The following is a 57,671-nucleotide window of genomic DNA, read 5'->3' as shown; positions in this document are numbered from 1 at the left end:
TGACTTTTGTCATAAACGGGCATCACGAGCGCTTTTTACCTCATATTTTAAATCTCAGCTTCCCGGGAACCGACACGGAAACGCTGCTGATGAATTTCGACTTGGCGGGAGTTGCCTGCGCGAGCGGCTCGGCCTGTACTTCCGGCACACTGGAAGTATCTCATGTGCTAAGAGCAATGCATCTGAGTGAAGAAGTGACCCGATCCGCGATCCGCTTCAGTTTCGGGCGGGGGAATACAGAAGCAGAAGTACGGCAAGCTGCCCGGATCACAGCGGAGATCACGGGAAGGCTGATTCATCGGTAATTGACCAACAGACAGTTAAACAGGGGAGAGAGGACTGTGAGCATCAATCCGCTTAACCAGATGGAAGACTGGGAAAAAGAGATGGATAACATCGATTGGAAATCGATACTGAAGGATATAGATCGTGCCCTGATGGATAATTTGGCAGCCGAACTCGGCTTTCCTTCCTTTGAAAAATTGGAGCACGCTTCCGAACGGGTTGTGGACGATTATTACATTGCTCACCTCTCCGACGGACGGTGGGTATGGTGGAATCCCGTAACCTATGCCAAAGAAGACCCGCTCTATTTTGCTGATAAGCGGGAAATCATGGCGTTTATTGCCAAATTTTTAAATCTGCCCAAAGACCGGCTCGGACAGCTGAAAGCGGGATTGGATCAAGTGATTCAAACCAGGCGTTGCAGCTGTTGCGAACATGAATTTAACCCGGCGGACCCCGAGCGCTACAAGTGGGATGAAAGACGGGAGCAGAACCAATTTTGTTCCCCGGAATGCGCGATGGAGAGTCTGATGGGGGAAATGAAAGATGATTTTCTCTGAGAGATGACCCTCGGTTCGGGGTCATTTTCCTTATCATCGGTAAAAGGTGTAGGATCATGAAGCCATCTCAAATGGAATTGTTTCAAACGAGTTATGTAAAAGGCTCCTTTATCCAGGAGATCTTTTACAATGAGGAAAACGGATACGGAGTTTTTCTCATGCGGGCCACGGAGGCATCGGAAGAACTTCCGCAAGAGGAAATCACCGTGGTGGGGAATATGCTCCGTCCCCATGAGGATGAGATCTATACCTGCTACGGTGAATGGAGAGAGCATCCCAAATTCGGGCGTCAGTACTATGCCCGGCAGGTGAAAAAGGAGTTTCCGCGGACAAAAGAAGCGATCGTCAGATATCTTTCAAGTGAGATCTTCACCGGAGTCGGAAAAAAAACGGCTGAAAAAATCGTGGAGCATCTCGGGGAAAAGGCGCTGGATCAAATTGCCGCCAATCCTGAAGTGCTAACGGAAATCAGGGGGATCTCCCCTGCCAAGGCGCGGACGATTGCCGAGCACCTGCAGGAAAACCAGGCTCTGGAAGAAGCGCTGGTCTATCTATACCAGTTTGGCATCGGACCTGCTTTGGCGCTCAAGATCGTGCAGACGTATAAACATCGCACTATCGAACTGTTAAAAGATAATCCGTATCGCTTGATTGATGATATCGAAGGAATCGGTTTCCGCCGGGCCGATGAGATTGCGCGGGAGCAGGGATTGCCGGAAGATGCGCCGGAACGTTTTCAGGCGGCTGTGTTATATGCCGTGAAAGAGGCATCCGTCTCCAAAGGGCATGTTTATGTGACGTGGGATCAGCTCAATCAGGAAGTCAATCTTCTCCTGGGAGGGGCAGGGGTTGAACTTTTTTCCGAAAGCGCCCGGGAAAAATATGTCGAAATGCTGATTGATGATGAACGGATTATTTTGGAGGATGACCGTTATTATCTGCCGTCGCTCTACTACGCCGAATATGGTTTGGCCATGCGGATCAAACAATTGCTGGAGCAGGAATCGGAAACGGATTATCCCGTATCCGAACTGTACCGAGCGATCGGCGAGATCGAGGAAGAGCTGGGAGTGACCTATGCGGAAAAGCAGCGGGATGCGCTTCTCACCGCCCTTTCTTCACCGTTTATGATTTTGACCGGTGGTCCCGGTACCGGAAAAACGACGGTCATCCAGGGGATATGCCGGTTATTTGCAAAACTGCGTGAAATCTCGCTCGACCCTGATCATTATGAAGCCGCGGAGCAGCCGTATCCGATCCGCTTGGTGGCTCCGACCGGTCGGGCGGCCAAGCGGATGTCGGAAACAACCGGTCTTCCGGCGATGACGATCCACCGCCTGCTGGGGTGGAAAGGGGACTTTTTTGAACACGGTGCCGAATCCCCGATTGAAGGCGACCTGCTGATTGTCGATGAAGTTTCGATGCTGGATACCTGGCTGGCCAATCAATTGTTTCGCGCGGTTCCCCAAGGGATGCAGGTGATCATGGTGGGAGATCAGGATCAGCTGCCTTCGGTCGGGCCGGGGCAAGTGCTTCACCATCTGCTTCAGGTGGACAAAATCCCCCGTGTCGAGTTGACGGAGATTTTCCGGCAGGCGGAGGGCTCTTCCATCATCAGGCTAGCCCATGCGATGAAACGCGGGGAAGTTCCGGGAGATTTGCTCATCCCCCAGCCGGATCGGCGTTTTTTTCCCTGCAAAAAAGAGCAGGCCTTGCCGATCATCGTCAAAACGGTAACCAATGCCATGAAAAAAGGGTACACGATTTTCGATATTCAGGTACTGGCGCCGATCTACAAAGGGCCGGTCGGGATCGACCGCATCAATCGGGAAATTCAAGCGGTGGTCAATCCAAAGGATGAAAACAAAAAGGAACTGACCTGGGGCGATTCTGTCTTTCGGCTGGGGGATAAAGTGCTCCAGCTGGTCAATCACCCCGAGCATCCCGTCTACAATGGCGACATGGGAAAGGTGATCGCGATCGAGGAGAATGCATCCCCGGATCAGCCGGTTTTATGGGTGGCCTACGAACGGTTGGAGGTCCCGTATAAAAAATCGCAGCTGGGACAAATTGCACTTGCTTATGCCTGTTCCGTGCATAAGGCGCAAGGCTCTGAGTTTCCCATCGTTGTGTTTCCAGTTTTGCACACGTACCGGCGGATGTTGGAACGAAACCTTCTCTATACCGGGATTACACGCAGCAAATCGTATCTGATCATGTGCGGGGAAAAGGAAGCATTTGCCGACGGATTGAAGCGACAGAGCGGAGAAAAGCGCAACAGCCGGCTGAAAGACCTGATTGAGGAAGAGTGGTAGCCACGGTAACCCGGCCCCGGCAAGACCGGCACTTTCATGGAAAAATGGCAACAACTCCCCTACATGCACGGCGAAGCCTTTCCCAATACTAATGACAGCGGGGGAGGCTGATTTCCTTGCGCAAATCCCAGGAAGTGATCGGGCTTTCCATCATCCATTTAAAAACAGGGGAAAAATTGGGTACGGTTACGGATCTTTTGTTTGATCGGGATCAGCGTTGGCGGGGAGTTGTTTTGCAAGAAGGTGGTTTTTTCAAGAGGAGAAAATATATTCGATCTGACAACATCGTATCAATCGGCAAGGATGCGGTAATGGTGGACAGCGACCAGGTGATTCTTCCCTTTGACCGGAACGCGGAAGAGTGGATCAGCATTTATAACGGCGAAAACAAATTGAAGGGCCGTCCTCTGCTTACCGCCGGCGGTTGTGAAATGGGGATGGTAGAAAATGTCTACTTCATGGAAGAAGTGGGAACGCTGATAGGGTACGAACTATCCGGCGGGCTTATCAGCGACCTGGCAGAAGGGCGAAAAGTGGTGAAAACCACGCATCCGCTCACGTGGGGAAAAGATGTGCTGATCGCCCCGCATGACCGGATTGAAGTTAAGGATGCAAGGATTTAAAGGAAGGGAAGAATCATGCTGCGTTGTCCCAACTGCAATTCGCACGACCTGGGAAAAGTGGGAACAAACCAACTTTATTGTTGGCAATGCTTTATTGAAATGACCACCGAAAATGACAAAATTGCTTCTGTCTACCAGGTGGAGGAAGATGGAAGCTTAACCTCGCTCAACGACCTGTTTTTGGAGGAAAGCAGTCACGTTCAATATTTCGATTAACCGTGCCAAAGGAGGGGAAACATGGCTCGCCAGACAATCATGACCCTTTTGTTTGGTGGACTGTTAGCGATCGGAGCAAGCATGTTTTTGAGAAGAAACAGACGGGTTTCCAAGCCTTTTGTTCAGACCGTTGTCCGCGGCATCCAAAAAAGTCCGTTTCTGCGCCGGTTTGTCGTCGAGGAAACCCTTCGACGCATGTTCCGTCGCCTCCGGATGGCAAGGTAACACAGGAAAACCCCTGGCTGAAAATGTCAGGGGTTTCCATTCATGCGGCGAGCTTCATAAAATGGTTCCGGTTTTCGTATCTTATGGATAAGCCCATCGTTTAAGCGGAGGTGCCGCCAGTGGAACGCTGGAGTGTGCAAAGAGCCTTGACCATTTCGCTGTTCATTCTGGTTCTGCTGGGAATCGTCTTCCTGTTGATGCAAATCAGCCCGTGGATCCGCCTTTTATTTGCTTTTCTCAAGGCGGTTTTGGGCCCATTTCTCATTGCGGTCATTATTTCCTATCTGCTCAATCCGATAGTCAATCTGTTAAGCCACCGCTTATTGCCGCGTTCGCTGGCGGTTCTCCTCATTTATACGCTGTTTATCGCTTCGATTGTGATTCTGGTCATCAATCTGGCGCCCGTGCTCGAGGTTCAGCTGGGCGAATTGGCTGAGCACTTGCCGAAGTGGAACGCCAAGCTGCAAAGCATGATTCAGGAGTATAATGACCACAGCAAGGAGATGTTGCCCCTCAGTCTGCAAACGGCCGTGGAGCGTTCGCTGGGACGGCTGGAGATGAAAATGACCGATTATGTGGGCGGACTGATGAGCGGTATCGGGAGTACGATCAATCAGCTGTTTTTGTTTTTGATCATTCCCTTTCTCGCTTTTTATATGTTGAAAGACATCCATTCCATCGAACGGACCTTGCTCCTCATCATCCCGAAAAAGAGCCGGCGCGAGACGATTCGCGTTCTGAGGGATATGGATCTGGCGCTGGGCAACTACATACGCGGCCAGTTTCTGGTTTGTCTGGTCGTCGGGCTGCTGTCCCTGATCGGTTACGTCATTGTCGGCCTTCCTTATGCCCTGCTGTTCGCCGCGCTGGTGGCCGTCTTTAACGTCATTCCCTATCTCGGCCCCATCTTCGGCCTGATCCCGGCCCTCTTTGTCGCCTTTATTTCCGGATCGATGAAGATGGTGATCGGGGTGGTCATTGTCAATCTGGTCATCCAGATCCTCGAAGGGAATTTTATTTCCCCGCAAATCGTGGGGAAAAGTTTGCAGCTGCATCCGCTGGCGATCATCTTCGCCCTGCTCGTCGGAGGAGAACTGGGCGGAGTACTGGGCCTGATCCTGGCGGTTCCTCTCTTTGCCATGGGAAAAGTGGTCTTTGAGCATGTGATCGATCATTTTGTCCGGCGGGGGGTTTGAAATTTTGTGCAAAGCGGGTATAATAGATCGTGAATTGCAAAGCGCTAAAGATGATGACGGAACCGAGCGATCTTGTCCCCGCCAGAGAGGAAAACCCGGTGGCTGGAAGGTTTTCCCGGAACAGACAGGTTTGCAGCCAGTTCCCGAGTGCAGCTAATCCCTGCCGGTGAGTGAGCATCACTTGCCGTTATCTTATTTTGCTAGAGTGACCGTGATTACATACTGAGCCAGGTGCTCGGGAAAAAATAAAGCGGTAAAAAGGGTGGTACCGCGGGAAGCCTTCTCGTCCCTTATTTGAGGACGGGAGGGCTTTTTTGGTTGCTCATAAAAGCATTCATCTTCTTTAGCACAACCTTGGAATGAACGTTCTGGCAAATTCAGGAGGGTGAATGGTGCTTTTGTTGACGGTCGGGAGCGCGCATGACCCTTCCGGAAACACTTTATTCATGAACCAGAAATCTGAGAAAAGGAGGACTCCGCATGAAAGCAAGTGAAATTCGTCGCAAGTTTTTGGACTTCTTTGCGCAAAAAGGTCACAAAATCGAACCCAGCGCTTCACTCGTTCCGGTCGATGATCCCACCCTGCTCTGGATCAACAGTGGCGTGGCAACGCTGAAAAAATACTTTGATGGACGGGTGAAACCCGAAAACCCGCGGCTTGTCAATTCGCAAAAAGCGATTCGCACCAATGACATCGAAAATGTCGGTTATACGGCGCGCCACCATACCTTTTTCGAGATGCTGGGCAATTTTTCTGTCGGGGATTATTTCAAGGAAGAAGCGATTACCTGGGCGTGGGAGTTTTTGACCAGCCCTCAATGGATGGGATTGAATCCGGATCGTCTGTCGGTCACCATCCATCCGGAAGATGATGAAGCTTACCGGTTATGGCATGAAAAAATCGGCATTCCAGAAGAGCGGATTATCAAATTGGAAGACAACTTCTGGGATATCGGGGAGGGTCCGAGCGGACCGAATACGGAGATCTTTTATGACCGGGGAGAAGAATGGTGCGATCCGAATGATCCGGAATGCTACCCGGGCGGGGAAAATGAACGTTTCCTTGAGATCTGGAACCTCGTTTTTTCCCAATACAACCATAATCCGGACGGTTCTTACACCCCGCTTCCGCAGAAGAACATTGATACCGGGATGGGTCTGGAGCGGATGGCTTCCGTCATGCAGAACGTTCCTACCAACTATGATACGGACCTGTTCCGGCCAATCATTCAGGCTACATGCGAGAAAGCAGGGGTAAGGTACGGAGCGGATCGCGAAACGGATATCGCCCTTAAAGTAATCGCGGACCATATCCGCACGATCGTTTTTGCGGTGGCCGATGGGGTGCTGCCTTCCAATGAGGGCCGGGGCTATGTATTGCGCCGCTTGTTGCGCCGGGCTGTCCGTTACGGCAGAAAACTGGGAATGACGCGCCCGTTCCTTTATGAATTGACGGGCGTCGTTGCCGATGTGATGCGTGACTTTTATCCGGAACCTGCCGGGAAACGGGAGTTTATCGAACGGGTGATCAAAGGGGAAGAGGAGCGCTTTCTGGAAACATTGACAGAAGGACTGCATATTTTAGAAGGGGTCGTGGAGAAAGCCCGGTCCGAAGGGCGTACAGCCATCACGGGAACGGAAGCGTTCAAATTATACGACACCTATGGTTTTCCGCTCGACTTAACCGAAGATTTCGCCCGGGAGCACGGCCTGAGTGTCGACCGGGAAGGTTTTGAAAAGGAAATGGAACGGCAGAGGGAGCGGGCACGGTCCGCCCGTCAGGATGTGAACAGCATGAAGGTTCAAGGAGGACCGTTGGACGAACTGAAGGTGGAAAGCGAGTTTGTCGGTTACGGGGTATGGGAAACCGGGACGGAAATTGTGGCCATCATCCGCGAGAACGAACTGGTGGATCAATTGAGCCAGGGGCAAACAGGGCTTCTCCTTCTTGCCAAAACCCCGTTTTACGCTGAGAGCGGAGGGCAAGTGGCTGACCGCGGAACCATTGTGACCGGTCATGGCCGCCTTCGTGTGACAGACGTGCAAAAAGGGCCGCGCGGTGAACACGTTCATACAGTCGTGGTGGAAGAGGGCAGCGTCTCTGTCGGCGAATCCGCCCAGGCGCAGATCGATGGAAGCCTTCGTCAGGACATCGTGAAAAACCACACCGCCACTCACTTGTTGCACAAAGCTTTGAAAGAAGTTCTCGGAACCCATGTCAACCAGGCTGGTTCTCTCGTTGCACCGGATCGCCTCCGCTTCGACTTTACCCATGTCGGGGCGATGACGGCGGAAGAAATTCAGGATGTCGAACGGCGTGTAAACGAGCAGATCTGGGCAAATACTATAGTGGAAACCATGATCAAACCGCTTGATGAAGCCAAAGCGATGGGGGCAATGGCTCTGTTTGGCGAAAAATACGGTGAAGTGGTACGCGTTGTGAAAGTAGGGGACTACAGCCTGGAATTGTGCGGCGGAACCCATGTTCACAGCACAGGGGAGATCGGGCAGTTCAAGATTGTCAGCGAAAGCGGAATCGGATCGGGCACACGCCGAATTGAAGCAGTAACCGGCCGGCATGCCTATGCCTACGTGGAAGCAAAATTAAATCTGTTGCAGGAAGCTGCCGAATGTTTAAAAGCAAACCCGCAGGATTTGGTCGCCCGCATTGAACAATTGCAGGAGCGGATGAAAGAGATGGCGCGCGAAAATGAGTCGCTCAAAGCGAAAGTGAATCGTGCGGCTGCTTCCCAATTGGAAAGTCAGGTTCAGGAAGTGGCGGGCATTCCGGTTTTGGCCGCCCAAGTGGAAGCAGGGGATATGGAAGGGCTTCGCTCCATGGTTGACGACTTGCGCCGGCAACTGGCAGAAGGGGTGATTGTGCTCGGTTCCGCATCGGGCGGAAAAGTGCAGATCGTCGCTTCCATCTCGCCGAAGTTTGTCAAGGAAGGCCTTCATGCCGGCAAGCTGGTCAAAGAGGTGGCGACCTTATGCGGAGGCGGCGGAGGTGGCCGTCCTGATATGGCTCAGGCTGGCGGAAAACAACCCGAACGTTTGCCTGATGCACTGAAACGGGTATATGAATGGATAAAGGAGCAAAAGTAATTTTAAAATGAAAGGATAATGTCCGAGCAAAGGCGAAGAAGTAAAAAGCTGGTCATCCAAACGAAAGAGGTGTGAGATTATCCATGGATGAAACGATGAAATTCAATTTTCGGGGAGATCAAAATGTCGATCCGAAAGACGTCCTGTTTCATGTATATGAAGCCTTAAAGGAGAAGGGTTATAACCCGATCAATCAAATCGTGGGTTATCTCATTTCCGGAGACCCGGCTTACATTCCTCGCCATAAGAATGCTCGCACAATGATCCGCAAGCTTGAACGCGACGAACTGGTTGAAGAACTGGTGAAATTTTACCTCGAAGCAAAAAAATGAAAGGAAACGACCATGGGTTTGGATGAGTTTTCCTTGGATATAGATGGTTCATCCAGAGTGCTCGGACTTGATATCGGTGATCGCAGGATCGGTGTAGCCGTCAGCGATTCCCTCGGGTGGACGGCTCAAGGAGTGAAAGTGATCGACCGAAAGCATGCAGATTGGCTCTCCGAGATGGACAAATTAATGGAAAGCCTTCATGTGAAAGAGATTGTGGTCGGTTTGCCGCGTAACATGAACGGAACCATCGGCCCGCGCGGGGAGCTGTGCATAAAAGTGGCGGAAGAGCTCAAGGAGCGCTACTCTCTTCCCGTGCATCTCTGGGATGAACGCTTATCTACAGCCGGCGCGGAACGAACGCTGATCACGGCGGATGTTTCGCGCCGCAAACGAAAAAAAGTAATCGACCAAATGGCCGCAACTTGGATTTTGCAAGGGTTTTTGGACGCGAAGAGGAGGCAGACACATGACGGATCACACCCATGAACCGGAATACTTGATCATTCCCAATGAAGACGGGGAAGAAGAGAAATTTGAAATCATGTTTACGTTTGAGCATGACGAAACAGGAAAAAAATATATGTTCGTCACACCCGCCGAGGAAGACGAAGAAGATGACGGAGACGATTACCAGGAAGTGCTCGCTTTCCGCTATGAAGATGAGGACGGCGATTTCCGGATTGAAATGATCGATGAGGACAATGAAGAAGAATGGGATATGGTGGAAGAAATGTTTAACACACTCTTTAGCGGGTTAGAATTAGAAGAGGAAGAAGACCATCGTGAATAAGAGGGATTGACGATGAATCAATCAGGACCCAGAGAAGTCTATATCTTACGGAATCGCCTGCACCCGGGCGAACCGCTTCAGTACCCATCGGACAATGGCAATCCCGTCCCTTATCGCGTTCTCAGTGAAATGGAAGTGAACGGTGAACATTACGCTGTTTTGCAAAAACACGATGATCATCCGGATGATGCATATCTCTTTCGGGTCAAGCAGGGGCAGATTGTGGAAATTGATGATGAAACCGAGTGGGAAAATATTGCCGAAGCTGTAGACGAAATGTTATATTTTCATGACTTTCAATAAAAACGGGGAGATCTCCCCGTTTTCTTTTTTAAAATCTATGCTAACATTAAATAAAGGTTTTTCGGGAAAGAAGGTATAAAGGGGAAAAAGGAGTCTTTAAATAATGAAATGGTTCTGGCGCATCTTCTTTACGCTGGTGTTGCTTGCCGGTTGGGGAGTATTGGGATATCAGTTTGTGTTTTTTACGTTGGGTTCACCCAAACGGACAGCACCGGTTGAAGTTGAATTACCCAAAAATACCTCACTTGTACAAATCGGCGAAATTTTGCAGAAAAAACATCTAATAAGAAGATCCTATTTTTTTCGTTACTATGCAGCTTATAAACATAAAACCAATTTGCAAGCAGGAGTATACCAGATCGAACCGACCGAATCCCTGGATGACATGCTTGCCAAATTTCAAAAGGGCGAACAGAATACAGTGAAGGTGACGATTCCAGAAGGATGGAATGTCATGCAGATCGCCAATGCCTTGGAGCAAAAAGGCTTTGATAAAGAGAAGTTCCTGTATTATCTAAACAATAAAAAGCCCAAGTATGAATTTGAAAAAGAGATCCCGAATAACCCCGCCCGAAAATACAAATTGGAAGGGTATTTATATCCCGCTACATATAATTTTTATAAAGAAGAGTCACCCGAGGAGATTATCAATGAAATGCTGGGTGAGTTTGCCAAACATATGGAAGAACTTCATGCGCGGGACATTTTGGAGTCCAATCCGCCAATGAAGGGAATGACAGTTGATCAGTGGGTGACGGTTGCTTCGATGGTGGAGAAAGAAGGAAAAGTAAAGACGGAGCTCCCGATCATTGCCGGCGTGATTTACAACCGTTTGAACAATAATGATCCCAAGGATGATCATCTGGGAATCGATGCCACCTTTTTGTATGTTGAGATGTTGACGGGCCAAAAGATGCCCATGCATAAACTGCGGAAAATCCCCAATCCCTACAACACCTATTTAAACAAGGGATTGCCTCCGGGACCGATCAGCAACCCGGGTGTTCAATCATTGCAGGCGGCCCTGAGTCCGAAAAAACATCCGTACATCTATTATGTTGCCCGCAGTGACGGGACAGGCCTCCACTATTTTGAGACGACCGTGGCCGAGCATAATCGGGATATAGCCAGAAGCAACGCCAATGAACGTAAATTAAAAGAGAAATCTTCAACAGCTCAATAAAAGCTCCCCCCCTCCAGACCGGAGGGGTTTTTTTGCCGGTCTATCTTGTGCCGGAAAGCGGTGTCCCCTTAACCCCCTCTTTTTGCTTCGTGTGTTAATCCCCAGAGTGTGCCAAAGTCATGACAGTTTTTATCCATCCAAAAGTATACCTCGTTCTTTTCCTGTCCATGCTGGAGAAAGAGAAGAGCGGGGTGGAATCTATGAGAAAAATACGAAGGAGCTGGATCGTCAGCCTTTTGTTCATCATCGCTTTTATGGGGATTATCTTCAGGCTGTATATGATTCAAATCGCATCCACCAGATCGTTTTCCTTGTTTGATGAGCAAGTGGACCTGATTGCAATGGCGCAATCGCGACAGAATAAGGAAGTCGTCATCGACAGCGGACGCGGGGAGATCCTGGACCGCAACGGAAAGTCACTCGTGGGGGAAAAGAATTGGCATTTGCTCGTTTTTCCCCAGTCTGAAGAACAAATTGCCTATCAGCAAAAAAAAGTGAGAGCTATTACCGATCTTATCCACTATCCGATGAAAGAGTTCATATCGCTGGTGACCCGGTTGCGGACACCGATGATTCTGACGCGGGAAGACGGCAGGGAGCTGATCCTGACACCGGATCAGAAAGAAAAGATCGATGCCCTTCACCTGCCGGCCGTGCGAACGGTCATGTCCGATCAGCGAATGACCTTGAATCAGCTTGGGCAACAGGTGATCGGTCAAGTGGTTCGCAGTCCGTTGCTGATGAAAAAATGGTTTGAACCGGAAGTGGAAAGCGGAAAATGGAACAGCCAGTCTCTCTTGGGGATTTCCGGATTGGAAGCGGCTTTTGAGCCTTTTTTGCATGGAGAAAATGAAGATCTTCTCGTCTATACCACCACTCAAACCGGCAGGCCGCTGACCGGAGTACAGATGCTTCAAAAGAAAATCGGCGGAATTAATGAAGATCCTCCGAAAACCATTGTGACCACGATTGACAAGGAACTGCAGCGGCAAGTGGAAGAATTGATGAAAGAGAAGCGGATGGAAGACGGTGCAGTGGTGGTGCAGCAGATTGCCGACGGGGATATTTTGGCCATGGCGAGCAGCCCGAAAGGGACGACGATAGAGGATGAGAAAAATCCCTGGGAAAACCGGGCCGTGATGGAAGCGACACCGGGATCGATCTTCAAGACGGTGGTCGCGGTCGCCGCGCTTGATACAGGATTGGTTAAACCCGACACCGTTTTTTACTGCAATGGAAAACTGGACCGGTATCACTTGCACGATGACAATCCCAAAGGGCACGGACGGGAAACCTTTGCCGACGCCTATGCCAATTCCTGCAATGTCGTATTGGGAACAGTTGCACAGACACTCGGTGCTCAAAAACTCTCCTCCTATGCCAAGCGGTTGGGGCTTGCGCAAGAGGTGATCTGGAACGGCCGCGTTTTTGATGAAGCGCATTTTTCCCAGTTGCCGGAAGAGCAGACCGGGCTGATTTTCGCTAAAAACACGCAGGCAAATGATCCGGGTGTTCTGGCACAAACCGGAATCGGGCAGCATGATGTCAAGATGACACCGCTTCAGGCGGTCAATATGATCACTTCTCTGTTTCACAGGGGAAAAACGCTGGAACCCAGACTGGTGAAGGAAATTTGCGATCAGAACGGGCGGGTCCTCTACCGCTTTCGCAACCAGTTCATCCCGGGTGCAAAGCCGATCAAAGCGGATGCGCTGAATGCCGTCAAAAAAATGATGCGAAAGGTGGTGACGGACGGGACGGGCAAATCTGTCTCCCGTGCCCCATGGCCATTGGCGGGCAAGACGGGAACGGCCCAGGTCGGTGTAAAGAAAGACAAGTATAATAAATGGATGATCGGATTCGGTCCCGCCGACCATCCGCGATATGCGGTGGCTGTCGTCCTTCGTTCGGTTCCGGACGACGGAGATCCGCGAGCCATGCAAATCTTTCAACAGGTAATGGAGTTGCTGGCTCAGATGGAAAAAGCGGAAAAAAAGATCGATGAAAAAGATGATGGCCAGAAATAAGTGAAGCAGACGTGATTAGTGGTAAGCAGGGAATCCGCTTGAATCAGAACGTCACTTTTCCATGGAATGAAGGGCGGGACAATTGGAGATTGCATGGAATAAATACATTTTTAAAGAAAATAAAACTGATTTTGATGTGAGAAGAGCATTTGAATATAAAATCAACCAGTGCGAGTTTTTGTTGTTTTGTTATTTCGATCCGATTATGATATAGGTAGTGATAGGATAAGGTTAAAGGAGTAGAAATAATGAAAATCACAGTTAATTTGACAAAAGCCGAACTGGACCTGATTGAAGAGGCTCTTTTGCAATATCAAAATCTTTTGCTCAAGTCGAAAGATCAAGATGAAATGGTCAATGATGAACTGAAACTGGCCCGCCGTGTCCTGGAGGAATTCGGGATGGAGGGACTGGAAGAGGAGACTCAGCCGCAACAGCAACAGCAACAACAAAAGGCTTTGCCGATGCCTCCGTCCAACCAGTATCCCACACCCCATAACCAATACAGCCCGCCGAACCAGTATCACGGTCCCAATACATTTGTGGCGCCGAATCAATACCCTTTTTCCCGTTAAGGGTGGAAATAACAAAAAGCTTCCCGCAAGAGGGGGGCTTTTTGTTATGCACTTGTTCCGGGCATGCGTTTCAACGTGGGTATGTACGAACAGGCTGAAGGCCGGTGGGAGAGGAAGGGGATTGGTCACCCCCTTCAACCCGAATTCACCGATTTGCGCCTATGAAACGATCCATCCTTTCCTTGGCCGGTTCCGGCAGATTTTTGATCTGATTGGTCAACTGCTCTTTGCAATATTCATAGATTTGATAATCCAAAGCGTTTTGTTCCTTGATGTGCCGGATTGCCTGATCGGACAACGGGATTTTTTTCGGCTTGTTTTTGGTGATGTTTTCTTTGCTGTAAGGCTTATGTTTCCATCCCATCAGCCGGTTCAGCATAAAAACGGATTCAGGATACATTTCCGTAATGCCGACGAAGAGATAATGCTTGCGGATGTTTTCCATCGCCAGTTTGATGTCGGGATCATTTTTGCCCGAGATGAAACGGGTTTGGTGATTATGCAACGGAAGGCTAATCCGCGGATCGCGGCTGAAGATATACTCTTCCAGACTCATTTTATTTACTTTATTGTGAAGCCTGTTGCTGGGACTGGAGCGAATAAAGTAATAGGATGAAATGATTCGTTTCAGTGGATCGCGCAACATCGTGATATATTGAAATGGCCGGTCAAAATGACGGTGTACTCCGAAGCGGCAATGACCATAGACGCAGCGGATATGGGAGATTTTGGACTGTGGCACGAGGTTGAGGACACGTGCCTGATGATGAGCCGGATATTTATAGATATGATGCGGAGCAAAATGCTGGTCGATAATTTTGCGCAAGGTCAGCCCGCCGGTTTTCGGAATGTGAGAGAAAATGAGGATCGGTTGAGACATCTGGTTCCCGCCCCTTTCCCTGATATAATGACTATCAACGAACCTATTCGTAATATATGGCAAACAGAAAAGTTTGCCTCTGCTAGATGTCTTGATTCATGCGCCTGATCAAAAATGGATACTCGTTTTTTTGCCATGGTGTTCATTGAGTTTTTTTGGGTGGAATCATAAAATAATAAAAAAAGAACCCCTTCTTAAAAATCAGGATTTGTCGATGTGGGTTACTGGCATAGGGAGCTTTTGGGGATGAAAGATAAAGAATTGAGGAAAAAGTTGCAGGAAATGCGGGTAGGAGAGGTGTTGCGGTTTTCCGCAGACCCTCCTGATGAATCATTGGAAGTGGAACGCATTATGATCGGAATGGAGGAAGGATGGGCCGTTTATCATCGTAACGAACGAATGATCATGCACGATCAGGAAGAAACGGTTCAATACTTGAGTAAATACTGGAATATCAATATCAAAAAAGTAATGGATTCGAGATATTCAGAGCTGGGGGAGATCATTGACCTCGGTGAATATTGAAAGATGCACAGCCCGGAAAGGCCGGAGGAAACCCTCCGGTGTCCCCATGCACTTTCACGGAGAAAACGGCCGGATGAAAAAGACCCGGCCGTTTTTTCTGTGTTTACTGTTCCGGATGAACCGATTGCGACCGCTGAACCCCTTTTTTCGCCAAATAGATGAGGGTCAGCAGAAACAACCAGCAGAATCCGGTATAAATGGCGAAGCTCCATGCCTGATTCAGCAGCATGGTGAGCAAAAACAACACCAAAAGCACGGCACCGGCCCATGCAAGAACCGAAGCTTTTCCGGTCTTTTTTCTCCGGAGGCGGGCGTAACTGAGAAAGATGGTGATCCAGGTGAAAATACCGCCGAAAATCGAAATGCCGAAGAGTGTATTATAGGCTTGCGGATCAAACATATTGAGGAGAACGGCGACACCCAATCCAAAGGAAGAGACAATCAGAGCCATGAGCGGAATTCCGCGGCGGTTGACCTTTCCGAAAACAGCAGGGGCATAGCCGCTCTTGGACAGTGAAAACATCATCCGTGTACAAGCATACAAATTGGCATTCATCGTGGAAAGCGCAGCGGTGAGGATGATGAAATTCATCACTCCTGCAGCATAGGGAATATGGAGCGATTGCAGCACTTTGACAAACGGGCTTTCCTGAATCTGTTCGCCTCCGATTTGATTCCACGGCACGATGCAAACCATGACCAGTGTGGATAGAAGGTAAAAAATAACGAGTCGGGCCACCATCCATTTCATGGCCCTGGTCAGTGCCTGCTTTGGTTTTTTTGCTTCTCCCGCCGTGATGGCGATGATCTCGGTTCCCATAAAGCTGAACATCGCCATGGCGCTGCCCATCCATACCCCTTTCCATCCATGGGGAAGAAATCCGCCATAAGCGAGCAGATAGTGGGTGCTTTGCGTGCTGTTTCCGAAAATGAGGGCGATGCCCAACAGGATAAAACCGATGACGGCCACCACTTTCAGCGTGGAGAACCAGTATTCAAACCAGCCGAAACTCTGAACAGAAATGGCGTTAATCCCGATGATCAGCAGGGAGAATGCAATGATCCAAATCCAGGATGGCAGGCCGGGAAACCAATATTTCATATAAAGCCCGATCGCCGTCGCTTCACCGCCGATCACGATCGCGTTTGCCGCCCAATACGTGAATCGAACCGCGAAACCAAACCAAGAACCCAAATATGTTTCTGCATGGAGGCCGAAAGAGCCCGCGGTCGGATGGATCACCGAGAGCCGGGACAAGCAAAAGACCATGGCCAGAACGATCAACGAGCTGAGAAGATAACTGAATAAAACACCCGGGCCGGCATAATGGATGGTCAGACTGGAACCCATGAATAAACCGGTTCCAATCGCACTCCCCAATCCAATCATGATCATCTGCCGTTCAGACAATGACCGCTGTAATACATCCTCGCGTTTCTCAAACTGATCTCTGCTCAAACTCAACTCAACCACCCTCAACATAAATGAAATTATTTTATAGTAAGCAAGAAACAACTCGCTCTGCTCTATTTTACGGGATGTGTCCGCAAATTGCATAACAATTTCTGGTTTGGTGATAACAGGCCGGAAGCGAATTACAAATTTGAATGACCAGCCATAAAATAGTATAATGATTCGTAAATTACATAAATTAATGTGTATACAGTATTGTTTTCGTTATTTCCCGATTCAACATCTTTCAGCGGGATAAGATTTAGTACAAACATATTTGATGCTTTGCGACGATTTCAAAACGATGGGAGGAGGGGGCTTTTTGCTTAAGCTCATTGGCATCCTGGTTGTGGTCATCGGTTTCCTGTTCCGATTCAATACGTTGCTCGTTGTCATGGGAGCGGGAATTATTACCGGATTGGTATCTGGAATGTCATTTAATGATATTATAGAGAAATTTAGCGAAATTTTTGTGCAAAACCGGTATATGTCGATGGCGATTATCTTAACGCTTCCGGTTATAGGCGTTCTCGAACGTTACGGTCTGAAAGAACGGGTGGAGATGATGATCGCCAAAGCAAAAAATACAACGGCCAGCCGCATTCTGCTCGTTTATTTATTTATAAGGGAGTTATCGGCGGCAATCGGTCTTAACATCGGAGGGCATGCACAAACCGTTCGCCCGTTGGTCGCTCCGATGGCGGAAGTGGCAGCGCAGGTGCGATATGGAAAGCTGCCGGATAAAGTGATGCAAGAGATTCGCGCCTATGCAGCTGCGATGGAAAATACGGCCTGGTTTTTCGGAGAGGATATTTTTATTGCCACCGGGGCGATTTTATTGATGAGCGGGTTTTTTCATTCGGTTGGCATGAATGTGGGAATCTGGGATATGGCTTTATGGGGATTGCCCACCGCGACAGCTGCATTTTTGATCAGTTGGTTTCGCCTGTACCGGCTGGAAAAAAGACTGGGCCGCTTTGGCAAAACAGCACAAGCGAAGACGGAGAAGGGCGGTGCCAATAAATGAAATCACTGGTTCCTATGAATGACCTGTATGCGCTGATCGGCCTGATCGTCGCAATGATCGCGATTCAAGTGGCTTTAAACAAAAAGCATCCGACCCGATGGACATCGGCCCTTTTTTGGGGGATTTTTGCCTTTACTTTCATCGCCGGCGATTTCGTTCCTCCTTTGATCATCGGTTATCTCGTCATCGTGATGGTGATTTTGGCTGCTCTCGGAAGAGTGAAAGCCCCGTCCCACTCGGAAGGGTCCGGCAAGGATGAACGGATTCATCTGGCCCAACGCCTGAAGTGGAAAATTTTTATACCAGCGCTTGCCATTCCGGTTGTGACGGTGATTGGCACACTCACGTTGGACAGGTTGAAATGGGGTTCGGCCGTGCTGGTGAAGAAAGAGGATGTCACACTGGTATCCCTGGGGCTGGCCACGATTATCGCTTTTGCGATTGCCCTTTATGTGACGAAAGCGAAGATGAATGTTCCGTTTCAAGAGGGGAGCAAATTGCTCCAGGCGGTTGGCTGGGCCGTGTTGCTGCCGCAAATGCTCGCCGCTCTGGGAGGCATTTTTGACAAAGCGGGTGTGGGTAATGCCGTGTCCCATCTGGTAAAAGGGTATCTGCCCGCAGATAACGGGTTTGTCGCCGTCGTTGCTTATTGTGTCGGGATGACTCTTTTTACAATGGTTATGGGAAATGCTTTCGCCGCCTTTGCCGTGATCACCGGAGGAATCGGTTTACCCCTGATCGTGCATGCACATGGGGGCAATCCGGCGATCATGGCTGCACTGGGCATGTTTTCCGGTTACTGTGGAACACTGATGACGCCGATGGCTGCGAACTTCAATATCGTTCCTGCGATGTTGTTAAACCTGGATGATCAGAATGCGGTAGTGAAAAAGCAAATACCGACCGGTATCGCTCTGTTCCTGGTCAATATGTTTCTGATGTATTTTCTCGTTTATCGCTTTTAAAGGGAGGCATTGCGGATGGAGACGGTTTTATTGACGGGATTTTCCCCCTTTGGAGGGGAAACGGTCAACCCTTCATATGAAGCGGCCAAACGACTACAGGGAAAATGGGTGCACGGGTATCAGGTGGTGGCTGAAGAATTGCCAACCGCTTTTGGCCGTTCGCTCGAGCGGCTCTGGCAACTGATCGACTATCATCAGCCGAGGATTGTCATTTGTGCGGGACAAGCCGGCGGGCGCGATTCCGTCAGCATTGAACGCGTTGCACTGAACATCATTGATGCGCGGATTCCCGATAACGAGGGACAGCAACCGATTGATACACCGGTCGTTGAAGGGGGCCCGGCAGCGTACTGGTCCAGCCTGCCGGTCAAGGCCATCGTAAAAAGGATCAGGGAAGAAGGGATCCCCGCACATGTTTCCCATACGGCCGGAACGTTTGTGTGCAATCATGTGTTTTACGGATTGATGCACCGGCTTCAACAGGAAAAAGGAGTGCGCGGCGGCTTTATTCACATCCCTTTTTCGCCGGAACAGGCTGTCCATCATCCGGGACAACCGAGTATGCATCTGGATCTGATTGTAAGAGCTTTGGAAGTGGCGATTGAAACCACCATCCGGACAGAGGAGGACATTCGCGAAGCGGGTGGAACCATCAGTTGATTTTTTCCCGGATCATTTGCTTGCGGGAACCGCAATTCTTTGGTGGTTGGGAGGATGGAGAGAATGATTGGGGTTCGGAGGCGATTTTGTGTTAAGATAGTCCAGACAATCGTTCGTTAAAGGAGTTTTATCGGATGAAAGAATATTCTCTGACCCAATCACAGCAGCTGCCAGCGAGAAAAACCCTTTTAGTTTTGGGAATCATCTTTGTCGCGCTGAACTTGCGCCCGGCGATTACTTCCGTCGGTCCCTTGATCGGGTGGATACGCGAAGATTTGGGCATTTCCAACGGGATGGCGGGATTTATCACAACGCTCCCTCTGATTGCCTTTGCCCTTCTTTCATTGCTTGCCCCCCGCTTTTCCCAATGGTGGGGAAATGAATTATCGGTGTTTTTCGGTTTGCTCATTTTGACCGGCGGGATTGTGATCCGTTCAACGGGAACGGTCTTCGCCGTTTTTTTGGGGACAGCTTTGGTGGGGATTGGCGTTGCCATCGCCAATGTGCTGTTGCCCGGCATTGTGAAGCAGCGATTTCCCGGACAAGTCGGGTTGATGACCAGTGTTTATTCGACTTCCATGTGCGCGTTTGCGGCGCTGGCATCCGGGGTGAGCATTCCCCTGGCAAAGGGGTTTCATCTGGGATGGAAATATTCCCTGATGTTTTGGGCCGTTTTGTCTGTCCCTGCCGTTCTCATTTGGATTCCCCAGTTGCGTGGCCATGGCAAACCGGCCGCGACCTTGCAACCCGGGATCCCGGAGAGGTCTGCCGGTTCCTTGTGGCGTTCGCCCCTGGCTTGGAAAGTGACATTTTTCATGGGGTTGCAGTCTTTTTTATTTTACTGTACCGTCGCCTGGCTTCCCGAAATTTTGCAAAGCCATGGCATGAGTGAAGAAATGGCGGGATGGATGCTCTCCGTTTTGCAATTTGTCAGCCTTCCGGCGACATTTCTCACTCCGGTGCTTGCGGACCGGATGCCGCAGCAAAAAGGCATTGCCGTGCTGATCGGCTTGATCCAGTTAGGTGGAATAGCGGGCCTGTTTGCTGACGGAACGGCCGCTCTGATCAGCAGTATTGTGCTGACCGGAATTGCCCAGGGGGCGAGTATCAGCTTGGCTCTCTCCCTGTTGGGGCTTAGAACCACCGATGCCGTCCAGGCGGCCAAGCTTTCCGGAATGGCTCAGTCGGTCGGATACTCCCTGGCCGCCGTCGGGCCCACCCTGCTCGGTTTCTGGTATGATTTGACTCATTCCTGGGAGCCTTCGTTGATACTTCTGGCGCTGGCCACAATTCTTATGATTTTGGCGGGGATTGGTGCCGGCCGCAATGAATATGTACTTTCTGAAAAAAATGGGCCGATAGCTGAGTAATTGGCGTCCCGTGAGGGGGATGCCTTTTTTTGTGCTCATCACCAGACGTAATCAGTCAAAAGCTATACTTGTGACGATCACGTTGAACAGCCCGGCGTGGGGAAGCGAAATGTTTGAGAAAGCCGGCCCGCCAGGCTTCAACCTCGGCATGTTCCCCTCTTGATTTTTGCCGTGAATGTGGAGAGTTATGTTCGAAATTGCTTTATCATGGTACTTATAGTACCATATAAGTATTAATGGTACTATAAATTTTGGATGAATGAAGGAAGGCGCGATGAATAAACAGGAGAAAGCGAAGCAGAAGATTTTGGACTATGCCGCGAAAAAGATCTGGACCGAAGGGTATTCCAACGTCTCCATCGCGGATTTTGCCTCCGAACTCAAAATGAGCAAATCGACTTTCTACAAATATTTTTCCAGCAAAGAAGATTTGCTGAATGAAGTGATTGAAAGTTTTTTCGGTGGGATCGTGCGGGAGATTGATGGGATTACCTCAGACCCGGCCCTGGATTTGACCGGGCAAATCAAAAAATTGTTGTTTGTGATCAGCGGACGGATCTCGCGAATTGAGGTTGCCGCCCTCCATGACATGAAACGGGCGGTTCCCGATGCCTATGCCCGGTTTGAGGCACAGCGCAAACACGTGATTTTGAACAAGCTCATTCCCCTGTTTGAGGAAGGAGTGAAGCAGGGGATCTTTCGAGACGATCTTGACCAGACCTTGGTGGTGACGATTGTCATGAATGCGATTCAAACCGTTGCCAATCCGGAATTTTTGGCCCACACCCCCTATACGCTGAAGGATGTATTCAGACACATCTCTACGCTCATGATTGAGGGGAACCTGACAGATGCGGGCAGACAGCGCTTTTTTGCAAGCGCCGGGCTTTAAGAATCGGCTGGAGAGTGTTACTCCTCACTGACCATTAAAAACGTGGGGAGGCACGATCTGACCTGATATACACTTCACATAAAGAGGGTGAGTTCGATAGAGCGATATGTATTGAGCTTCCACGACATCGATCATGCCAGTCTTCCATATGTCGGGGGGAAGGGAGCAAATCTCGGGGAGTTGACTAAAGCCGGTTTTCCGGTTCCCGCCGGATTTTGTGTCACCACTTCTGCTTATCGGCGGTTTATTCATGAAAGCAGTGAAATGGATGGGTATTTTCGGCAGCTGGAGCAGTTGGATGCCGGACAGCTGGAACCAATTCGGGAAATCGGGCAAAAAATCCGTGAGCATTTGCATACCTTGCCCATTCCTGATGAGATCCGCAATGCCCTGATCGAAGCTTGGCAGGAAGCGGGGAACGACGCCGCCTATGCCGTCCGCTCCAGTGCGACGGCGGAAGATTTGCCGACGGCATCGTTCGCCGGGCAACAGGAAACGTATTTGAATGTGAAAGGGGAACAGCAACTCCTTCAGGCCGTAAAGCAGTGTTGGTCTTCTCTGTTCACGGATCGGGCAATCATCTACCGGATCAAAAACGGTTTTGATCATCGGAACGTATTGTTGTCAGTTGTCGTGCAGCAAATGGTATTCCCTGATGTTTCCGGGATCTTATTTACGGCTGACCCGATTACCGGCCACCGCCGCACCGTTTCGATCGATGCCAGCTTCGGTCTGGGAGAAGCGCTGGTTTCCGGGATTGTCTCTGCCGATCTCTATCAGGTGTGCTCCGGAAAAATCGTCAGGAAAAAGATTGCCGACAAGCAAAAAGCGATTTTCCCGTTGCCGGAAGGGGGAACCAAAACCTGCGACTTGCCCCACGAGCAGCGGAACGAACAAGCTCTCGCTGACCGGGATATTTTGGCGTTGGCGGAGCTGGGAAAGAAAATCGAGGCCCATTACGGAAGCCCGCAGGATATCGAATGGTGTCTGGCTGACGGGAGATTTTTTATCCTGCAAAGTCGCCCGATCACCTCTTTGTTTCCGGTTCCGCAGGTTGAAGAGGATGGAAAGTTGCACGTTTTCTTCTCCTTCGGTCATCAGCAGATGATGACGGAAGCGATGCGGCCGTTGGCGGTTTCGACCATGCGGACGGTTTTTCCTTTCGGAAAGCGGGATCCGCACACGGGGGAAAGCACAGCCGCTTTGGAAGCAGGCGGGCGGATCTATATCGACCTGACTCCGGTTTTATATTCCAAAGTTGCCCGGAAAATCATCCCGAAGCTGATGGTCAATATGGATGAACGGATGAGTTATGCGTTGTCCGAGGTCATCCAGCGGGAACGTTTTTTGCAGGAAGCGGTTCCCAACAAGGAAGTGGGCAGAACCGTCCGGCGTATTATTCCGCCTTTGCTCGCCAAGGTGATCCGGATTATTTTCTTCAGCGATCCCTCCAAGGCAGTGGATAAATGTAACGAGATGATGGAGCGGCTGGTGGAAGAGAGCAAACAGGAACTCGCCTCGCTCACCGGGGCGGAGCGGATCAAAAAAATCCGTGAAAATTTGGGAACGCTGTTGCTCAGGATGATTTCCCATTTCGCCCCTTACCTTTTCACCGGAATCGTGACACTGAAATGGATCGAGCATTTTTCCGTTCGCTGGCTCGGTGATGCCCGGGAAGTTCCGCTGTTGAACCGGTCGCTGCCGGGCAATGTGACGAGCGAGATGGGACTTGCACTCGGGGATTTGGCGGATGCCGCGAGGCCGTACCCCGAAGTGATCGCAGCGTTGAAAAAAGCCACGGACGCGACGCTTTATGATGAGCTGGGGAAAGCGGAGGGTGGAGAGGATTTTTGCGCCGCCTTTGCGCATTTTTTGGATAAATACGGGACGCGCTGTCCGGGTGAGATTGACATTACCAGACCGCGCTGGCATGAAGCGCCAACCACGTTGGTACCGGCCATATTGAGCCATCTGCAAACGGTGGAACCCGGAGAACATCGAACCCGCTTCAAGCAGGGGATCATCGAGGCGGAACAAGCGGAAGAAACACTGCTCAGACGGCTTCGCGAGAAGAAGGGCGGCTGGCTGAAAGCGAAGTGGATGTCCTTTCTGATCCGCAGATATCGCAATGTGATGGGAATACGTGAGCATCACAAGTTTACCATGATCCGTCATTTCGCGTTGTTTAAGCGGGCGATAATGGAAGAAGCCCGCCAGCTGGCGGAAAATGGGGTGTTGGAGCAGGAGACGGACGTGTTTTACCTCACTCTCCATGAATTGACTTTGCTCCTGGAACAAGGAGATTCCGGCGAGGTGCAAACCAGGATCAGCCAGCGCAAAAAAGAGTATGAATGGCAGCGAAAACTGACCCCTCCCCGGTTGATGACAAGCGAAGGGGAAGTGATTACGGGAATAAGGAACGATATTGAGGTTCCGGAAGATTCCCTGGTCGGGACACCGGTCTCCTCCGGGGTGGCGGAAGGGTATGCCCGTGTCGTTTTAAAGCCGGAATCAGCGGAGTTAAAGCCGGGTGAAATCTTGATCGCCCCATTTACCGATCCGGGGTGGACCCCGCTTTTCCATTCGGCCAAAGCTTTGGTCATGGAAGTGGGAGGTTTGATGACCCATGGTGCCGTGGTCGCCCGCGAATACGGCATTCCCGCTGTTGTCGGAGTCGAAGGGGCAACGGAGAAAATAATACATCAGGGTGGACGGAACATCGGGGTATGTGCAAATCCTGGAGGATCATCCGCAGTCACTGACGGATTGACAGAAGATGCCGTGGACGATCGGCTGATGCGGCTGGCAATCTGAATTAGGGGCAAAAAGAGGAAGCAGGGTCTCGATTCCTGTTCAGGCTTTGCCGGCAACCTTCGGCCGGGTGTGTCCACGGCCGGACAAAATAAATTGAAGGGGCGGGGGACAGATGCAAATTCGCGAAATCAGACGCCGGGATGCCGGTTCTTTTTTGGCGTTCCTCCGGCAACTTGACCTGGAAACCGAATTTATGCTGCTGGAACCGGGTGAACGAACAGAAAAAGTGGCAGAACAGGAAAAGTGGATTCAGGAAATCCTGAGTCATCCCAATCAAACGGTTTTCATTGCCGAAGAAGGAGAAAAAATCTTCGGTTTTATTGAAGTTTTCGGCGGAGGATTTCGGCGGAACCGAGCCACGGCCCATCTGGTGCTGGGATTGTTGCGGGAAGCCAGAGGTCAAGGTTGGGGAAGCAAACTGCTGCATGCCGCAGAAAACTGGGCCCGGCAGCATCGGATCCACCGCTTGGAATTGACGGTGATGACCTACAACGTTGCCGCCGTCTCGTTATATGAAAAAATGGGTTTTCAGCGGGAAGGGACGAGAAAACATTCTCTGATTTGACCGTTTTGTCGACGAATATTATATGGGCAAAATACTGGATTAGCTTTTAAACAGAGCCGCATTATGAGAGATGAAGAGGGAATCCGGCCGTATATGCGCATCAGCAATCCGTGCGGCCATAGATCGGCCGAAATCCCGACCGAGCGAAATAACTCTTCCTGCCAGCCGGACGATATCTGTCTTTAATATTGATAAGTATATTCTTATAATTTAGAATGTATTATGATAACGTTGTGTTTTTTGTTCTCCCGCAGAGATGGCGCAACCGGAAAGGTTTGGAGATCGGGAGGTTGAAAAATGAAACTGTTATACCATGTCGAAGAAAAATCCGGCTATCAAAGCGTGATCGATGAGTCTTGTGATGTCCTTGAATATAACCGTTTCGATTTCCTGCGTTTGGGCCGGGGAGAAACCTGGCGCGGGGAAACGGGAGATTATGAAACGGTGCTGGTCATCCTCGGCGGAAAAGCCACGTTTACCGTGGAAGGGCTAACATGGGATAGGGTCGGTCAACGGGAAAATGTGTTTTCCGGAAAGGCGACGGCTCTCTATGTACCGATCCGTACGGCGTTTTCAGTGACGGAAGCCGGAGGCGGAACGCTTCAGATCGGGGTTTGCAAAGTGAAGGCGGAGCAAAAATTTAAACCGTTTCTGGTCGAACCGGAAGAGATCGTCGTCCATCACCGTGGCAAAGAGACTTGGAAACGGGAGGTACACGACATTATCGCCGACAATGGAGAAGGGCGCGTCCAGCGGATCGTGCTCGGCGAAACCTACGGTGAACCCGGCGGGTGGTCCAGCTATCCGCCGCACAAACATGACGAAAACAACGAGACGGAAGTGAAAATGGAAGAAATCTATTATTTTCAGATGGAGCCGCAGCAAGGTTTTGGTGTACAGCTCGTCTACACCGAGGACGGTGAGGTAAACGAATCCTTTATCATTCGTCACGGAGATGCGGTCGCCCTGCATAAGGGATACCATCCGGTGGCCGCGGCGGGCGGTTACAAAATCTACTACCTCTGGTTCCTTGGCGGTGGTGATGGACGCCGCCTCAAACCTTTTGACCAGCCGGCACATAAATGGCTGCTGCAGGATTGAAAGCGGATCCGACCGGCTATTTTCAAGTGCGAGATGGCAGAGAACGTGCTCGCCTGTAAGTTGAAGGGAAAGATCGAGACTTGGCTCTTTGCAGTCAAGTCTTTTTTTATGCCCGATGATCACAACCCGATGACGGAAACAAATTGAACCAAATCACTGACCGGGACACGTAACCACAACGGACTCTTTTTCATAAATATGAAGCAGATTTGAGCAAAGGCAAAAGATGCCGGTTCAGTGATGTTCCGGCGCAAGCATTCAAAGCATAAGCGGAGGTTGCTGATCATGGATGATTTTAAAAAACAAATTCAAAAATTAAGCGTCGACAGTTTTAAGCCCGGGGAGTTGGAGACTTGGGAATACCCGGAATATCCCTATTATTATGATGCGGAAGTATCACAAAGGTGCTGGAGATGCGGAAACCGGGTGTATGAAATAGCGGAAGTATTGTGCCAAAACGGCTTTGTGCGGGATGTGAGCGAAGATCGTCCGCACCAATTAACCGATGAAGTGCGGCAAAAATTTGCTTCGCAGATTGAATTTCTGGATACGTTGGCCGACTCCGGCGCTTCCCGTTTTGAGTCCTATCGCCGGGCCAAAGTGTTGGCAGTCGGCTGCGGCCCGATGTTGGCCTCATTAACGCAGGCCTTGCTGGAATCCGGATTGCCCCGGTTGCGTCTGCTGGTAACCGGCTCACATCCAACCAATCGCGAGCGCTTGTTTGAATTGGCGTCGCATGCCCGCAAAACCGACCCTGAGGTGGAACTGGAGGAAATTTGCCGGGACAAGGAGGGGCCGGATTTCTGGCGGGAAGCGGTGGATCCGTTTGATTATGTTTTATACGTGTCGCCAGGAAGAGGGCTTGATAAACTGCGGCTGCTTCATGCCATTTGCCGGGAGGAGAAAAAAGTGTTTCTCCCGGCCGTCGGTTTTGCCCGGTTCGGGATGGCGGGGCCGGTGGTGGAACCGGGCGCGGAGGGATGTTGGGAATCGGCGTGGCGGCGTCTGCACCGGAACGCGATTGGCAAAGAAACTGGGCAAAATGCATTCCCGTCGACCGCCGGGGCGCTGTTGGCCAATGTGATCGTGTTCGCCTTGTTCAAAACTGTTACCGGCGTGGCTCAGGCGGAAGAGAAAAATAAATTATTTTTGCTGAATCCGGATACATTGGAAGGAAGCTGGCACTCGTTTTTCCCCCATCCATTGGTGGCCGGACACAGGGAACCAACATGGGTTCAGGAGCCTGTTCAGCAGCTGGAAGAGAGTGCGGGCAGCGGGGCAGGAACGGATTTGTTTTCTTATTTCAATCACCTGACATCGGTGGAATCGGGAATTTTCCACGTTTGGGGAGAAGGAGACCTGAAACAGCTTCCGTTGTCCCAGTGCCGCATCCAGGCGGTGAATCCGCTGTCGGACGGGCCGGCAGAACTCTTGCCGGAAATCATCTGTTCCGGGCTGACGCATGAAGAAGCGCGAAGGGAAGCCGGTTTGGCCGGAGTCGAGGCATATGTATCTCAAATGACCGGTTTGCTCGTAAAGGATGGCATCATCCAGCCGCAGGAATTTGTCGGTGTCGGCGCAGGAACAACCGTTGCCGAAGCGTTCTGTCGCGGATTGCAAAAGTGCCTGGCTGATGAACTGGTGAAGCAACTGATGGAACGGCGGCCTGTTGTTGTTCCAGTGCAGTTGCCGGAGGTCAGCGATGAACGCTCCCAGTTTTTTTTGCAAGCATTGACAACCTTGCACGGGGAAGAGGTGATCGGTTTGGGCGAAAGCGTATGCGGGCTTCCGGTGGTTTGGATCGGTACGGGAGGCAGATGGATTGGCAGTGCCGGCTTGAATGAGACCATGGCCTTGCGAACGGCATTGCAACAGGCCGTGCAAAGAGAACAAAATCAAACGGAGTGCGGGGGAATCAAAACAGCAGAAGTTTCATCTGTCCTATTACGGGATCAGGAACCGCATCACCTGCGGTTGCCTTCCTGCGGGGAATCCTCATCACAATTGTGGCAATCTGCCTCTCAGATTCTGACACAGAACGGCTGGGAGGTTTTCGTCTTGGATTTGGCACTGGAACCCTTTTTACAGAAAGCACTGGCAGGAGTGTTTGGCGTGTTGCTAAGGAGGGGGGAGACAAGATGAGCGCGGTGGTGTTGGTAGTCGGAGATGGACTTTTGGCGGACATGGTGTGTGAAGAGATCTCACTCCGATACCGGATCGTTCGGAAAAGCAATTTAACAACAGGCGTGCCGGAAACAGCAGAGATGGCTTTGATGCTGCACGATTCCTGGGATCCCTCCGTTTATGCCGTGGCCGAGGAGGTGTTTTCATCTGCCGGGATTTCCTGGTTGCGCGGCTTCGCTTTCTTTGGCGAAGGTGTGGTCGGGCCGCTGGTTCGCCCGGGTGTGCCGGGATGTACCCGCTGCGCTGATGCAAGGAGGATGATGGCGAGAACGGATCGCACTGAGATATTGGAACTTCAGCAACGCCTTGCAGACATCGGGGGACTTAAACGTGACGCATGGGCATCGCGCTCCGCCCTGTTGCAGATGGTTCACGTTCTGACGGAGGAAACACACAGAGTTTTGCAAGGAAAAGAGTCCCATTTACAAGAACATCTCTATTTGCTCAATCTGAGAACGCTCCAAAGCTCTCGTCACTTTTTCCATCCCGACCCGCTGTGCCCGGTTTGCAGTCGATTGCCCGATGATTCCCCGGCTGCGGCGCGCCTTTCCCTGAAACCGAATCCGAAAATCAGCGCGGACAGTTACCGCTGCCGTTCGCTTGATGATCTGAAGGAATGTCTGGCCAGGGACTATCTGGATCACCGTACCGGTCTCTTTAATGGAAAAATGATCGATTCTGTCACGCCGTTCGCAGTTGTGGGGGTAAACATGCCCTTGCTCCGGGGAGATGAGACATCGGCAGGCCGGACCCATTCCTATGCGGAGAGCGAAATGACGGCGATTTTGGAGAGCCTGGAGCGGTATTGCGGCATCACCCCCCGTGGCAAACGGATGACAGTTCATGACAGTTACCGCAATCTGGAAAGTCAGGCGCTCAATCCGCTGAAGGTGGGGGTGCACGCGCCGGAACAATATGAGGAGCTGATTTTTCCCTTTAAACCGTTTGATCCTGACCGTTCGATGGATTGGGTATGGGGCTATTCATTTACCGAGGAACGTCCGATTCTCGTGCCAAAACTGCTTGCCTATTACAGCCTGGGCTTTGAGGATGGCTTTGTTTATGAAACGTCCAACGGGTGCGCTGTGGGCGGAAGTTTGGAAGAGGCGATCTTTTACGGCATTTTGGAAGTGGTCGAACGCGATTCATTCCTGATTACCTGGTACGCGCAATTGCCGCTCCCGCGTCTTGATCCGTATTCTGCGGAGGATCGGGAATTGCGATTAATGGTCGATCGCATCAGAGCGGTGGCCGGGTATGATGTCCATCTGTTTAACGCGACGATGGAACACGGGATTCCCGGTGTGTGGGCATTGGCCAAAAACCGGAAACCAAAGGGCATGAATCTCCTCTGTGCGGCCGGCGCCCATCCGGATCCGGTCCGGGCAGCAAAAAGCGCGATTCACGAGCTGGCAGGCATGATGCTCAATCTGGATGAGAAGCTGGAAGCGAACCGTGACAAGTGCATGCGAATGTATCGCGATCCTTACCTGGTGCAACAGATGGAGGATCATTCCCTGCTTTACGGGCTGCCCGAAGCGGAAGAGCGCCTGCGGTTTTTGCTGGATGAAAATCGGCCGCTGCGAACATTTGCTGAGGAATTCCAACGGGAGGAGTGGTATCCGGATTTGACTGATGATCTGAAGAGGATAATAAAAAAGCTTCGCCGCGTGAATCTTGATGTGATTGTGGTCGACCAAACGACACCGGAATTAAGGCGCAATGGCCTGTTTTGCGTGAAAGTGCTGATTCCGGGAATGTTGCCGATCACGTTCGGGCATCATCTGGTGCGCTTGACCGGGTTGGATAGGGTATTGCAGGTTCCGGCCGAACTGGGGTATGCCAAACGGCGGCTGACCCCTGATCAGCTCAATCCGCATCCGCATCCGTTTCCATAAACCGCATTCGGGAGAGATAAGGATGAATCTGGATGAGTTTCTGCAGTCGCTGCATTTTGATGTCGACAAAGTCAGGCCGCCGGACTGTAAGGTGGACTGGGAGGATGCACCGCTTCCCTATAAACTTTATCAGGATTTGCCTGCGATCCCCCTGTCATCGGAAGTTCCGCTGTCGCTCATCGGAGGAGAAGCGCCCGTGCAGCCCCGTCTTCGCGAAATGGGACATTTTCTCTGGTATGGATACGGGCTCACCCAATGTTCCCAGCCTGCTTATGCACTCGATTCCACGGGAAAAGGCCGGGGACCGATGCACCGCAGCCGCCGGTTTGTTCCCTCAGGAGGGGCGTTGTATCCAAACGAATTGTATCTCTATTTGAAGATGGAAGAGGTGCCGGACGGAATCTACCATTATGATGTGGCACATCACCGGCTTGTCTTGTTGCGCGAGGGGAATTTTGATTCCTATTTGCTCCGGGCGCTCGGCAACCGCTGCGATTGGTCGTCATGTTTTGCCACGGTTTTTGTTTCAGCCGTCTTTTGGAAAAATTTTTTTAAATACAATTACTTTTCCTATCGGCTGCAAGGGTTGGATGCCGGCGCACTGATCGGTCAGTTGCTGGAATTGGCAAAACGGTTCGGCTTCGTCTCCGGCGTCTGCTTCCAATTTCTCGATCGGGCTGTGAACCATCTGCTCGGGTTAAGTGAACAAGAGGAAAGTGTATATGCCGTGATTCCGCTGTCACTGCAGCCGGTGGACGCTTGGTTTGCCGGGGGATCGGACGGAGACGGGCAGGTCAGGGACAGGGAATTGTGCCGGGAATTGCCGGAAATACGGCACCGGCTTTTCATTCGCTCGCGGAAGGTAAAACCGTATCCGATGCTGGTGAAGATGAATCAGGCGGCGATGTTGGAAACCATGCCGTCGTTTCAACGGCCGGCCGGCGGGAAGCGCGTCAGCGGTGAGGGGCCGTCACTCACTTTGCCTGAGGCGGACCGATTGTCATATGATCTGGCAGCGGCCTGCCGAAAGCGGTACTCACCTGGCATGGATTTCTTTTTGGGCAAAGTGTGCCAACATCAACTGGCTTCTCTGCTTAAAGAGGCAACCGTTTCCTTCGCCTATCGCAATGATTTGGATGCATCACAGGAAAAAGCCAGGCCTCGTATCTCGCTTGCAGGCTGTTTTTATGGCGTTGAAGGCATCCCGGATGGTGCCTATCGCTATGACAGCGAGGCTCATGCTTTGCAATTGCTGCAGCCCGGAGATCATCGGTTCAGTTTGCAACAGGGAATGACCTTGCACAATGTCAATCTGTTCCAGGTTCCCCTCTGCCTGCATGTGACCGGAGACCGGAATCATTTGAAGGAGGCACTTGGATACAGGGGATATCGCATCCAACAGATGGAAGCGGGCATGCTGATGCAGCGATTATTGTTGGCGGCGTCGGCGCTCGGGATGGGAGGACATCCGCTTCTCGGATTTGATGTGAACCTTAGTGACGGGCTTTACGGGATGAAATCGCGAGGAGAAACATGCCTGTTGCAGATTCCGGTCGGTCCTGTCCGTCCTCATCCGCAACTGCAAGGAAATCTTCATGCTTAGAGAAGAATAGGAGAAGAATTGCACAGGAATATATGCCTGCGGCAGGTTATGCCAGGACATAGCTTTATCGCAGAGATTGCAAAGATGGCTTGCACTCGTCGCGTCATGTTTTCCGTTTAATCCTTTGTGTGCGGTTCTCCGGCGTTGATGACGGCCAAAGTTTTGTGCCAATCCACATTCCCGGGCCTCCCGGTTCTCCCTTCACTTTTTTGCGCTTTCTCTCCTTGTCGCTAACCAAGAGGAACACCGGTTCAGCTGTGGCTGTGATTGTCGATTGTTTGCCAAACCATGATACAAATGATCAGCCATGCTCCTCCGGCGCCAAAACCGGCGATGACATCACTGGGAAAATGAACCCGCAGATAAACCCGGCTCAAGCCAATCAAAAAAATGAGCATTCCTGTAAAGGCCGGCAAAGGCCAAGAACATTTCCCTTGCTTTTGCCGGCTTCGCCAGATGCAATAGCCCAGCATGCCGTAAAACGAGGCGGCTGCCATCGCGTGCCCGCTGGGAAAACTGTATCCGCCGGCTTCGACCAGATGCGGGAGCGTAGGGCGGGAACGGTGAAATATCTCTTTCAGGAAGAGGTTTAATAATTCGCTCCCGGACAGGCTGATCGCCAACATCACGGCTTGCCAGTGCTTTTTGGAGCGGAAGAGCAGCCAGGCCACTGTTCCCAATAACAAAGGAACCTCTACAAAGGCCGAGCCCAGAGTGGTAATCCAGACTGCTGCTGTTGTTACTCCCGGTTCGGTAAAGCGGTAGATCCACTCACCAATGATGGTGTCAAACAGCTTTAATTTACCGTGTATGAGATCTTCAGATAATGCGGCAAAAGTTCCCAAGAGCGACATGAACATCAGCATTTCCCAGAGGAACTGCTTTTTCTTTTTGCTGAGCGAAGAGAGGAAACTGATGAGGATTTTATCCGATTTGGCCATCGCTGATCAACCTTCTTGCATTTTATATGTTCTTACTGTAGACAAAGGACACCGGCGAAAGATAAAAAGTTCATACTTAACCCGTTTTCATGAAGAAATTCCTCTTTTTTGCAATAATCCCGGGACAGAAACCATGCCTGTCATCAATCGGAAGAATTTTTTTGTTTTCACGTGAACTTATTTTGTTCATTTGGTGTCTTTGCAGATGTACAAACGGAAAGAAAAAAGAAGGAGAGGTTGGCTTTGGATTACAGACTGTTTCAATATATCAATGGATTGGCGGGGCATAACGCAGTGCAGGACCATGTTTTTGAGGCGCTCAGCTCTTATGGTCCCTACGTTTGTGTGCTCGTCGTCGTGATCATGGCACTTCGTCCAGCTACGCGCCTGGCCGCCGTATTTGGTTTTGTGTCACCCTGTGTGGCGATGGCGGTGAATTTTTTAATCGGAGTTATATATAATCGGCCGCGTCCGTTTGTCACTCACCATGTCCATTTGTTATTGCCTCACGATCCCAACGCCTCTTTTCCCAGCGACCATACGGCCGGAGCGGTGGCGATTGCGATGGCGCTTTGGTTCTTTAGCAGAAAAGCTGGGGTGCCTATGTTTCTGTTGGCTTTGCTGATCGGGTTCTCCCGCATTTATGTAGGACATCATTATCCGACGGATGTTCTGGGAGGTCTGGCAGTCGGCGTTGTGAGTGCGATTATCGTCCATCAGGCGGGAACCAAACTGGTCAAACGTTATCTTCCTTCAATGGTAAAAGAAAAAGAAGAAGCAGCCTGATCAAAAACGGGATGTCAACGGCCTGGTTCTGGATTTGAACCAGGCTTTTTCCGTGAAGTGCATTGCAGTCCGGTCATGGTGCGCGCTTTTCTCCTGATTCCCCAAGATTTTCAAGGAGACTTGAGTGTACCGGGAACTTTTATCTCCCGGTTGTGCCGGTCTGTGTACCTGGGTGGTATTCATGCAGTACGGATTTGCAGGGGATAATTCTCGTAGATCCTTTTTTTTGCCAGGTGAGTTGCCAGTGTGAACTTTTTTGCTTGATGTACTGTCTTTACGTTAAAAGAAAAGGATGACCGGAACGGGAATGGAGGTAAGAGTGGAGGGAGTGTGGTGGATCAAAGTTTAACCCAACTTATCAAACAGGTGAAACAGGGAGATAAACAGGCATTTGCCCGGCTGGTGGACCGATATAAGCGTCAGGTTTTTTATCAGGCCTATGCTATGCTTAAGGATAGGGAAGATGCGGAAGACATTGCACAAGAAGCTTTTATTAAGGCCTTTTTTTCCATGAATCAACTGGAAAGCGCCTATGCGTTTACAGCTTGGTTAAGCCGGATCGTTTATAATCTGTGTCAAGACCGGATCAAACAAAGAGAAAAACAGAGGCGGGTGATCAGGGAATGGATTCATGAACAGAGAGACCGGATCAGTCATTCGGGAAACCAGATTGAGCAGAAACAAGTGCAGCTCGATTTAAAACGCGCCCTCCAAAGGTTGACTCTGGAGCACCGTACGATTCTGGTGTTGAGGGAGATTCAGGGCTTGTCCTATCGGGAGATCAGCGAAATCATCGGTGTTCCGGAAGGGACCGTCAAGTCTCGCATACATAACGCGCGCCTTTCTTTACGCGCGGAATTGGAAAAAGAGGGGGGTTTAAAGTGAATCATGTGAAAGAGATGCTCTCTGCTTATATGGATCATGAACTGCCAGCAAGCGAAAAAGAAGAAGTGGAGAAACATCTGCAAACATGCTCCGATTGCCGGGATGCTCTAGATCGGTTAATGGAGATGAAAATGCTTTTGGCGCAGTCTCTGGAAGAGATCGAGATTCCGGAAGCTTTTACCAATAAAATCATGTTGACCATTGATCAGCGGGAGCAGGTCATGATCAGCAGGGAAGATACAAGAAGAAGACCGTCCCTGTTTTCCAATCGGGCGTTGCAACGGGGTGTGATTGCCAGCATCTTGCTTTTGTTTATCGCCGACGGCGTGCTGATGTCAGCATTTGCGTTTCTGTTGTCCTTTCAATTCCTCAGCTTTTTCGTGGGCTTGTCGCATGCGGTGTTGACGTTGATTACGGCTCTCCCCTATATTGGAACCATTGTTTCCGTCACTTCCTTGCTGGTCATCCCGCTTTTCGGATGGTGTCTGTGGCAACTGTTAAGCTCGAAAAAGGTGGAACTATGGTCATGAAACAAAAAGTGCTTCTGTTGTTGTCCCTCTGTCTATGTATTCTGGTGTGGGCTCTGCCGGCCAGCGCGAACGCACTCCATCCGGTTTTTCAACCGGGAAATACACTTTTCTCCGATGATAATATCACGATCGGACCGCAGGAGTCGATTGAACACGTGGTCGACCTTGGCGGAAATGTGACCATTGCCGGAAGAGTGCATGAGGTAGTCGTCATCGGCGGCAACCTCCATCTTCAAAAAAGTGCCCGGGTACGGGATTTCATCTTGGTAATCGGCGGTTCTGTCACACAAGAGCCGGGAACGATTACCACTGACAGTTTATTTCACATCGGGACGAACAACCAGATTGTGAACAGTTTGCTGATCACCGGCACCACCCTGTTTGGCTTATGGTTTTTCCAATTGTCACTGAGCTTGGTCCTCATCCTTCTCTCCATCGGTGCCGCGGTATTTTGGCAAAAGAGGATGGAAGCGTTTATTCAGCCCATCCGGCTGGATTTTAAGAGGCTGATGCTGATCGGATTTGCTGCCGGTCTCCTGCTTGTTGCCGTGGGAAGCGTGCTTATCCTCAGTATCATCGGACTGCCGCTCGCGCTGGCTTTGTTCCTTTTGGTCATCGTTTTTACGGTGATCGGTTTGACTGCCGTTTCCATGATGATCGGGGGGCAGTTTCCGTCTGCACATGAACGGCAACCATGGTTAAATGCAGCGATCGGGTCGGTATTGATCGTGGCTCTGCTCAATTTTCCCCTGATCGGTTTTTTCATTTTCCTGGGGCTTTATTGGCTGGCTTTGGGACTTCTGACTACCTGGCTGTGGGAAAAAAAGAAGATGTTGTTCAAATAGAAGCGTTAAAAAAGCATCCGGGATCGCAACATTTATCCGGATGCTTTTTTATTTCCGATGACATATCTCCATACGCCTCAGAAAGTGATCCGATCGAATTTTACTTCGCGGGCCGGACGGATGGACTTCGGCTACCAAAAGGGGGAGATGATATGGATCTTGAATATCCTTAATATGGATTTAAAGAGAATATTTAAATGTCAGGTTTGTTTTAATAAAAAGGGTGGGAATGTTTAAGAGGCTGAAGCAAGAAAAGCGGGTCTTGCCAAGTTCTCAGGTCGGAGGGAGTCAGGATGCATCAAGTCCATTTGCTTGAGATCGAATTTGAAAATGACGGACTGAAGCAAGTTTATACACCGGTTCTGATTCAGGATGAGCATGAAATGATTCTGATTGATTGCGGGTATCCAAATTCCGGGGATCATCTTGAAAAGGCGGCGGAACAAGTCGGTGTTTCGTTATCGGGCCTGACCAGGGTCATTGTGACACATCATGATCTTGATCATGCGGGGGCATTGTCCGGTCTGAAGAAAAAGTATCCGCACATTGAAATTATTGCGCATGAACTGGAACGGCCTTACATCGAAGGAAAGAAAAAGTCTCTGCGACTCGAACAAGCAGAAGCCATGCTTGCCGTTATCAAAAATGAAGAGAAGGCTGATGCTGAACGATTCATTTCCTTTTTGCAAACTTATGAGCCGGCAACAGTTGACCGTACGGTCGTGGCTGGTGAGCGATTGCCCTGGTGCGGCGGCATTGAGATTGTCCATACGCCGGGTCACATGCCGGGGCATATCTCGCTGTATTTGCTGTTCAGCAAAACGATGATCGCCGGAGACGCCGTTGTGGTGGAACACGGAAGGCTGAACATTGCAAATCCGCAGTACACGTTGGATATGGAAGAAGCGCTGCGTTCTGTCCGGCGATTGCTTGACTACGACATTGATCATCTGATCTGTTATCACGGAGGCACATTCCATGGCGATATTAAAAATGCGTTGAAACAACTGATTCAGGATGATGCTTTGTAGCATTGGATTCATCCGGCAAACCGATGCAGAACCAGCCAATCTTTGCAGACCGATGGTCCGGGAGCGAAGCTTGTTTACGATAAGTACAAATTGTTGAAAGACTTAATGTAATGTATTTCCACCGTTTCCAAATTGATGATCTCGGACTTATTGATTATAATCACGGAGAGAGAAGATTGGCTGAATGTCGTTATTTTGATTGGAGTGGTTTTGTGTTTAATATTATCGTAGCTTATGATCAGAACAGGGGAATTGGCAAAGACAACAAATTGCCTTGGAACATTCCGGATGATCTGAAGCACTTTCAACAAATGACTCTCGGGAAGACGGTTATAATGGGAAGAAAAACGTACGAGTCAATTGGCCAACCTCTGGAAGGAAGAGCAAATATCGTACTTACCTCAAGCTGGGGTAATGTGGAACATGATCCATTGAAGCAACAAAACATTACGATATTCAAAGATCCGGAACCCATTCTCAACATGAATAACCAGGAAGATATGTTTATCATCGGCGGACAAAAGATCTTTGAACTCTTTCTTCCGCACGTAAAACGGATCTATGCCACGGAGATACATGACACTTTTGACTGTGATACGTTTTTCCCGGAATTCAAACACCTTGATTTTAAAGAAATTGAAAGAAAGCCAGGATCAGTGGATGAGGAAAATCAGATTCCTCATGATTTTGTTGTTTATGAAAGGAGTCCGGAATAACCGGACTCCTTTCATAATTATTCTTTGCGTGCCCGGAAGACCTCTGACCTCTGGCTTCAGCCATGGGGATGAGAGTGCGTCAGACGTGGGAGTGAATACGCAACGATCTTTTGTTCTCTTTTTTTGTACCTGTTTAATTGGAAATCATTGTTGTAAATCGGCAATGGATGAAGAATGTTTAAACTGTTCAAAGTGATCGAAACGCCATGTACGACTGACCAATCCCTTCCTTTTGGATAACCCCTTGCAAAATCGTTCGAAACTCCGGCATGACCCAACGGTGAAAAAATATTTCTTATCTGAACTTTTCTTCCCACTGGGAAGTCTTTTTTTATTGGTTCCGAAAACTGATTAATCGGATCACGTGATGGATTAGTTTCCTATTTGAGAAATAATAAAGAAAGGTGAAAAAGAATGCAGCAAATGATAAAAAAACATTGGATACAAAACAAGAAGGAACGCAAATGGGTATATGCCGCACTGGGGTTCGCTGCGGCCATTGTCTTTATCGGGCTGTGGAGAATAGCTCATATTTCCCTGTATGCCTTGCATACCCTTCAATTTAAATCTTCATTTAAGAATATCGGTTCGTTGGCGAGAATTGTGCTTTTTATTGTTTTAGCTTATTATGTTTGTCTTTTCATCCTGCAAAAACGATTGGCAGAACGTTGGGGTTTTCTTAAAAAATGGGTGATATCCATGTCTCGCGTGGCTCGAAGTTTGCATACGCCTGTTGCGATCATTGCAATGGGGCTGATCATTCTTCATGTGGTGGGAGCTTTTCTTTATGGTTTTCGGTTCGATTTCAACAATCTCAGCGGGTTGCTTGCATTGTTCGCTTTGCTGCCTGTGCCCGTTTCCGGCTTGTTTCGGTATCGAAGATTGGATCGAAAATGGCATTTGCGGTTAGGATTGGCTTTCGCTGTTTTGTTTTTGATTCATGCATTTTTGTAAAAGTCAATGTCCGCCTGTCACATGGGAACCGTCTTGGCTGGTTATTCTTCTTTCGGTTGTTCCGATCTGAAGAAACCGGCTTTTTTATGTCGGTAGAAAGGGCACGGCTGCTTCTTAGATAAAACCTCTGTTGACCCGGATGGTTTGACCCGTGATCCATGAATCTCTCAATTTCCTCCCCTGACTTTCCAACCCTGTCATCTCCATGGATAAGCTTTTCTTCCTTTCCCCTTTTTCGGCAAAAATAATTTTTCTCTTTTCGATCCATGCTTTCTATTCTTATTTTGCGAACAATCATCCACCATTTATGGCTTCGATTGAAGAGGCCTTCCTGCCTTGTAATCCCCGGCGGGTCAGGAGACTAAGGTCCGTCACGCCGATACATAATAGGGATATATCCCATGTTACCTCATCATGTCCGTGATCATACATGGACCATGATGAAATGGGCCGAAATGGACACTTGATTTTTGAACAGGCAGAATCATACAGTTGCAGATATTGCATGTATGTTGCACTTCCCTGATAATACACTTGTAACTTTGAAAGACAGGTGGTATGGAAATGCATACATTGGGATGGATTGGATTGGGTCATATGGGAGCACCGATGGCCATGAATCTTTTGCAAGCAGGATGCAAGGTGAATGTTTATAATCGTTCCCGGGAAAAAACAACGCCTTTGACAGAATCGGGAGCAACCCGGCTGAATTCACCGAAAGAAATCGTGGAGCAATCGGATATTATTTTCATGATGCTGTCAGACTCAAATGCGGTTCGGGCTGTATTAACCCAGGAAAATGGAGTTTTGGCAGCCATGAGGCCAGGTAAAGTGGTCGTGGACATGAGTACAATTTCCCCGGAAGATACCATGTCCTTTGCGAGCATGGTATCAGAAAGGGGCGGCGTGTACCTGGATGCACCCGTGTCCGGTTCAGTGGGAGTTGCAAAAGCAGGCCAATTAGTAATAATTGCGGGAGGGGATCAGCAGACGATCGAAATTTGCCAGCCTTATTTTAATATTTTAGGTAAGAAAACCATATATTTTGGTTCTAGCGGAAAAGGCAGTTCGGCAAAATTGGCGATTAATTTGTTACTGGGCGTGATCGGACAAGGTATTGGGGAAACCTTAGTATTTGCAGAGAAATCAGGATTGGATAAAGAGAAAGTATTGGATATGATCTCCCAGTCCGCATTGAATACTGCGCTATTCCAAGGCAAGAAAGATATGTACCGCAATGAGGAATTCCCTTCTGCATTTATGGTGGAACTCATGTCCAAAGATTTAGGACTGATCAAAGCTGAAGCAGATCGGATGAACATAACATTGCCGCTTGCTGAAGCAACAAATATTACTTATCGTTCTGCAAAAGAAAATGGAAAAGCAAAATTAGATATGGCGGCCGTTTATTTGGAGTTAAAAGAAAAAAATACAAGATAGAATCAAATAAATGCTCCCTCCGATTTGAGAGGGAGCGGCTCCGAGATCAGAAACCGAAAGGATGAGGTTTGACATATCACGTGTCCAGACGGGTTCGTCATTTGACGGAAGTTAACTCAAGTTGTCTTCCGAATACATTTGCGTTGAGGCATCTGCATTAATTGCAAACTGCTTTCCCCTTCTTCTCGTTTAAACTTCCCGATTTCGCTTCCCGTATCCGAAAGAGTTTCCGGTACCCCTTGACCATTTCTGCGTTCTTTCACCAACTTTGCGTACTTCAGTTATCACATCTCATCAAAAATGATTCAAAATACCCGATCTTTCCCCAAAGCGGGTAAAAATCGGGCTTTGGCTTTACCTCATCGATTTATTCAGAAACTGCCAGAGCTTTCTCCCCAACCGTAACTGCGCGGGCCCCAATACGGATATCTGTATGGATACCGATTATATCTTCGCTGACGACGCCAAGGTGAATAAGGGTATCCGGGAGTCATTGGATAGAATGGATACCCCGGAGACCAAGGATAACCGGGAGTTGGATACCCGGGGGGCATGGGGTACTGCGATATCCAGTAAGCGTAATCCATCAAACCACTCCTTTGTATGTTTGCATGATCATTGTATGATCGTCTACCGGCAAAGGAACCAAGTGATTTTCCCAAATTACGGCCCAATCCAAATCCGGCTCCGGTTTGGTTAAGCATAAAATTTACCAGAGTAAATGAGAGAGATGAAAGGCATAATTAATCAAAACTTTCAAAGTGAGGTCATTTCCAATGAAGAAACTGGATAAGAAAACAAATCATGACTATACGACGGAATTTACTTTTGAATTGTATGACCGGGAGCGGAATGGTCAACCAGTGACAAATTCGATCTTGGAATCGTATGGACGGTCGGAATTTCAAATGAGCGTGATCAGATAAAAAAAGGCCGCAAGTAAGAACCTGCAGCCTTTGCATCGCTTTTCATTTGTCCAAAATGCCTGAGAACAAAAGGGGGTGGGTTATTGCAAATAAGGTTTGGGATTGACAGTATGCCCGTTTTTCCAAACCTCAAAATGCAAGTGATAACCGGTCGCTCCAATAAATCGTCCGTTGTTGCCCACCTCGGCGATTTTTTGGCCGCGGCTTACATGCTGACCGGCATGAACGGTTACAGTGCTTAAAAACATATGGGCGTACCGTGTTTGCAACCCATTTGGATGTTGTATATCAATATACACCCCGTAACCGTCCGGGTCGGAAGTACTTACCCTCAAAACCACACCACTTTCCGCAGCGAAAATGGGGGTTCCTTTCGGCCGCGGAAAATCGTCTCCTTTATGATAGTGATTCCCGCGGAACTGCATATAATTCCAGTACACCATACCCGGTGTGGTCGGCCAGCCCAATTGGCCGCTGCCTGAGTTAAAGTACCCGGCATATTGTTTCAAAACGGCATTTTCTTGCTTTTCATATTCTTCCAATTCGCTTTTGTGTTTGTCCAGCTCAGCTTCATATTGCTTGACTGCTTCATTTGCCTTTTCCATTTCCGCAGTCAGGCTTTTTTGTTTCTCGTTCAATTCAGCTTGCTGTTTCTCCAAATTTTTTTGCACAGTCATGTATTCGTTAAACACCTGATAATCACTTTCGACGATCAAACGCAATACCTCGTATCGTTTGAGGAAGTCACTGAACGAATCGGCTGCAAAGAGCTGGGCCATATAACTGTTGCTCCCTTGCAAATAGATCCGTTTCAGCTTGTTTCCCAAGGATTGCCGTGATTGTTCCAACACTTTTTTGTTTGCTTCGATGCTTTTGTTCAATTTGGCGATCTGATCATTCAAAGCGCCTGCTCTTGCTTCAATCTCATGAATCCCCTTTTGCTTCTCGTCGATCAGTTTTTGGACTTTGGCGATTTCCGCTTTGGATTCACTCTGCTTTGATTTAATATCTTTCAGTTTTTGTTTGCCTTCCTCCGCTTTGGAGGTCGCGTATGCAGTCGGGATGGTTTTTTCCAAAGGTCCGGGAGTCAGACTGATCGTCAGGCAGACCGTCAGCACGGATATGATCAGTTTTCTCTTCATCAACCATCTCCTCTTTCCTGTTGGTATGTAATTGATCTGATTCACCCATTTCTATTACCCTATCATTTTATCAATAAAGATGAAATAGATCGGGTTTTACTCGAAAAATTACCATTTTGTTTGCATTTTATTTATTTCATAAAGGAAAAAACAGGAATTTGTTTTGTAATCAAGTTTATCAGGTAGAAACTTATGCAAAAATTGGATATACAATTCCCGTCCGGTGGTGAAGTGACGCATTGAATCCCGCAGGAATATTGACAGCTTGTTTCCATATGAAATCAAGGGTTGAGCCGGGGATCGTGAAAACTTCAGAAAAACATGTTGCAGTTGAAAAGCGGATGGTGAATGAGGGGAAACCGGTGATTTTTATGGAGTGAAAAGCGAACAGGCTATGGGATGAAAAGGATTTTGTCATCATGGTGTTAACAAAATCCGATCTTTTCATTGTTTTTTTAATTGATATAATAGTGGAAGAAGATTGGTTGCTATTTTGTAAACCTTAAATTTCATCGGTCAACCGAAATGTTTGTCATTGGCGAACACCCTGAGCTTCGACAAAGACCCAAGAGATGTTCGGAAATGCCGAAGACCACAAAAATAAAGGGGAAACCGGATTTTTGATGAGAAAGAGATCCGGTTGAACAGTCAGAAACTTGGTCCAATAGAGGAGATGCTCGGAAAATAAAGGATAAACCCAATAAAAATTAAGGGGTACAGCGAACGCCGTCTCAATCCATACACCTCAGGCAGGAGGATTGAAACGATGTCCACCACATTCAGCGCTTGGTGCGCCTTGGGAGTCTCAATCCATACACCTCAGGCAGGAGGATGAAACTTTCTGGCGAACTTCGGCACTTCTGATAGAAGAAGATTAATAAAAACACCAATGAAAGCCTATCTCCATTCATGAAAGGAGAAGTCCGATTTTACAGGAGGATTCCATGTATCGTTTACGCTTGATGGCAGACTCGCCATATCACCGGAATACAGTTGGAGTGTTGTCAAAGCGATTCCATGCGTTTGTACTGAGGTCAATCCAAAGCCAGTCTCCCGTTTTGTCTCAACTTCTTCATGACAGAAAGAAACGGCAGGTATTTTCGACCCATCTGTTGTTGAAGAAAGGGGAGATGTGGATTAACACGCCGAATCGGGAACTGATTTCTTGTATCCAACAGCATTTGTTGCTTCATCCGGAAATTGACTTGATTGATTGGAAAGGAATCGTTCAGGAGTTTCATTGCCAAACATACTCCCGTTCTTTCATAGAGGAGAAGTTTTCACCCAATTTCACCCTGCATTTTTTGACTCCGACCACCTTTTATCAAAGAGGGAACTATTATCCCCTTCCTGAACTGAAACGCTTATTGTCCAGCGCAGCCAAAGCGTATGAGATTTTCAGCGGGGAACCGGTTGACTGGGGGGATCTTGAACCGCTGGTTCATCTGATCCGGATCGAGCAGGTGGAGGTGGCCACCGAGCGGGTTCATTTCGGAGAATTTAACGTCATCGGATTCAAGGGGAAAATAGCCATGAATATTAAGGCTTTGCCAAAGGAAAAGCAGCAAATGGTTTGGAAATTGATTTCCTATGGGGCACTGATGGGGTTTGGCTACAAGACTGCGTGGGGATTGGGACAAACCATGCTGGATCCCTTGGAGAAGCGACACATTTCCGAACACAGGGGGGCTTCGAAAAAATCCCCGGAGTTGTTCGGAAATCCCAAAACCCGCATGGGATAAGAAAAATCACCTTCAGAGAATGATTGCTAGGGGGTCTGGATAGCCGAATTTCCTGTTATGACAAGGAGATGTTCGGAAAGCCCTAGAGAGAGCCAAAGACGTTGAAGGTTTCAGCGAACGCCGTCTCAATCCATACACCGCGGGCATGAGGATTGAAACTCTTTTCTCTCCAAAGGCAATTTCCTCAATAGCATGATCCGTCTCAATCCATACACCTCTGGTAGGAGAATTGGAATATCATCAACAGAAAAACCGAAACGCATTCCTCTGAAAGAACTTCAAGCTGCTGCAAAGACCGGGCGAATTCAGGAAGAAGATATCGTTGAACGCAAGCAGGAACTGGAATGTTAATCCGAGGGCACAAATTTCCATAAAACAACAGGGGAAAACCATAAGTTTGTAAAAGCCGGGGAAATTTTGTTCTGAACCGGGCTTTTTTTGTTCTGTTCAGCTTTCTCCATGATCATGGTTTATCCTAACTTTCGGAGATATGTACAAGCCAATTAGCATAATCTTTTATCTGTGTCTGTCATGTTTACTGATTCAATCAGTGATGCGTTTAACATGTACCTAAGCCGGATTACGTTTTCTTCAAAATGAAGAAAAAGGTTTGTGAAAGGTGGCGATTCGAATATGAGATGTTTTGGTGAACCCGAGCCGTTTGATGTGGTTGCGCTTAAAGATCCGTATGAGTTCGACCTGGATATCGATCCACCGCGTTCGTAGGGGAGTTGTTACGTGAACTGTATTCAGAAGAAGAGATGATCCAGGATTTAAGTGTGATCAATAAAGAATTAAAAGCGCAGGAGACCGAAGTCGAAAAATTACAGGAATGGTAGCACATTTCCATGTGAAACGGTTTCCTCGGGGCTGCATTACTGGTCAGGACATCCCGGATCAGCAATCAGCCCATCCGTTGTTTTCGGTGTTCGCTGCTTCTACCCCCCCAAATTTTTCACATTTTCAGGAAAAAATAAATCAGGATATTGACACTACCATCTACCTAGTAATACTATATAGATGTACTAAGTGTTACAAAGTAGAGGGGATGCTCGCTTTGGAAGATTTGACCGAGATGCTAAAGGGTATTTTGGAGGGTTGTGTACTCGAAATCATCAGCCGGAAAGAAACTTATGGCTACGAGATCGTGAAAAAGTTGAATTCCCTAGGTTTTGAAGATGTTGTTGAAGGAACGGTATACACGATTTTACTGAGGCTAGAAAAGAACAAATTAGTCAACATTCAGAAGAAGCCTTCTAAAATCGGACCGCCACGAAAGTTCTACACACTCAATGAGGCGGGTCGAAATCAACTCCAAACCTTTTGGCGTAAATGGGATTTTATCGCATCAAAAATAAATGAATTAAAGGAGAATAAAGATGGAAATTAATATTTTTTCGATTTTACAAAGATGGAAACAAGAAAAAGCGGAATATAGACGTTACAAAAAACGGATTAATTCTCTGCCAAGGGATTATCAGATCGTGATGAATGAGATTGAGAATTTCTTATGGACTTCTGCAGCCGATCATGACTCTGCCATGTTCATGTTTAAAGTGCTACAAGATGTACTGGAATTTTTTGAATCAAAAGCACAAGAGGGTATGGATGTACTTGATGTAGTGGGGCAGGATGTCGGTGGTTTTTGCGATGATCTGTTGCATGAGCTTCAAGGGCAAACTTGGAACGGAAAAAGAAAAGAACAATTGAACGAGAACATTCGTAAAAAGCTCGGTAGAGGGGAATAGGCTTTTTGGGGTCAAAGATTAAGTTGAAGATTTTACGTTGCAGATCGTTTCCTGCATTCGGTTTTCAAAGAACTACTACTATTCGAACAAAGGTCTTCCAGGCTTGCGAGAGGGGTAAAAATCCTCTTCCCTCGCCTGACGCTCGCTCTCATCCCCATAGCTGAAGCAGAGCTTTCGCAAAGACAGAACAATGGAGAGATTCATGATGGGACAAAAAAGCAGAGGATTCTCCAAAGCAGGGTTGCGTCGAATGCGTGACGTGCTGGAACGGCATGTCGAGTCCGGGAAGATTCCTGGACTTGTCGCCCTGGTCAGCCGGTGCGGTGAGACTCACGTCGAAGCGATCGGGACAATGCGCCATGACGGTGGCGCGCCGATGCGCCGGGACACGATCTTCCGGATGGCCTCGACATCCAAGCCGGTTACGATGGCAGCGGCGATGGTCCTGCTCGACGAGTGCAAGCTGCGGCTGGATGATCCAGTAGAGCAGTGGCTGCCTGAACTCGCCAACCGGCAGGTGCTGAAGCGAGTCGATGGCCCGCTGGACGAAACCGTGCCTGCGCGAAGGCCGATAACCGTACGGGATCTGTTGACCTCTACGTTCGGGCTTGGAATGGATTTGACGTCGCTAGACTTTCCAATCATGGCTGCAGTTTTTGAGCATGGTATATTCCCTCAAAGAATGACAGATTATCCTGAGCCGGACGAGTGGATGCGCCGCCTTGGAATGCTTCCGCTAATGTACCAGCCTGGAGAGCGCTGGCAGTACCACATCAGTCACGATGTACTCGGCGTACTTGTCGCCAGGGTAACAGGGCAGCCATTCGCTACGTTCCTGCACGAACGGATCTTCGATCCATTGGGGATGAAGGACACTGGTTTCTATGTGCCCTCCAACAAGATTGACAGGTTGCCAACCGCCTACAGCCCTGATCCGCAGACCGGAGAGTTTATCGTATGGGACGAAGCTGCAGGCGGACAATACAGCCAGCCTCTGGCGTTCCAGTCAGGCGGCAGTGGGTTGGTCTCCACCGTCGACGATTATCATTCGTACTTCCAGATGCTGCTGAATCACGGAATGCAAGGGACCAAACGGATCCTGTCCCGGCCTGCCGTCCAGCTGATGACCACCAACCGCCTCACACCCGAGCAACAAGCTGCCCGAGACGCACTGGCCAAAAACAACGTACATGTATCGTTCGGACAAGGGCAGCATGGCGGCTGGGGATTCGGGATGGCGGTGCGCACCTATCGTGGCGACTACGCGTCCATCGGTCAGTTTGGCTGGGACGGTGGTACCGGCACCTCGGCGTACGCTGACCCGGACAAACAGCTCATCGGAATCCTGCTCACCCAGGTCGGGATGTCCACCCCGGATTCAGCGCGGCTGATCCACGACTTCTGGACTATGGTTTACCAAGCAATCGAAGACTGACCGAGCCCGTTCCCCTCTTTTCATATTCTTACAATTCGCTTTTAAAGCGGAAATGGCCAAAGTCAGAACGGGGGGCTTTGGCTTCGGCCTTAAGTTGCATGGCGGTGTTATTATGAATTTGAGGTTTACACCTGATTGTGTTCCTTCAAGTGAGCAAACCAATCGTTTCCGAATATGGATGTTGCAATTTCACTTAATATTTTGCTGATGCTCTCATGAATGACATGATCGGCCAAATAATCCAAAGGAGTGGAAGTTTTGTTGATGATCATGATTTTTGAACCTGTTTCATGTGCTAACTCCACCAATCCGGCAAAAGGATAAACTTGAAGAGAAGTGCCCATTACCAGTACCGTATCTGCTTGTTCTACTTCTTGAACGGCTGAATCCCAAGCATCCGAGTCCAGTGGTTCGCCGAACAGAACGATTGGCGGACGAATCGGCGCTTTACAATTCTCATCTGTACAATAATAAGTGCATTGGCGATAAGCAGTGGCGGGATACTCTTTTCCACAGCGGGAGCAGACCAGATAGCGCATATGACCATGTACTTCGATAACCCTCTGCGTTCCTGACAGTTGATGGAAACCATCGATATTTTGCGTAAGAAGCGCTTTTAAAATTCCTTCCTTCTCCAGTTTAGTGAGCACATAATGACCAATATTGGGTTTATGTTTCAATAGGTCTTCAATGCGCATTTGGTAGAATTCAAAAAAGTCATCTGTTCCGATCGCTTGCGGACTGGCGATTTCGTAAGGATCTCTTCCGCACCAAAGCCCGCCTTGTGAACGAAAATCGGGAAGGCCGCTTTCTGTCGACATACCCGCACCAGTAAGGGCAACCAGATGGTTGGAGTTTTGGATCAACTCAATAAATTCTTTCATAAAGTTCACTCCTCTTTTACAGCATCGTGATTACCTGTCATGATTTTACCCCAAATCCAAAGGTTCCTTTAAATCGTCGCCATCTTTATAAAAAGGCCTTGCTTCTTTTTCTTGATCCCGTAAGCATTCATCGTTTCTCTTTCCCATTGACCAGATTGATGAATCGTCCTTTGGTATGAAACCATACTGTCCAACGGGTCACTGATCGGTTGGGATATGAAAAACGAAGCGTGGTTGGTTGTCTGTCAGTCTTTGCCTGTGTGCAGGGCAATCGGGTTGGGTTCGCCTCCATCAAGGAACTTATGTTCGCATTCCTGGCCGTTTCGTAAAATGGGGGACTGTGTGTCTCTTTTTTTATGCGCTTTTTTCATTCCCCTTTTGATCATGACGCGGAAGAAGTCTGACTCAGTTTTTTATGAGGGGTGCACTGTGCGCCATCTACCATCGCAGTAAAGGATGAATGAAAAAAGAGGCGGTTTCCTAAAGACCGCCTCAAATTTCCTTTAGTATTTAATTCCGTTGGGACTTCATATTGAAGCAACTTACATGGTGCTGGTGTCAATCACGAAGCGATATTTCACATTTGAAGCCAATACGCGTTCGTAGGCTTCATCAATTTGGTCGGCTGAAATGACTTCAATCTTAGGAACTACATTGTGTTTTGCGCAGAACTCGAGCATTTCCTGCGTCTCCCGGATTCCTCCAATCAGTGAACCTGCAAATGAACGGCGTTGACCGATGAGAGACATTACGTTTAGTGACAACGGTTCCGCGGGAGCACCAACGTTAACCAGCGTGCCATCCAGTGTGAGCAGTGACAAGTACGCATTCAGATCGATTTTTGCACTTACCGTGTTAAGAATTAAATCAAATGTTCCGGCCAGTTTCTCGAATGTTTCCGGATCGCTTGTAGCGTAATAATGATCTGCGCCTAATTTCAGGCCATCTTCTTTTTTCTTCAATGTTTGCGACAGAACGGTAACCTCGGCCCCCATGGCATGTGCAATTTGAACTGCCATATGACCAAGACCGCCCATACCGACAATGGCCACTTTTTTACCTGGTCCGGTACCCCAGCGTTTTAGCGGCGAATAGGTTGTAATACCGGCGCAAAGTAATGGTGCTGCAACGTCAAGCTCAATGTTGTCAGGAATTTTTACTACGAAGTCTTCCTTTACGACAATGTGGGTGGAATATCCGCCTTGAGTAGGCTCGCCGTATTTATCCACACCGGCATAAGTAGGAACCATGCCATTGAGACAGTATTGTTCTTCTCCCTTACGGCAGTTCTCACACTCTCCGCAGGAGTCCACCATACATCCGACCCCTACCCGGTCACCTACTTTGTACTTGGTGACCTCAGCTCCTACATCCGTGACAATGCCCGCAATCTCGTGTCCGGGAACGAGTGGATAGTTTACAGGTCCCCATTCGCCGCGGGCAGTGTGGATGTCGGAATGACAAATGCCAGCATATTTAATTTCAATCAGGACATCATGCGAATCAAGATCGCGCCTTTTAATTTCAGCTGCTTGAAACGGTTTGTCCGGACCATAAACAGCTCGAGCTTTGGCAGTGATCATTTGCAAACCTCCAATAATTTAAATATTCTTGTAAAAAGAAGCGATGTTTACTTCAAATTCTAAGTAAAGAATGCTTCCAACTATTCAACTGGAATCAATTACATCTTGTCGTACAAATCACTATCATGTAAAACTACAGATGATGTTTATTCATTATATGTCAATAATTTATAATAAAAATGTAAACAAAACAAGGCGTATTACTCGTTAATTCGATCCAATTTGTTGTTTAAACAACAATTCGATAAAAATTATCAATCACCCTGGGAAAGTGTTGGTGCAATTTCATGGTAAAAGTGGACAGAAGAATTATCAGAACCAGAGAAGCGATTAAAAAAGCATTTCTTGAGTTGATGTCAGAAAAAAATTTCGATCGCATCACCATTCAGGATATTGCCGACAGGGCCAATATCAACCGTGCAACCGTTTATCTTCATTACTTGGATAAATTTGACCTGTTGGATAAGATCATTGAAGAGCATATCAAGAATATGAGTAACATTTGTGAGTCGGAAGCGGAATTGGATTGGATTGAATCGACAGTACACTGCATGGAATATCTTGAAAGGAATTATTTATTTTTCTCGACGATGCTGGCGAGTGAAGGAGCTCCCTATTTTCGCAGCCGGTTCCTTCAGTTTAATATCGAGGAATTCAAAAAAGACGTTGATATAACCAAAGGCAAAAATCTCGGTCAAAATGCAGATGTAGTGGCCCAATTTGTTGCAAATGCTTACGTGGGTGTCGTGGAATGGTGGCTGAAAAACGGAATGCCTCATCCACCACGGGAAATGGCAGAGAAAGTAGGGGAACTTTTAGCAAGGATTTTGTAAGTTTCAGGGGCCATATGGATACGAAAAGTCGGAAAGTGGAATACGCCATCAAGTAAGGATTTGAAGTTACGTTTGTCGGTGAAGATTCGACTCGGGCAGATTTACCGTTCCTGTTAGATGTGCTTGGAAGGGCCGTCCGCTTGGGCGTGAAGCGGATTAGCATTTCCGATACAGTGGGAGTGGCCACGCCGGAATCGGTGGCGCTTCTCACCCGTATCGTCAACAGGCTTTTCCCGGTGTAGTCGTTTCGATGCACTGCCATGATGATTTTGGACTGGCCACGGCCAATGCGCTTGCCGGTGCTCCAAATGAACAAAACACCCCCATAAACACGCCCCGCTGATTTCAAAGTATAAGGTCACTTTGAGAAAGAATAGGGGAAGGGTTTTGATCCGAAATGAAGTTAATTGTTTTGATGTTCCTGTTCATATAAAAGAATGGAAACAACGCCTGAACACCCAGGTTGGATGCGCAAGCGCTTTTTGTTTGGTTCAATTGCTCAGCTTTTTGTATTTCCAAAAAATGTAGGCTCTTCTGGAGATGACGGTCCCCAAAGAGAGGGCCAGCAGTCCAGAAGTAATGAGATTTGCATGGGACCAGATGCCGGTAAGTTCCTGGCGAAGCAGGAGTTTGATGCCAATTAGGATAAGCCAGACAATCACCCCAATTAGGGAGCCCTTGGCGATGATTTCTTTGGAATGGGGGTCGACCCGGATTTCAGTCAGTGCCCCTCGCGAAATGCCAAGCAGGATACCAATCACAAATCCGAGCATAATGACGAGTATATGGAACATGTCAGCAACAAAATCCTTATGCATCACGTTATAGCTTAAATAAAGCATGATCAGCGGCAGTATCCACATATTGACCACTTTGATCCGGCGCTCTTGCAACTGGCGTTTCACCAACCAGATCATGACCAGTATAATTACGACAATCAACAAGGTATTATTCATACCGATCCCTCATTTGTGTACTTTGTTTGATTGGATATGGAGACTTGTTTTCTGTTTAGCAATTCAAACATGACGGGAACAACAAGCAAAGTCAGGGGGGGGAACTGAACAGCCCGCCGGTGATAACGATGAGCCCGCCTTCAGCAAAGTCAAGGGCTAAGGGCAACAGGGCAAACATCGTGCATAAGGCAGTCATCCAAATGGGACGGAAGCGGACAGTTCCAGCATCGATCAGGGCTTCTCTAATCGATTTTCCTTGTTGCCACTGCGTTTTTGCCCGGTCGATCAAGATGATGGCATTGGTTACCACAATGCCGATCAACATCAAGGCACCAATCAGGGAAGGGATGGATAACAGCTCACCGGAGAGAAATAAACCGAGAATACTTCCGATCAAGGCCATAGGCAACGAGAATAGTATGGCAAACGGCGAACGGCCTTCAACAAAGGTTACGACCATCACAAAATAAACAATTCCCATCGCGATCAAGAGCGCCATTGCAAATTGCGGAAAGATTTGTGATTGTTGTTCAGCTGCTCCATTAAAGTTGACTTTCGCATGTGCTGGCAAATAGAGCCGATTGAGGACTTTTTTGGCGGCAGTGGTGACGTTGCCAAGTTGATTGTCAGCCACTTTGTCTGTGATGACCGCATAATTGGTGCCAATTAAATGATAGAGTACATTAGGTTTGTTTATCTTTTTCAAAGTAGCGACTTGGGAGAGGGGGATAAGTTGGCCGTTGCTGAACGGGATATAAATCTTGAGTAAATAGACGGAATTGTTTATATCATACGATTTGATCGAAATCTACGACGGCAACTTTTGATCTCCAAGTAATATATTATCTTGTTTGATGGAAGCGAACAATGCCCGGATTTCCAATCCTACTTGCGCTGTGGATACTCCATATGGGTCCGCCTTGGCGGGATCGATTTCCACGAGTGTCTGTTCTGTTTCGTCTGTCAGTTGCTCTTCACATCCGATAACCCGGGGATTTCCTGCAGTGCGTTGATCACCTGGTCTGAAATCTGTTTCACCTGGTCGGTCATCGGCGCCTGGAACGGACGGGTTAGGGGTTGACGGAAAAGAAGAAGACCGCAAAAATAAAGGGGAAACCGGATTTTTGAGACGAAAGAGATCCGGTTGAACAGTCAGAAACTTGGTTCAATAGAGGAGGTGCTTGGAAAAGAGATAAACCCAATAAAATTAAGGGGTACAGTGAACACCGTCTCAATCAATATACCTCTGGTAGGAGGATTGAAACCTAAAAGCATCCATCACAAATATAAACTCATCAATCACCAGTCTCAATCATTACACCTCTGGTAGGAGGATTGAAACTTCTGTTTCATCGATTCTTTTGATTCTGTTTCATTGTCTCAATCAATACACTTCCGGTAGTTCAATGGGGCACTGATGGGGTTTGGCTACAAGACTGCGTGGGGATAGGGACAAACCATGCTGGATCCCATGGAAGAAGCGACACATTACCGAACACAGGGGGCTTCGAAAAAATCCCCGGGGTTGTTCGGAAATTCCAAACCCCGCATGGGATAAGAAAAATCACCTGCAGAGAATGATTGCTAGGTGATCTGGATATCCGAAATTCCTGTTATGACAAGGAGGCGTTCGGAAAGAACCGAAGAGAGTCAAAGACGTTGAAGGTTTCAACGAATGCCGTCTCAATCAATACACCTCATGTAGGAGGATTGAAACTTCGACGATGGTTCGGGTAGGGGATGGTGGAATAGTCTTAATCAATACACCTCCGGTAGGAAGATGGATTAATAAATACACCAAAGACAGCCTATCCCCATTCATGAAAGGAAACGGGTCAAGTCCAAAGTTCACCAAGTGCACAGCAAATATCGTGACCGCTTGCTTGGGATTATCGCTGAGTTGCTCCACGATCCCGGTCCCCACCGGATCAAGGATACTGCTGAACGTTATGGTGTTTCTCAAGAGAAGAGACGAAGGGATCGCAATGATCTGATTGAAAAACTCAACAAGGTTAACCAGAAAGAATACATCCTCCGTGGCCGGGGGTATTACGCAGGCAATTTTGTGCAGGCAGTTGCCAATCTATCCCCTGAAGCTTGCGCCAAGTGCAGCCTTTGTTGAAGGAAGATGGGGAGAAGGCGTATCGCGAACTTCTGGAACACACCTATTCTGTTTTAAATCCGGAAGATGTTCGCAGGTTGAAGGAATGGTCCGATTTCTATTTTGTGAGCGAGTACGGATATCCTCAGATCCGAGGTCATTTTTATCATTCGCTGCAGGAAGTGTTTGAAGCACAAGGAAAATATTCGCTATTTTGTCCCGTATGCGGTCTATTATGCCAATGCGAACCGTTCATTCATCTTCGCGTGTGGGCATGAAAGAAGAGGTTTGGATTTACAAAAAAAACCACGCTCAACAATATATCAATCAGATGTTGGAAGCAGAGCACGGAAAAAGTAAGGATGACTATGTGATTCGGATTTATGACAAGGAAGTTTTTAAGCGAATTCGGGAAAAACAATGGCATCCTGAACAGAAGATTATCCCGTTTGAGGGAGAAGGGGCTGTAGGTGAGATTCAATTTTCAAAAGTGTCCAGCTGGTTGGAGATGAAGAAATGGGTTTTGGGGTGGGGAAGTGCGGTTGAACTGATCCAGCCGGTCGAGAAACGAAGGGAGCTTTGTGAAGAAATAAAAACATGAACTTGATGACATACCTCAAGCTCTTTTCGTAAGAAATGGGCTTGGGGTTGTATATTTCAGGGAGATAAACAAATTAAGGAAAATAAATTTATCGATCAGCCAGATTACAAAGTTCTCTATGTTGACCGTTTCGAGTTGAAATTCTCTGGATGCGTTGGTTCTGAACGTAGGAAGCCTTTCTTCGGAATGTTTTTATTCCCATTTCGACAAAAAAGGCGATTGACCTTCTTTTGTCAACAGCTTCAGGAGCTTCCCTTTTATGGAAAGCTCCTTTTTCTGCTACATTCCCATTATATGGTATCCTGCATCTACATGAAGCACTTCACCCGTTATTCCTCTAGACAAAGAGCTTAACAAAAATAATGTGGCGTCCCCTACTTCGCTTTGATCAACGTTTCGTCTAAGTGGGGCCTTTTCCGCAATAGTACCCAAAATATCGTTGAATCCTGAAACGCCTTTTGCGGAAAGAGTACGAATCGGGCCAGAGGAAACAGCATTAACCCGAATGTTATATTTGCCAAGATCCTCTGCTAAGTACCTTACACTTGCCTCCAATGCCGCCTTTGCAACACCCATCACATTATAGTTTTTCACGACACGTTCGGCACCGAGATATGACTGCGTAACAATGCTTCCGCCATCCGTCATTATTTTTTTCGCTTCCCTGGCAACCGCAACAAGCGAATATGCGCTGGCGTTTTGAGCTAAAAGATATCCTTCGCGTGAAGTGTCCACATATTCGCCACGTAGTTCATCCTTTTCTGCAAATGCAATGGAATGAACAAGACCATGGATAATCCCTACTTTTTGTTTAATCTCAAGAAAGGCGTTTTCAATACTTGCATCATCGGAGACGTCGCACGAAACTGTGAGAAGAGGAGTGATTTCAGCCTCGGACAATAATGCAGAAAGCTTCTGGAAAGAACGTTCTTTCCTATATGTAAATATTAAATTTGCACCTGCTTCATGTAGTGATTTTGTAATTCCCCACGCCAGGCTTCTCTCGTTCGCCACACCCATAACTACTACGTTCTTTCCCGACATCAAGTTATTCATATGTTTCCTCCTTGGAAAAGCTCGACCTCCTTGTACATTATAATCTTTTTATGGCAAAATTGTTCAGTCCTTAACGTGTTCTCAAATCATCTGCAGAGCTTGCAATACATCCGCTTTCAGATCATCGATATGCTCGATGCCGACCGAATAGCGCACGAAATTGGGCGGAATCCCAGCAGTCCTCATTTGCTCCTCGTTCATCACTCCACCCCACATCGCCGCAGTGTGTACCACCAGTGAATCGACCCCGCCCAGGCTGACTGCGTTAAGCGACAGTTTCAATGCAGAAACGAAACGCGCAGTCGCCTCATAACCTCCTTTGATTGCAAAGGCGATCATTCCGCCGAAACCGCTCATCTGGCGTTTCGCTAACTCGTGTTGGGGATGGCCGGGAAGACCGGGGTAATATACCCGTTCAATCTGCGGCTGCTCCTCCAGAAACTTTGCCAAAGCGAGGGCATTGGCGTTAATGCGTTCAATCCGCATCGGAAGCGTACGCAAACCACGCAATAGCAACCACGCGTCCATCGGCGAAAGAACCGAGCCAATGGAGATATGGGTATGCCAAATACGTTCGGCCAACTCCTCGCTGGTGCAGATCACACCTGCTGTCAAATCATGGTGTCCCCCTAAATATTTGGTTGCGCTGTGAACGACCACATCGGCACCCAGCTCATGAGGACGCTGATTGATCGGCGACGCAAACGTATTGTCGGCTACGATGATGATACCACGCGGGCGGGCCAACTCCGCCACAGCAGCCAGATCAGTCACCACCAGAGTCGGATTGGCCGGCGACTCCACCATGATAAGCTTTGTATTAGGCCGAATTGCTGCGGCAAAGGCTGAGACGTCTGCTTGCTCAACTAGTGTCACTTCGACACCAAATCGCGGTAGCATCTCGTCCATGATCTTCGCTGTACTCATATAATGCCGCGTCTGTGCAATCACATGGTCGCCTGCGCTGACCAGCGATAGAAGGGTCGTAGCGATCGCCCCCATCCCGGAGCCGGTTACCAGTGCGGTTTCTGTGCCTTCAAGCTCAGCCATCACCTTCTTTACGCGCTCATGCACCGGATTGCCATAACGGGTGTAATACTGTGGATGGCGAGGAGTTCCCGCCATGTCCGCGAACTCGATGGAATCTTGTGCACGGAACGTGGCTGAGTAATAAATAGCCGGAGCCACCGTCCCATCTTTGGTCACCTCATCATCGGCGTGTATCACCAAAGTTTCGTTTTGGAGTTTGCCGAGGATCGGATCTTGATGATCATTCCGTTTGTTCATACTCTCTCTTCCCCTCTAGGTACCCGTTTTCTTCAAAGGACGCTCAGCCGTATATTCTGTTTCATCAAATACGCTAGTTTTTACAACGAACTTATTACAGATATCTCCAATGCCACATTGCTGATTAAGCTTATTAAAATCTCCCTCACTCAATTCGAGTGCAATCTTCATTCCTATTAAGCATCATAATTTTATCTGAATTATAACATTTATTTAGATGTTTTTGTATTTGTTTGATAAAGTAATACAAAATTCTGCTTTTTATAGAGTATTGTTAGGACAATCACTAACTACCCGCAAATATCCACAAGAGCGTAAAAAAGAGCTGGAGAATACTCCGGCCGAGCTTGATGACAAATCTCAAGCTCTTTCCGTAAGAAATGGGCTTGGGGTTGTATATTTCAGGGAGATAAACAGATTAAGGAAAATAAATTTATCGATCAGCCAGATCACAAAGCTTTTTCCTCTCTTCGAGAGGAGCAAGGCCAATTTTTTGATGTTTTGTGTAACGGCAATTAGGGGGCATTGCTCCTTAACTTTGGCAAGCCCCCTGTAGCGTGCATAACGAAGACCATGAAGTTCCTTTGCGTCAGGAAGCTGAGCTCAATGGTTTCGCCACGTCGTTTGTATAGTTGTTTTCCTCTTTCACTTAAACGGTTTTTTCGAACCCACTCCTTGGAGTTTTCCCACACATGGCGAGTAACGACCTTTTGATGGGATTTGGAGCGAGTACAACGGGAGAGGAACGGACAGTTCTGGCACACATTTGGGTTTGACTTGTAATCGCGGTATCCTGTACGATTTGTGGTGTTTTTTTATTGTCCGATTTTCGGTCAAGGAAAAACTGGCAACCGCGGAACCGCAGGCTGAATTGGGCGTTTACGCAGGATGGGGGTTTTCCGGTTGTACCTGATGAAGAGCGCAAAGCAACCCGCCGGATATTGACCTGAATTTACCGTCGGTCATGATGACGCCGTGCTGTCCTTTACCATCCGATATCGATTTGCATTTAGATGCCATAAGACAAAAACCATTCAACATATAAATGAAAAGGAATAAAGACAAAAGAATCACCCCGGAGCCCAGCCTCACATAAGATGGTATGTCTGCGTTGATGAACGGGTGGAGGTGGAGCCGATTGCTGTTAACTGCGGTGGCGATAATGATCAAAGAGGTAATCGCCTTTATTTCTTATATCAAGAACAACGCTTTCCCACAACCCCTGACGGAGGAGGAAGAAGCCGAGCATTTGCGGCGCATGGCGGATGGTGACCCGGATTCGAGAAATAAATTGATCGAGCACAACCTTCGGCTTGTAGCCCACATAGTGAAGAAATTTGAAAACACCGGGGAGGATAATGAGGATCTGATTTCCATCGGAACCATCGGTTTGATCAAAGCGATTGAATCGTACCAGCAGGGGAAAGGAACGAAGCTGGCAACCTATGCGGCAAGGTGTATTGAGAATGAAATCCTCATGCACCTGCGTTCGTTGAAAAAAGCGCGAAAAGATGTTTCCCTGCACGATCCGATTGGCACAGATAAAGAAGGCAACGAGTTAACCCTCACTGTTTATC

Annotated in this window: 53 protein-coding genes and 2 pseudogenes (1 of these 55 running past the window's edge); 44 read left to right on the top strand and 11 right to left on the bottom strand. The window is 48.5% G+C overall.

The window, feature by feature from the left end:
* The 15 genes from JG50_RS0109875 to JG50_RS0109805 form a co-directional block, all read left to right on the top strand.
* On the top strand, positions 1-305 hold the 3' portion of the coding sequence (locus JG50_RS0109875; RefSeq protein WP_152568541.1) for a cysteine desulfurase family protein. The gene continues 844 nt to the left of window position 1, outside the view; 305 of the gene's 1,149 nt are visible here — the last part of the coding sequence; its start codon lies beyond the left edge, outside the window; the stop codon is at positions 303-305.
* A 36-nt stretch (positions 306-341) separates the two neighbouring features.
* Positions 342-845, top strand: coding sequence for a hypothetical protein (locus JG50_RS0109870; RefSeq protein WP_033100955.1), 504 nt, complete (start codon positions 342-344; stop codon positions 843-845).
* A gap of 56 nt (positions 846-901) precedes the next feature.
* Positions 902-3,160: an SF1B family DNA helicase RecD2 gene (gene recD2 / locus JG50_RS0109865; RefSeq protein ID WP_033100954.1), complete on the top strand. Its 2,259-nt coding sequence runs from the start codon at positions 902-904 to the stop codon at positions 3,158-3,160.
* A gap of 116 nt (positions 3,161-3,276) precedes the next feature.
* Complete coding sequence (locus tag JG50_RS0109860; protein ID WP_052154174.1) at positions 3,277-3,783, top strand: PRC-barrel domain-containing protein; 507 nt, start codon at positions 3,277-3,279, stop codon at positions 3,781-3,783.
* Between the two features lie 15 nt (positions 3,784-3,798).
* A complete protein-coding gene (locus JG50_RS0109855) occupies positions 3,799-3,999 on the top strand; it encodes a hypothetical protein (protein ID WP_033100953.1) in 201 nt (66 codons plus the stop codon).
* A 21-nt stretch (positions 4,000-4,020) separates the two neighbouring features.
* Positions 4,021-4,224 carry a hypothetical protein gene (locus JG50_RS0109850; RefSeq protein ID WP_033100952.1) on the top strand — a complete coding sequence of 68 codons (204 nt, stop codon included), beginning with the start codon at positions 4,021-4,023 and terminating at the stop codon, positions 4,222-4,224.
* 119 nt (positions 4,225-4,343) lie between these two features.
* Complete coding sequence (locus tag JG50_RS0109845) at positions 4,344-5,420, top strand: AI-2E family transporter (protein WP_033100951.1); 1,077 nt, start codon at positions 4,344-4,346, stop codon at positions 5,418-5,420.
* A gap of 480 nt (positions 5,421-5,900) precedes the next feature.
* Positions 5,901-8,525, top strand: coding sequence for an alanine--tRNA ligase (gene alaS / locus JG50_RS0109840; protein WP_033100950.1), 2,625 nt, complete (start codon positions 5,901-5,903; stop codon positions 8,523-8,525).
* An 83-nt stretch (positions 8,526-8,608) separates the two neighbouring features.
* Positions 8,609-8,857, top strand: coding sequence for an IreB family regulatory phosphoprotein (locus JG50_RS0109835; RefSeq protein ID WP_033100949.1), 249 nt, complete (start codon positions 8,609-8,611; stop codon positions 8,855-8,857).
* Between the two features lie 12 nt (positions 8,858-8,869).
* Positions 8,870-9,343: a Holliday junction resolvase RuvX gene (gene ruvX, locus JG50_RS0109830; protein WP_052154173.1), complete on the top strand. Its 474-nt coding sequence runs from the start codon at positions 8,870-8,872 to the stop codon at positions 9,341-9,343.
* Positions 9,324-9,647, top strand: a complete 324-nt coding sequence (locus JG50_RS0109825; protein ID WP_033100948.1) for a DUF1292 domain-containing protein — start codon at positions 9,324-9,326, stop codon at positions 9,645-9,647. The genes ruvX and JG50_RS0109825 overlap by 20 nt, the downstream gene beginning before the upstream one ends.
* A gap of 12 nt (positions 9,648-9,659) precedes the next feature.
* On the top strand, positions 9,660-9,950 hold the full coding sequence (locus tag JG50_RS0109820; protein ID WP_033100947.1) for a DUF1292 domain-containing protein: 291 nt from the start codon (positions 9,660-9,662) through the stop codon (positions 9,948-9,950).
* A 103-nt stretch (positions 9,951-10,053) separates the two neighbouring features.
* A complete protein-coding gene (mltG, locus tag JG50_RS0109815) occupies positions 10,054-11,133 on the top strand; it encodes an endolytic transglycosylase MltG (RefSeq protein ID WP_052154172.1) in 1,080 nt (359 codons plus the stop codon).
* 119 nt (positions 11,134-11,252) lie between these two features.
* Positions 11,253-13,160 carry a peptidoglycan D,D-transpeptidase FtsI family protein gene (locus tag JG50_RS0109810; protein WP_052154171.1) on the top strand — a complete coding sequence of 636 codons (1,908 nt, stop codon included), beginning with the start codon at positions 11,253-11,255 and terminating at the stop codon, positions 13,158-13,160.
* A 248-nt stretch (positions 13,161-13,408) separates the two neighbouring features.
* A complete protein-coding gene (locus tag JG50_RS0109805) occupies positions 13,409-13,735 on the top strand; it encodes a hypothetical protein (protein ID WP_033100946.1) in 327 nt (108 codons plus the stop codon).
* Between the two features lie 145 nt (positions 13,736-13,880).
* On the opposite strand, the gene JG50_RS0109800 is transcribed toward JG50_RS0109805, so the two are convergent.
* The gene (locus tag JG50_RS0109800; RefSeq protein WP_033100945.1) at positions 13,881-14,615 is read right to left on the bottom strand and encodes a sulfotransferase family 2 domain-containing protein; all 735 of its coding nucleotides are present in this window, start codon (positions 14,613-14,615) and stop codon (positions 13,881-13,883) included.
* A 246-nt stretch (positions 14,616-14,861) separates the two neighbouring features.
* On the opposite strand from JG50_RS0109800, the gene JG50_RS0109795 reads away from it, so the two are divergent.
* Complete coding sequence (locus tag JG50_RS0109795) at positions 14,862-15,140, top strand: hypothetical protein (RefSeq protein ID WP_033100944.1); 279 nt, start codon at positions 14,862-14,864, stop codon at positions 15,138-15,140.
* Between the two features lie 103 nt (positions 15,141-15,243).
* Here JG50_RS0109795 and JG50_RS0109790 read toward each other — a convergent pair whose 3' ends face one another.
* Complete coding sequence (locus tag JG50_RS0109790) at positions 15,244-16,605, bottom strand: amino acid permease (RefSeq protein WP_160173842.1); 1,362 nt, start codon at positions 16,603-16,605, stop codon at positions 15,244-15,246.
* A gap of 310 nt (positions 16,606-16,915) precedes the next feature.
* Here JG50_RS0109790 and JG50_RS0109785 point away from each other — a divergent pair, with 310 nt between their 5' ends.
* The 11 genes from JG50_RS0109785 (at position 16,916) to JG50_RS0109735 (ending at position 31,672) form a co-directional block, all read left to right on the top strand.
* Positions 16,916-17,620 (top strand): DUF969 domain-containing protein, encoded by a 705-nt coding sequence (locus tag JG50_RS0109785; protein WP_033100943.1) that lies wholly within the window; start codon positions 16,916-16,918, stop codon positions 17,618-17,620.
* Positions 17,617-18,585 (top strand): DUF979 domain-containing protein, encoded by a 969-nt coding sequence (locus JG50_RS0109780; protein WP_033100942.1) that lies wholly within the window; start codon positions 17,617-17,619, stop codon positions 18,583-18,585. Before JG50_RS0109785 ends, JG50_RS0109780 begins: the two co-directional genes overlap by 4 nt.
* A gap of 15 nt (positions 18,586-18,600) precedes the next feature.
* On the top strand, positions 18,601-19,245 hold the full coding sequence (pcp, locus tag JG50_RS0109775; protein WP_033100941.1) for a pyroglutamyl-peptidase I: 645 nt from the start codon (positions 18,601-18,603) through the stop codon (positions 19,243-19,245).
* Between the two features lie 134 nt (positions 19,246-19,379).
* A complete protein-coding gene (locus JG50_RS0109770) occupies positions 19,380-20,615 on the top strand; it encodes a CynX/NimT family MFS transporter (protein WP_052154170.1) in 1,236 nt (411 codons plus the stop codon).
* A 274-nt stretch (positions 20,616-20,889) separates the two neighbouring features.
* Positions 20,890-21,507 (top strand): TetR/AcrR family transcriptional regulator, encoded by a 618-nt coding sequence (locus JG50_RS0109765; RefSeq protein WP_033100940.1) that lies wholly within the window; start codon positions 20,890-20,892, stop codon positions 21,505-21,507.
* An 87-nt stretch (positions 21,508-21,594) separates the two neighbouring features.
* The gene (locus JG50_RS18205) at positions 21,595-24,321 is read left to right on the top strand and encodes a phosphoenolpyruvate synthase (protein WP_235281655.1); all 2,727 of its coding nucleotides are present in this window, start codon (positions 21,595-21,597) and stop codon (positions 24,319-24,321) included.
* Between the two features lie 112 nt (positions 24,322-24,433).
* Entirely contained in the window at positions 24,434-24,886 is a 453-nt protein-coding gene (locus tag JG50_RS18200) for a GNAT family N-acetyltransferase (protein ID WP_235281653.1), read from the top strand.
* 297 nt (positions 24,887-25,183) lie between these two features.
* A complete protein-coding gene (gene iolB / locus JG50_RS0109750; protein ID WP_033100939.1) occupies positions 25,184-25,987 on the top strand; it encodes a 5-deoxy-glucuronate isomerase in 804 nt (267 codons plus the stop codon).
* 285 nt (positions 25,988-26,272) lie between these two features.
* A complete protein-coding gene (locus JG50_RS0109745) occupies positions 26,273-28,129 on the top strand; it encodes a putative thiazole-containing bacteriocin maturation protein (protein ID WP_052154169.1) in 1,857 nt (618 codons plus the stop codon).
* The gene (locus JG50_RS0109740) at positions 28,126-30,069 is read left to right on the top strand and encodes a TOMM precursor leader peptide-binding protein (protein WP_033100938.1); all 1,944 of its coding nucleotides are present in this window, start codon (positions 28,126-28,128) and stop codon (positions 30,067-30,069) included. The genes JG50_RS0109745 and JG50_RS0109740 overlap by 4 nt, the downstream gene beginning before the upstream one ends.
* Before the next feature lie 22 nt (positions 30,070-30,091).
* The gene (locus JG50_RS0109735; RefSeq protein WP_033100937.1) at positions 30,092-31,672 is read left to right on the top strand and encodes a SagB family peptide dehydrogenase; all 1,581 of its coding nucleotides are present in this window, start codon (positions 30,092-30,094) and stop codon (positions 31,670-31,672) included.
* Positions 31,673-31,923: 251 nt separating this feature from the next.
* Here the strand turns inward: JG50_RS0109735 and JG50_RS0109730 are convergent, their stop codons facing one another.
* Positions 31,924-32,613, bottom strand: coding sequence for a phosphatase PAP2 family protein (locus JG50_RS0109730; RefSeq protein ID WP_052154168.1), 690 nt, complete (start codon positions 32,611-32,613; stop codon positions 31,924-31,926).
* 243 nt (positions 32,614-32,856) lie between these two features.
* On the opposite strand from JG50_RS0109730, the gene JG50_RS0109720 reads away from it, so the two are divergent.
* The 9 genes from JG50_RS0109720 (at position 32,857) to JG50_RS20065 (ending at position 40,726) form a co-directional block, all read left to right on the top strand.
* A complete protein-coding gene (locus JG50_RS0109720; protein WP_052154167.1) occupies positions 32,857-33,399 on the top strand; it encodes an undecaprenyl-diphosphatase in 543 nt (180 codons plus the stop codon).
* Between the two features lie 333 nt (positions 33,400-33,732).
* Entirely contained in the window at positions 33,733-34,284 is a 552-nt protein-coding gene (locus JG50_RS0109715) for an RNA polymerase sigma factor (RefSeq protein WP_052154166.1), read from the top strand.
* Positions 34,281-34,814 carry an anti-sigma factor family protein gene (locus tag JG50_RS0109710; protein WP_033100934.1) on the top strand — a complete coding sequence of 178 codons (534 nt, stop codon included), beginning with the start codon at positions 34,281-34,283 and terminating at the stop codon, positions 34,812-34,814. The genes JG50_RS0109715 and JG50_RS0109710 overlap by 4 nt, the downstream gene beginning before the upstream one ends.
* Positions 34,811-35,659: a bactofilin family protein gene (locus JG50_RS0109705; RefSeq protein WP_033100933.1), complete on the top strand. Its 849-nt coding sequence runs from the start codon at positions 34,811-34,813 to the stop codon at positions 35,657-35,659. The genes JG50_RS0109710 and JG50_RS0109705 overlap by 4 nt, the downstream gene beginning before the upstream one ends.
* Before the next feature lie 293 nt (positions 35,660-35,952).
* Positions 35,953-36,690, top strand: a complete 738-nt coding sequence (locus tag JG50_RS0109700) for an MBL fold metallo-hydrolase (protein WP_033100932.1) — start codon at positions 35,953-35,955, stop codon at positions 36,688-36,690.
* Positions 36,691-36,866: 176 nt separating this feature from the next.
* Positions 36,867-37,406 carry a dihydrofolate reductase gene (locus JG50_RS0109695; protein WP_052154165.1) on the top strand — a complete coding sequence of 180 codons (540 nt, stop codon included), beginning with the start codon at positions 36,867-36,869 and terminating at the stop codon, positions 37,404-37,406.
* Positions 37,407-37,820: 414 nt separating this feature from the next.
* Positions 37,821-38,360: a hypothetical protein gene (locus JG50_RS0109690; RefSeq protein WP_033100931.1), complete on the top strand. Its 540-nt coding sequence runs from the start codon at positions 37,821-37,823 to the stop codon at positions 38,358-38,360.
* A 564-nt stretch (positions 38,361-38,924) separates the two neighbouring features.
* Positions 38,925-39,800, top strand: a complete 876-nt coding sequence (locus tag JG50_RS0109685; RefSeq protein WP_033100930.1) for an NAD(P)-dependent oxidoreductase — start codon at positions 38,925-38,927, stop codon at positions 39,798-39,800.
* Between the two features lie 776 nt (positions 39,801-40,576).
* Positions 40,577-40,726: a hypothetical protein gene (locus JG50_RS20065; RefSeq protein ID WP_160173841.1), complete on the top strand. Its 150-nt coding sequence runs from the start codon at positions 40,577-40,579 to the stop codon at positions 40,724-40,726.
* A gap of 80 nt (positions 40,727-40,806) precedes the next feature.
* On the opposite strand, the gene JG50_RS0109680 is transcribed toward JG50_RS20065, so the two are convergent.
* Positions 40,807-41,868: a murein hydrolase activator EnvC family protein gene (locus JG50_RS0109680; RefSeq protein ID WP_033100929.1), complete on the bottom strand. Its 1,062-nt coding sequence runs from the start codon at positions 41,866-41,868 to the stop codon at positions 40,807-40,809.
* A 944-nt stretch (positions 41,869-42,812) separates the two neighbouring features.
* On the opposite strand from JG50_RS0109680, the gene cas6 reads away from it, so the two are divergent.
* The 4 genes from cas6 (at position 42,813) to JG50_RS0109660 (ending at position 46,793) form a co-directional block, all read left to right on the top strand.
* Positions 42,813-43,610, top strand: a complete 798-nt coding sequence (cas6, locus tag JG50_RS0109675; protein WP_033100928.1) for a CRISPR system precrRNA processing endoribonuclease RAMP protein Cas6 — start codon at positions 42,813-42,815, stop codon at positions 43,608-43,610.
* A gap of 1,057 nt (positions 43,611-44,667) precedes the next feature.
* Complete coding sequence (locus JG50_RS0109670) at positions 44,668-45,000, top strand: PadR family transcriptional regulator (protein ID WP_198055258.1); 333 nt, start codon at positions 44,668-44,670, stop codon at positions 44,998-45,000.
* Positions 44,990-45,358: a DUF1048 domain-containing protein gene (locus tag JG50_RS0109665; protein ID WP_033100927.1), complete on the top strand. Its 369-nt coding sequence runs from the start codon at positions 44,990-44,992 to the stop codon at positions 45,356-45,358. The genes JG50_RS0109670 and JG50_RS0109665 overlap by 11 nt, the downstream gene beginning before the upstream one ends.
* Positions 45,359-45,563: 205 nt before the next feature.
* Positions 45,564-46,793 carry a serine hydrolase domain-containing protein gene (locus tag JG50_RS0109660; RefSeq protein WP_033100926.1) on the top strand — a complete coding sequence of 410 codons (1,230 nt, stop codon included), beginning with the start codon at positions 45,564-45,566 and terminating at the stop codon, positions 46,791-46,793.
* 125 nt (positions 46,794-46,918) lie between these two features.
* On the opposite strand, the gene JG50_RS0109655 is transcribed toward JG50_RS0109660, so the two are convergent.
* Complete coding sequence (locus tag JG50_RS0109655; protein WP_052154164.1) at positions 46,919-47,677, bottom strand: NAD-dependent protein deacylase; 759 nt, start codon at positions 47,675-47,677, stop codon at positions 46,919-46,921.
* Between the two features lie 542 nt (positions 47,678-48,219).
* Entirely contained in the window at positions 48,220-49,260 is a 1,041-nt protein-coding gene (locus JG50_RS0109650; protein WP_033100925.1) for an NAD(P)-dependent alcohol dehydrogenase, read from the bottom strand.
* 287 nt (positions 49,261-49,547) lie between these two features.
* Here JG50_RS0109650 and JG50_RS0109645 point away from each other — a divergent pair, with 287 nt between their 5' ends.
* Both JG50_RS0109645 and JG50_RS21080 read left to right on the top strand, forming a co-directional pair.
* A complete protein-coding gene (locus JG50_RS0109645; protein ID WP_033100924.1) occupies positions 49,548-50,093 on the top strand; it encodes a TetR/AcrR family transcriptional regulator in 546 nt (181 codons plus the stop codon).
* Between the two features lie 74 nt (positions 50,094-50,167).
* A pseudogene (locus tag JG50_RS21080) lies at positions 50,168-50,335 on the top strand (hypothetical protein); the annotation flags it as partial.
* Between the two features lie 249 nt (positions 50,336-50,584).
* Here JG50_RS21080 and JG50_RS0109640 read toward each other — a convergent pair.
* Together JG50_RS0109640 and JG50_RS0109635 are read right to left on the bottom strand one after the other, a co-directional pair.
* Positions 50,585-51,049 (bottom strand): DUF1453 family protein, encoded by a 465-nt coding sequence (locus JG50_RS0109640; RefSeq protein WP_033100923.1) that lies wholly within the window; start codon positions 51,047-51,049, stop codon positions 50,585-50,587.
* A 91-nt stretch (positions 51,050-51,140) separates the two neighbouring features.
* Positions 51,141-51,809, bottom strand: coding sequence for an efflux RND transporter permease subunit (locus JG50_RS0109635; protein WP_374057983.1), 669 nt, complete (start codon positions 51,807-51,809; stop codon positions 51,141-51,143).
* A gap of 1,576 nt (positions 51,810-53,385) precedes the next feature.
* Between JG50_RS0109635 and JG50_RS0109620 the strand changes: the two genes are divergently transcribed.
* On the top strand, positions 53,386-53,751 hold the full coding sequence (locus JG50_RS0109620; protein ID WP_160173840.1) for a WCX domain-containing protein: 366 nt from the start codon (positions 53,386-53,388) through the stop codon (positions 53,749-53,751).
* 279 nt (positions 53,752-54,030) lie between these two features.
* Here JG50_RS0109620 and fabI read toward each other — a convergent pair whose 3' ends face one another.
* The 3 genes and pseudogenes from fabI to JG50_RS20670 form a co-directional block, all read right to left on the bottom strand.
* Positions 54,031-54,807: an enoyl-ACP reductase FabI gene (gene fabI, locus JG50_RS0109615; RefSeq protein WP_033100918.1), complete on the bottom strand. Its 777-nt coding sequence runs from the start codon at positions 54,805-54,807 to the stop codon at positions 54,031-54,033.
* 81 nt (positions 54,808-54,888) lie between these two features.
* The gene (locus JG50_RS0109610; RefSeq protein ID WP_033100917.1) at positions 54,889-56,094 is read right to left on the bottom strand and encodes a trans-sulfuration enzyme family protein; all 1,206 of its coding nucleotides are present in this window, start codon (positions 56,092-56,094) and stop codon (positions 54,889-54,891) included.
* 360 nt (positions 56,095-56,454) lie between these two features.
* A pseudogene (locus tag JG50_RS20670) lies at positions 56,455-56,903 on the bottom strand (transposase); the annotation flags it as partial.
* Between the two features lie 353 nt (positions 56,904-57,256).
* Between JG50_RS20670 and JG50_RS0109605 the strand changes: the two are divergent.
* The coding region (locus JG50_RS0109605; RefSeq protein ID WP_235281659.1) for a sigma-70 family RNA polymerase sigma factor at positions 57,257-57,671 on the top strand (415 nt) is incomplete at its 3' end.

This window comes from Thermoactinomyces daqus (genome assembly GCF_000763315.1).
GTDB classification, from domain to species: Bacteria; Bacillota; Bacilli; order Thermoactinomycetales; family Thermoactinomycetaceae; genus Thermoactinomyces_A; species Thermoactinomyces_A daqus.
The sequence above is the reverse complement of the archived record's forward strand: the minus strand, read 5'-3'. Positions and strand labels throughout refer to the sequence as shown.

What these genes read in the sequence shown, in the direction of transcription:
- JG50_RS0109680 (WP_033100929.1), bottom strand. Translation starts at nt 41,868, where the DNA reads ATGAAGAGAAAACTGATCATATCCGTGCTGACGGTCTGCCTGACGATC.
- ruvX (WP_052154173.1), top strand. Translation starts at nt 8,870, where the DNA reads ATGGGTTTGGATGAGTTTTCCTTGGATATAGATGGTTCATCCAGAGTG.
- JG50_RS0109640 (WP_033100923.1), bottom strand. Translation starts at nt 51,049, where the DNA reads ATGAATAATACCTTGTTGATTGTCGTAATTATACTGGTCATGATCTGG.
- JG50_RS0109740 (WP_033100938.1), top strand. Translation starts at nt 28,126, where the DNA reads ATGAGCGCGGTGGTGTTGGTAGTCGGAGATGGACTTTTGGCGGACATG.
- mltG (WP_052154172.1), top strand. Translation starts at nt 10,054, where the DNA reads ATGAAATGGTTCTGGCGCATCTTCTTTACGCTGGTGTTGCTTGCCGGT.
- iolB (WP_033100939.1), top strand. Translation starts at nt 25,184, where the DNA reads ATGAAACTGTTATACCATGTCGAAGAAAAATCCGGCTATCAAAGCGTG.
- JG50_RS0109810 (WP_052154171.1), top strand. Translation starts at nt 11,253, where the DNA reads ATGACAGTTTTTATCCATCCAAAAGTATACCTCGTTCTTTTCCTGTCC.
- JG50_RS0109770 (WP_052154170.1), top strand. Translation starts at nt 19,380, where the DNA reads ATGAAAGAATATTCTCTGACCCAATCACAGCAGCTGCCAGCGAGAAAA.
- JG50_RS0109800 (WP_033100945.1), bottom strand. Translation starts at nt 14,615, where the DNA reads ATGTCTCAACCGATCCTCATTTTCTCTCACATTCCGAAAACCGGCGGG.
- JG50_RS0109705 (WP_033100933.1), top strand. Translation starts at nt 34,811, where the DNA reads ATGAAACAAAAAGTGCTTCTGTTGTTGTCCCTCTGTCTATGTATTCTG.
- JG50_RS0109690 (WP_033100931.1), top strand. Translation starts at nt 37,821, where the DNA reads ATGCAGCAAATGATAAAAAAACATTGGATACAAAACAAGAAGGAACGC.
- cas6 (WP_033100928.1), top strand. Translation starts at nt 42,813, where the DNA reads ATGTATCGTTTACGCTTGATGGCAGACTCGCCATATCACCGGAATACA.
- JG50_RS0109780 (WP_033100942.1), top strand. Translation starts at nt 17,617, where the DNA reads ATGAAATCACTGGTTCCTATGAATGACCTGTATGCGCTGATCGGCCTG.
- JG50_RS0109620 (WP_160173840.1), top strand. Translation starts at nt 53,386, where the DNA reads ATGCCAATGCGAACCGTTCATTCATCTTCGCGTGTGGGCATGAAAGAA.
- JG50_RS20065 (WP_160173841.1), top strand. Translation starts at nt 40,577, where the DNA reads ATGAAGAAACTGGATAAGAAAACAAATCATGACTATACGACGGAATTT.
- JG50_RS0109820 (WP_033100947.1), top strand. Translation starts at nt 9,660, where the DNA reads ATGAATCAATCAGGACCCAGAGAAGTCTATATCTTACGGAATCGCCTG.
- JG50_RS0109795 (WP_033100944.1), top strand. Translation starts at nt 14,862, where the DNA reads ATGAAAGATAAAGAATTGAGGAAAAAGTTGCAGGAAATGCGGGTAGGA.
- JG50_RS0109805 (WP_033100946.1), top strand. Translation starts at nt 13,409, where the DNA reads ATGAAAATCACAGTTAATTTGACAAAAGCCGAACTGGACCTGATTGAA.
- pcp (WP_033100941.1), top strand. Translation starts at nt 18,601, where the DNA reads ATGGAGACGGTTTTATTGACGGGATTTTCCCCCTTTGGAGGGGAAACG.
- fabI (WP_033100918.1), bottom strand. Translation starts at nt 54,807, where the DNA reads ATGAATAACTTGATGTCGGGAAAGAACGTAGTAGTTATGGGTGTGGCG.
- JG50_RS0109730 (WP_052154168.1), bottom strand. Translation starts at nt 32,613, where the DNA reads ATGGCCAAATCGGATAAAATCCTCATCAGTTTCCTCTCTTCGCTCAGC.
- JG50_RS0109765 (WP_033100940.1), top strand. Translation starts at nt 20,890, where the DNA reads ATGAATAAACAGGAGAAAGCGAAGCAGAAGATTTTGGACTATGCCGCG.
- JG50_RS0109665 (WP_033100927.1), top strand. Translation starts at nt 44,990, where the DNA reads ATGGAAATTAATATTTTTTCGATTTTACAAAGATGGAAACAAGAAAAA.
- JG50_RS0109835 (WP_033100949.1), top strand. Translation starts at nt 8,609, where the DNA reads ATGGATGAAACGATGAAATTCAATTTTCGGGGAGATCAAAATGTCGAT.
- JG50_RS0109685 (WP_033100930.1), top strand. Translation starts at nt 38,925, where the DNA reads ATGCATACATTGGGATGGATTGGATTGGGTCATATGGGAGCACCGATG.
- JG50_RS0109855 (WP_033100953.1), top strand. Translation starts at nt 3,799, where the DNA reads ATGCTGCGTTGTCCCAACTGCAATTCGCACGACCTGGGAAAAGTGGGA.
- JG50_RS0109850 (WP_033100952.1), top strand. Translation starts at nt 4,021, where the DNA reads ATGGCTCGCCAGACAATCATGACCCTTTTGTTTGGTGGACTGTTAGCG.
- alaS (WP_033100950.1), top strand. Translation starts at nt 5,901, where the DNA reads ATGAAAGCAAGTGAAATTCGTCGCAAGTTTTTGGACTTCTTTGCGCAA.
- JG50_RS0109655 (WP_052154164.1), bottom strand. Translation starts at nt 47,677, where the DNA reads ATGAAAGAATTTATTGAGTTGATCCAAAACTCCAACCATCTGGTTGCC.
- JG50_RS0109825 (WP_033100948.1), top strand. Translation starts at nt 9,324, where the DNA reads ATGACGGATCACACCCATGAACCGGAATACTTGATCATTCCCAATGAA.
- JG50_RS0109650 (WP_033100925.1), bottom strand. Translation starts at nt 49,260, where the DNA reads ATGATCACTGCCAAAGCTCGAGCTGTTTATGGTCCGGACAAACCGTTT.
- JG50_RS0109660 (WP_033100926.1), top strand. Translation starts at nt 45,564, where the DNA reads ATGGGACAAAAAAGCAGAGGATTCTCCAAAGCAGGGTTGCGTCGAATG.
- JG50_RS0109735 (WP_033100937.1), top strand. Translation starts at nt 30,092, where the DNA reads ATGAATCTGGATGAGTTTCTGCAGTCGCTGCATTTTGATGTCGACAAA.
- JG50_RS0109610 (WP_033100917.1), bottom strand. Translation starts at nt 56,094, where the DNA reads ATGAACAAACGGAATGATCATCAAGATCCGATCCTCGGCAAACTCCAA.
- JG50_RS0109745 (WP_052154169.1), top strand. Translation starts at nt 26,273, where the DNA reads ATGGATGATTTTAAAAAACAAATTCAAAAATTAAGCGTCGACAGTTTT.
- JG50_RS18200 (WP_235281653.1), top strand. Translation starts at nt 24,434, where the DNA reads ATGCAAATTCGCGAAATCAGACGCCGGGATGCCGGTTCTTTTTTGGCG.
- recD2 (WP_033100954.1), top strand. Translation starts at nt 902, where the DNA reads ATGAAGCCATCTCAAATGGAATTGTTTCAAACGAGTTATGTAAAAGGC.
- JG50_RS0109700 (WP_033100932.1), top strand. Translation starts at nt 35,953, where the DNA reads ATGCATCAAGTCCATTTGCTTGAGATCGAATTTGAAAATGACGGACTG.
- JG50_RS0109645 (WP_033100924.1), top strand. Translation starts at nt 49,548, where the DNA reads ATGGTAAAAGTGGACAGAAGAATTATCAGAACCAGAGAAGCGATTAAA.